The following is a 57,671-nucleotide window of genomic DNA, read 5'->3' as shown; positions in this document are numbered from 1 at the left end:
CGAAGATGGCTTCTCGGCACCTCGTCTGGACCGAAACGTACAGGGTCTGGCCCGCGCCAACGGTACCCGCCTGAACCTGCAACCGTCGATGAGCCTGCCACTTGACTGGACCTTTGGCTACCTGAAGCCGACGCTCAAGTACGCCTACACCCAGTACGATCTGGATCTCGACGGCGAAGGCAAGACCACCCTGCAAACCGACGAGAAATACAACCGCAGCCAGAGCCGCAGCGTGCCTATCGCCAGCGTCGACAGCGGCCTGTACTTCGACCGCAACACCAACTGGTTCGGCACCAACTATCGCCAGACCCTGGAACCCCGCGCTTACTACCTCTATGTTCCTGAGGTCGATCAGACGGACATCCCGGTCTTCGATACCGCCGAAACCACGTTCAACTATGCCTCGCTATTCCGTGACAACCGCTTCGTCGGCTCCGACCGTATCGGCGACGAAAACAAACTGTCCCTGGGCGTGACCAACCGCTGGATCGAAGACAACGGCTTCGAACGTCAGCGCTTCAGCGTCGGTCAGGCGTTGTACTTCAAGGATCGCAAGGTGCAATTGCCGGGCGTAGAGTTCAAGGACCGCAAAGACGCGCAATCCGACGTTTCGCCTTACGCTCTGGAATACGAATATCGCTTCGACCGCGACTGGCGTGTCAGCTCGGACTTCAACTGGGATCCGGACAGCCGCAGCACCCGTTCCGGCAGCGCGATGTTCCATTACCAGCCTGAAAGCAACCCGGGCAAGATCGTCAACTTCGGCTACCGCTACCGCAATGACCTGGTCCGTTACGACCAGACCACCGGCAAGTGGACCGTGGGCGGCGGCGACTACGGCACCCCAGGCACCGCGAACTACGTCAAGGATTACTACAAAATCCAGCAGCACGACTTCTCGGTCATCTGGCCAATCGTGCCGCAGTGGAGCGCTATCAGCCGCTGGGAATACGACTACAACCGCAACCGTACTCTGGAAGCCTTCGGTGGCTTCGAATACGACAACTGCTGCTGGAAAATGCGTCTGATCAGCCGTTACTGGGTCGACTATGACGAATTCAGCCAGGACGCCCCTCAGAACGAAAAAGGCGACCGCGGCATATTCCTCCAAATTGTGTTGAAGGGACTTGGTGGCGTTACCGGCGCCAAAGTAGAGAGCTTCCTCGACAAAGGCATCCAAGGTTATCGTGAACGTGAAGACCAAGCTTTCTGATTCTCTGCGCCCGCTGTTGCTGGGCGCGCTACTCCTGGGTTCCGCAGTTCACGCTGCGGTACAGCCGCTCGACAGCGTCGTGGCCATCGTCGATAACGACGTGATCATGAAAAGCCAGCTCGACCAGCGTACCCGCGAAGTCAAACAGAACCTCGCCAAACGAGGCGGCGCCATGCCACCTCCGGGCGTTCTGGAACCCCAGGTGCTCGATCGCCTGATTCTGGAAAACCTGCAGTTGCAGGTCGGTGAACGTTCCGGCATTCGCATCAGCGACGAAGAACTGAACGCGGCCATCGCCACCATTGCTCAGCGCAACAACATGACAGTGGAGCAGTTCCGCAAGGCCATCGCTCAGGACGGCGGCTCGTTCAACGACGCCCGTGATCAGGTCCGTCGGGAAATGATCATCAGCCGCGTACGTCAGCGCCGGGTAGCCGACCGTATCCAGGTCTCGGATCAGGAAGTGAAGAACTTCCTCGCCTCCGACCAGGGCAAGGCTCAGCTGTCGCAGGAATTCCACCTGGCCACGATCATGATCGGCACCCCGGAAAGCGCCAACGCGGCGACAATCCAGGCTGCCGCCGCCAAGGCCAAGGGCATCTACGACAAGCTCAAGGCCGGCGCTGACTTCGGTCAGATGGCCGTTGCCAACTCGTCCAGCGAAAACGCTCTGGATGGCGGTGATATTGGCTGGCGCAAATCCGCCCAGTTGCCACCTCCGTTCGGTGACATGCTCGGTTCCATGCCGATTGGTGACGTAACTCCGCCAGCACGTACGCCGGCCGGTTTCATCATCATCAAACTGCTGGAAAAACGCGGCGGCGCGGGCCAGGCCCAAATGCGCGATGAAGTGCATGTGCGCCACATTCTGATCAAGCCAAGCGAAATCCGCAGCGAAGAAGAAACCAAGCGCCTGGCGCAGAAGATCTACGACCGCATTGAAGGCGGCGAAGACTTCGGCGAACTGGCGAAGAGCTTCTCGGAAGATCCGGGTTCGGCGCTTAACGGCGGCGACATGAACTGGGTCGATCCGACCAACCTGGTTCCCGAGTTCCGCGAAGTGATGAACTCGACGCCACAAGGTCAGCTGTCCAAGCCGTTCCAGACCCAATATGGCTGGCACGTTCTGGAAGTCCTGGGCCGTCGCTCCACCGACGCCACCAACCAGGCTCGCGACCAACAAGCGATGAACGTACTGCGCACCCGCAAATATGACGAAGAGCTGGAAAGCTGGCTGCGTCAGATTCGCGACGAAGCCTACGTGGAAATCAAACTGCCTGGCGCTGACAAGGCCCCACAGTGAAACAAAAACGCTTCGCCCTGACACCCGGTGAGCCCGCAGGCATAGGTCCCGACCTTTGCCTGCTGATCGCCGCCGAGCCGCAACCGTATCCCCTGATTGCCATTACCAGTCATGACCTGCTCGCCGAGCGGGCCACGCAACTGGGTGTGGTCGTCAATCTGCTGAGCGTCAGCCCTGACGCCTGGCCCGAGCAGCCAGCCCCGGCTGGCAGCCTGTATGTCTGGGATACACCGCTGCGCGCCCCGGTGGTAGCCGGGCAACTGGACAAGGCCAATGGCGCATTCGTCCTGGAGACCCTGACCCGCGCGGGCCAAGGCTGCATCGACGGCGCATTCACCGGCATGATCACCGCCCCGGTACACAAAGGCGTGATCAACGATGGCGGCATTGCTTTCTCCGGCCATACCGAATTTCTCGCCGAACTGACCCAGACCGAACAAGTGGTGATGATGCTCGCCACCGGCGACCTGCGCGTCGCCCTGGTGACCACTCACCTGCCCCTGCGCGACGTCGCCGATGCCATCACCCCACAGGTGCTGGAGCGGGTCACGCGCATCCTTCATGCCGATCTGGTCAACAAGTTCGGCATCTCCCGGCCGCGCATCCTGGTCTGTGGGCTCAACCCCCATGCCGGTGAAGGCGGACACCTGGGCCGCGAAGAAATCGACATTATCGAACCTGCCCTGGAGCGCCTGCGCAGCGAGGGCATGGACCTGCGTGGCCCGCTGCCTGCAGACACTCTCTTTACCCCCAAATATCTGGAGCACTGCGACGCAGTGCTGGCGATGTACCACGACCAGGGCCTGCCCGTACTCAAGTACAAAGGCTTTGGCGCCGCGGTCAACGTGACCCTGGGCCTGCCGATCATCCGCACTTCCGTCGACCATGGCACCGCCCTGGACCTGGCAGGCAGCGGCAAGATCGACACCGGCAGCCTGCACGTCGCCTTGCAAACCGCCTACCAGATGGCCGAGACCCATTCATGAACGAGCAATACCAACACAAGGCGCGCAAGCGCTTCGGCCAGAACTTCCTGCATGACGCCGGTGTGATCGACAAGATCCTGCGTTCCATCCGCGCCAAGCCTGACGACCGCCTGCTGGAAATCGGCCCTGGCCAGGGCGCACTGACTGCGGGCCTGCTCAACAGCGGCGCGCGTCTGGACGTGATCGAACTGGACAAAGACCTGGTGCCGATCCTCAACCACCAGTTCGGCGGCAAGCCCAATTTTTCCCTGCATCAGGGTGACGCGCTCAAGTTCGACTTCAACAGCCTGGATGCCGCTCCCGGCAGCCTGCGCGTGGTCGGCAACCTGCCGTACAACATCTCGACGCCGCTGATTTTCCACCTGCTGGCCAACGCCGCGCTGATCCACGACATGCACTTCATGCTGCAAAAAGAAGTGGTCGAGCGTCTCGCCGCAGGTCCCGGTGGAGGTGACTGGGGTCGTCTGTCGATCATGGTGCAGTACCATTGCCGCGTGGAACATCTGTTCAACGTCGGTCCGGGAGCGTTCAACCCGCCGCCGAAAGTCGATTCGGCCATCGTGCGCCTGGTGCCCCATGCCACACTGCCGCATCCGGCCAAGGACCATCGCGTCCTTGAACGCGTCGTGCGTGAGGCGTTCAACCAGCGCCGCAAAACCCTGCGCAACACCCTGAAACTGTTGCTCAGCGCCGATGAAATCACCGCCGCTGGTGTCGACGGAGGCCTGCGCCCCGAACAACTGGACCTCGCTGCCTTTGTCCGCCTGGCAGACAAACTGAGCGAAAAACCGATCCCGGCTTAAGCTGTAGAGGGACATGTAACGGGTAAATGTTTTTCTCCGATACATGTCCTAGACTGATTGCACCGGGATCTCCGGCTTCATTTCGCATTAGTTTCCAAGGCCCTCTGCATGTCCGATTCCCGTTATCAGGTCGACGTCAGCGTCGTCACCCGCTTCCTCGCCGAACAGTCGCAGCCCGAGCAGAACCGCTTCGCCTTCGCCTACACCGTCACTGTGCACAACAGTGGCGAGGTGCCCGCCAAGCTACTGTCGCGGCACTGGGTCATCACCAACGGTGACGGCCAGGTCGAAGAAGTCCGCGGTGAAGGCGTCGTCGGCCAGCAGCCGCTGATCGGCGTTGGCAAGAGCCATACCTATAGCAGCGGCACGGTAATGACCACCAAAGTCGGCAATATGCAGGGCAGTTACCAGATGCTCGCCGACGATGGCAAACGCTTCGATGCCGTGATTGCTCCATTCCGCCTCGCCGTACCGGGATCGCTGCACTGATGGCAGTGTATGCAGTCGGCGACCTGCAGGGCTGCCTGGAACCGTTGCAATGCCTGCTTGAGCATGTCCATTTCGAGCCTGGCAAAGACCAACTCTGGCTGGTCGGCGATCTGGTCAACCGGGGACCGCAGTCTCTGGAAACCCTGCGCTTTCTCTACAACATGCGCGAATCCCTGGTCTGCGTGCTGGGCAATCATGACCTGCACCTGCTCGCCTCGGCGCGCAAGATCGAGCGCCTGAAACGTAACGACACCCTGCGCGAGATTCTTGAAGCACCGGATGCCGGCCAGTTGCTGGTCTGGCTGCGCCAACAGAAACTCATGCATTACGACGCAGAGCGCAATATCGCCATGGTCCATGCCGGGATCCCACCGCAATGGACACTGAAAAAAGCGCTCAAGCTGGCAGGCGAAGTCGAGACGGTGCTACATGACGATCTGCTGTACGAACCCTTTCTCGAAGGCATGTACGGCAACGAACCGGCCAAGTGGGACAACGACCTGCATGGCGTAACCCGTTTGCGAGTCATCACCAACTACTTCACCCGCATGCGTTTCTGCACCCCGGAAGGCAAGCTCGACCTTAAAGGCAAGGAAGGCGCCGATACCGCCATGCCCGGCTATGCCCCGTGGTTCAGCCACAAGGAACGCAAGACTCGCGAGCAGAAGATCATCTTCGGCCATTGGGCAGCCCTTGAAGGTCGTTGCGATGAACCCGGCGTGTTCGCTCTGGATACCGGCTGCGTCTGGGGTGGGGCCATGACTCTGCTCAATGTCGATACCCTGGAACGCTATCACTGCGACTGCGACGGCAAAGGCCTGGCCAACGCCACGCCGGTGAAAGAGCCCTCTTCCCCCATACCCGCGGCCAGGCCCTGACGCCAGGCCTCACCCTCACACCCAAGGAGCCAGTGTCCATGACCGACTTCAAACGTATCCCCCCGGAAAAAGCCCACGAACTGCGCGCGAGCGGCGCGGTCTTCGTCGATGTGCGCGACGCCCAGACGTTTGCCGGCAATCACATTCCTGACTCACACCATCTGGATAATCATTCGATCGCCGACTTCATCCGCGAAGCCGATCTGGACAAACCTCTGGTTGTCGTCTGCTATCACGGCAACTCCAGCCAGCAAGCGGCGGCCTACCTGGTGGGCCAGGGCTTCTCCGAGGTCTACAGCGTCGACGGCGGATTCGAGCTATGGAAAGCCACCTTCCCGGCTGAAACCGCACAAGGCTAGTCTGAAAAAAAATTTATGCCTCTCGAACCCGTGTTCTACGCGGGTTCGCGCCCGAACTGACCAGCGGTCGGCCTGACTTATCGCTCATCCCTTCTTTATCTTCGCGATTCCGAACTATCCTTAGCCTCAGGCCATCCGTAATCAGGGGAGAGCCGGTACACCGGCGCGTGGGTCATCGGTAGTTACTTTTATGGTGTTCTGGGGGGTAAACGGCATCTGGATACTCAGCTGCTGCCAGCATCGACTGACGATCCGCCGCCGGCTCCACGTATCGAGCGAGGTGACGTCATGAGTATTTTTAGCCACTTCCAACAACGCTTTGAATCGACACGCCAGGAAGAGCTCTCGCTACAGGAGTACTTAGAGCTCTGCAAACAGGATCGCAGCGCATACGCCTCTGCGGCAGAACGTCTTCTGCTGGCCATTGGCGAGCCTGAGTTGCTCGACACGTCGACCAACTCGCGTCTTTCTCGAATCTTCTCCAACAAGGTCATCCGGCGCTATCCGGCCTTTGCCGACTTCCATGGCATGGAAGAATGCATCGACCAGATCGTCTCGTATTTCCGCCATGCCGCCCAAGGCCTGGAAGAAAAGAAACAGATCCTCTACCTGCTTGGCCCGGTCGGCGGTGGTAAGTCGTCTCTGGCTGAAAAACTCAAACAACTGATTGAAAAAGTCCCCTTCTACGCTATCAAAGGCTCGCCGGTATTCGAATCGCCCCTGGGGCTGTTCAATGCCACCGAAGACGGCGCAATCCTCGAAGAAGACTTCGGTATTCCGCGACGCTACCTAAGCACCATCATGTCGCCCTGGGCGACCAAACGCCTGGCTGAGTTCGGGGGCGATATCAGCCAGTTCAAGGTAGTCAAACTCTATCCATCGATCCTCAACCAGATCGCTGTGGCCAAGACTGAACCGGGCGATGAGAACAACCAGGACATTTCCGCTCTGGTCGGTAAGGTCGATATCCGCAAACTTGAAGAATTCCCACAGAACGACGCGGACGCCTACAGCTATTCGGGCGCATTGTGCCGGGCCAACCAGGGGCTGATGGAATTCGTCGAGATGTTCAAGGCGCCGATCAAGGTGCTGCACCCACTGCTTACCGCCACCCAGGAAGGTAACTACAACAGTACCGAAGGCTTGGGCGCGATCCCGTTCACCGGCATCCTGCTGGCCCACTCCAACGAATCGGAATGGCACAGTTTCCGTAACAACAAGAACAACGAAGCTTTCATCGACCGGATCTACATCGTCAAGGTGCCGTACTGCTTGCGTGTCAGCGACGAAATCAAGATCTACGACAAGCTTCTGTTCAACAGCTCCCTGTCCAAGGCTCATTGCGCGCCGGACACCCTGAAAATGCTGGCGCAGTTCACCACGCTGTCGCGCCTCAAGGAGCCCGATAACTCGAACATCTACTCGAAGATGCGCGTGTACGACGGCGAAAACCTCAAGGACACCGATCCAAAAGCCAAGTCGATTCAGGAATACCGTGACAGCGCCGGCGTCGATGAAGGCATGAACGGTCTTTCCACTCGCTTCGCGTTCAAGATCCTGTCCAAGGTCTTCAACTTCGACCCCCATGAAATCGCTGCCAACCCGGTGCACCTGCTGTATGTGCTGGAGCAGCAGATCGAGCAGGAGCAATTCCAGGCCGAAACCCGCGAGCGCTATCTGCGCTTTATCAAGGAATACCTGGCACCGCGCTATATCGAGTTCATTGGCAAGGAAATCCAGACCGCATACCTGGAGTCCTACAGCGAATACGGCCAGAACATCTTCGATCGCTACGTGCTGTACGCGGACTTCTGGATTCAGGATCAGGAATACCGCGATCCGGAAACCGGCGAGATTCTCAATCGCGTCGCGCTGAACGAAGAACTGGAGAAAATCGAAAAACCGGCCGGCATCAGCAATCCGAAGGATTTCCGCAACGAAATCGTCAACTTCGTCCTGCGCGCCCGCGCCAACAACAACGGCAAGAACCCGACCTGGCTCAGCTACGAGAAGCTGCGGGTGGTGATCGAGAAGAAAATGTTCTCCAACACCGAGGACTTGCTGCCGGTCATCAGCTTCAACGCCAAGGCCAGCAAAGAGGACCAACAGAAACACAACGACTTTGTTACCAGGATGGTCGAACGAGGCTATACCGACAAACAGGTACGGCTTCTGTCCGAATGGTATCTGCGCGTTAGGAAGTCGCAGTAAAGGCAGCGGCAAGCGGCAAGCTACTAGCCTCGAGCGGGCCTTAGGTGCGTTCGAGGCTCGGGTTATGTGACCGCTTGCTTTGTAAGCTTCAGGCCTGCAGCTTGAAGCTTGTAACTGGAAGCTGCCCGGAGGGCTCCAGATGAGCTATGTGATCGACCGACGCCTAAATGGCAAGAACAAGAGCACGGTAAACCGTCAGCGCTTCCTGCGACGCTATCGTGACCACATCAAGAAAGCAGTCGAAGAAGCCGTCAGCCGCCGCTCCATCACCGATATGGAACATGGCGAGCAGATCAGCATTCCCGGTCGCGATATCGACGAACCGGTGCTTCACCATGGCCGTGGCGGCAAGCAGACCGTCGTTCACCCCGGCAACAAGGAATTCACCACTGGCGAACACATCGCCCGTCCGCAAGGCGGCGGTGGCGGCAAGGGCGCAGGCAAGGCGAGCAACTCCGGCGAAGGCATGGATGAATTCGTTTTCCAGATCACCCAGGAAGAATTCCTCGAATTCATGTTCGAGGACCTGGAACTGCCCAACCTGGTCAAACGCAATCTGGTCGGCACCGAGACCTTCAAGACCGTTCGTGCCGGCATCAGCAACGAAGGCAATCCCGCGCGCATTAACATCATCCGCACCCTGCGCTCGGCCCACGCCCGGCGCATCGCCCTGTCCGGCAGCAGCCGCGGCAAGCTCAAGGAAGCAGTAAGCGAACTGGATCGCCTGAAACGCGAAGAACCGGACAACTTCGGCGATATTCAGAAACTCGAGAGCGAAATCGAACGCCTGAAGGCGCGTATCCGTCGCGTCCCGTACCTCGATACCTTCGACCTCAAGTACAACCTGTTGGTCAAGCAACCCAACCCCAGCTCCAAGGCAGTGATGTTCTGCCTGATGGACGTCTCTGGCTCCATGACCCAAGCGACGAAGGACATTGCCAAGCGCTTCTTCATCCTGCTGTATCTGTTTCTCAAGCGGAACTACGACAAGATCGAAGTCGTGTTCATCCGCCATCACACCAGCGCCCGGGAAGTCGATGAAGAAGAATTCTTCTATTCACGGGAAACCGGCGGCACCATCGTTTCCAGCGCCCTGAAACTGATGCAGGAAATCATGGCTGAACGCTATCCGGCCAGCGACTGGAACATCTACGCCGCCCAGGCCTCCGACGGCGACAACTGGAACGATGACTCACCGATCTGTCGCGACATCCTGATCAAACAGATCATGCCCTTCGTGCAGTACTACACCTATGTGGAAATCACGCCGCGCGAACATCAGGCTTTGTGGTTCGAATACGAGCGTATCGGTGAAGCCTTTGCCGACACCTTCGCCCAGCAACAGCTGGTCTCTGCCGGTGATATCTATCCGGTATTCCGTGAACTCTTCCAGCGCAGGTTAGTGACATGACCGCTAGAGAGCAGAAGCGCCAACCCCTCTCCACGGGTTCCGAGTGGACATTCGAACTGATCCAGGCTTACGACCGCGAAATCAGCCGTATCGCCGAGCGTTATGCCCTGGATACCTATCCCAACCAGATTGAAGTGATTACAGCCGAGCAGATGATGGATGCGTATGCCTCGGTGGGGATGCCTCTTGGCTATCACCACTGGTCCTACGGCAAACACTTTCTCAGCACGGAAAAATCCTACTCGCGAGGCCAGATGGGGCTGGCCTACGAGATCGTTATCAACTCCGATCCCTGCATCGCCTATCTGATGGAAGAAAACACCATCTGCATGCAGGCTCTGGTGGTGGCCCATGCCTGCTACGGGCATAACAGCTTCTTCAAGGGCAACTACCTGTTCCGCACCTGGACTGACGCCAGCTCGATCATCGATTACCTGGTATTCGCCAAGCAGTACATCATGCAGTGCGAGGAACGCCATGGCATCGACGCCGTGGAGGACCTGCTCGACTCCTGCCACGCGCTGATGAACTACGGCGTCGACCGCTACAAACGGCCTTACCCGATTTCCGCCGAAGAAGAACGGCGCCGGCAGAAGGACCGTGAAGAGCACCTGCAGAAACAGATCAACGACCTGTGGCGCACCATCCCGAAAAGCGCCGACAAGAACAACAAGGAGGACAATGCCCGGTTTCCGTCCGAACCCCAGGAGAACATTCTCTACTTCATCGAGAAACACGCGCCGTTGCTGGAGCCCTGGCAGCGTGAAGTGGTGCGCATCGTGCGCAAGATCGCGCAGTACTTCTACCCGCAGCGCCAGACCCAGGTGATGAACGAGGGTTGGGCGACATTCTGGCACTACACGCTGATGAATGACCTGTACGACGAAGGCCTGGTCACTGACGGCTTCATGATGGAGTTTCTCACCTCTCACACCAGCGTGATCTACCAGCCAGGCTTCGACAGCCCCTACTACAGTGGCATCAACCCTTACACCCTCGGGTTTGCCATGTATCAGGACATCCGTCGCATCTGTGAAAAACCCACCGAGGAAGACTACCGCTGGTTCCCGGACATCGCTGGTGGCGACTGGCTGGCCACCATCAAATTCGCCATGAGCAGCTTCAAGGACGAGAGCTTCATCCTGCAGTACCTGTCGCCCAAGGTCATTCGTGACCTCAAGCTGTTCAGCATCATGGACGACGACCAGAAGGACGACCTGCTGGTACCGGCCATTCATGACGAACCGGGTTATCGCACCATTCGCGAAACCCTTGCCGCGCAATACAACCTGGGCAACCGCGAACCCAACGTGCAGATCTACAGCATCGACCGCCGCGGCGACCGTTCGCTGACCCTGCGCCACCAACAACACGACCGTAAACCCTTGGGCGACTCCACGGACGAAGTGCTCAAGCACCTGCACCGTTTGTGGGGTTTCGACATTCATCTGGAGACCCTGCAAGGCGATCAAGTGATGAAGACCCACCATGTTCCACCGAGAAGTGAGCACCCTGATAGTGAATATCCCCGGCTTGATTTGGCGGTCGTTCACCTCTAGCGTCCGGTCTCAATGACCCGATCGATATCAGGTCATCAACCGCTTTTAACCTCCCTGAAGGCGACAAGGTTTATCCTGTCGTCCTCACGGAGGTTTTTTATGCAGATTTATAAAGTTGGCGGTGCCGTACGTGATCGCCTGCTGGGTAAACCGGTCACTGATATCGACTGGGTTGTGGTCGGCGCTACCACCGATGAAATGCTGGTCAAGGGCTACCGCCCGGTGGGCACGGATTTTCCGGTTTTCCTCCACCCGCTGACGGGTGAAGAGCACGCCCTGGCCCGCACCGAACGCAAGAACGGCAAGGGTTACGGCGGCTTCGTTTTCCACGCCAGCCCCGAAGTCACCCTTGAGCAGGACCTGATCCGCCGCGACCTGACTATCAATGCCATGGCCGAAGATAAAGACGGCAATTTGACCGACCCCTACCATGGCCAACAGGATCTTGAAGCGCGAATTTTACGCCACGTTTCCCCGGCGTTCGCCGAAGATCCTTTGCGGGTGCTGCGTGTCGCCCGCTTCGCCGCGCGCTATGCCGCCGACGGTTTCCGCATCGCCCCTGAGACCCTTGAACTGATGCGTCAGCTCAGCGAATCAGGCGAACTTCACGCCCTGACACCCGAACGCTGCTGGAAGGAAATTTCCCGTGCGCTGATGGAAGACCACCCACAGGTGTTCATCCAGGTTCTGCGCGATTGCGGCGCCCTCAAGGAATTGCTGCCGGAAGTCGACGCCCTGTTCGGCGTGCCGCAACCCGCCGCTCACCACCCCGAAATCGACACCGGCGCCCATGTGCTCAGCGTGCTGGCGCAATCGGCGCGCTTCAAACAACCCTTGAGCGTGCGCTGGGCCTGCCTGGTGCACGACCTGGGCAAGGGCCTGACGCCAGAAGCCGAATGGCCGCGCCACATCGCCCATGAGCACACGGGCCTGCGCCTGGTAAAAGCTGTCAATGAGCGTTTCAAGGTGCCACGGGATTGCCAGGAACTGGCGCTATTGGTCTGCCAGTATCACACCCACGGCCATCGCGCTCTGGAGCTCAAGCCCTCGACCCTGCTGGAGCTGCTGCAAAGTTTCGACGTCTACCGCCGACCGCAGCGCTTCGAAGAGTTCGTCATCGCCTGCGAGATGGATGCCCGTGGCCGCGACGGCTTCGAGGAGCGCAGTTATCCACAGGCCGAATACCTGCGCAGCGCCGCACTGGCGGCACGGGCAGTCTCGGTGCAACCGCTGCTGGAGAAGGGTTTGAAGGGGCAGGAACTTGGCGAAGCGCTGAAGAGCGAACGGCTGGATGCCTTGAAGATCTACAAGGCAGAACACAGCTAATCGACATGCCGTTGGCGCGAGGCTTGCCCGCGAATTGGACGGGACGATGTTTCAGGCATACCGCATCATCGTTTTTCGCGGGCAAGCCCGGCTCCAACAGATCACTGTTACAACATGCCTTTGGGTGTCAGCTGAACACCACGCCATTCAAACGCAACCGGCCACAACTGCTGGTCGATCTGCGCCTCACTCCAAAGGGTGGAAAACGCGATATTCACCCCCGGATGCAATCTGTCCGGGGCAATCAGCGCCAAAGGCTGCAAGACAAAGGCGTTCTTGAGAATTTCCGCGCGAGGCAAGATCAAGCCGTCGAAATTACCCACCTGCTCGCCATACAGCAGCACATCGATATCCAGGGGCAGGCCCTTGCGATCCGGCGCGTAGCGGCCGTTATCGGCTTCGATGAACTTGAGCCGACGGTCCAGTTCCATTAACGGCAGGTCGGTCAGGCCGGTAACCACCAGATTGAAGAACGGGCCGCTCTTGATACCCACCGGGTGGCTTTCAAAGACCGCCGAGCAGGTCATCTGACTGACGAAGCCATCCAGCGCCTCAAGCCCTGCAATCAGGTGCTTTTCGCGATCAATATTACTGCCCAGTCCAAGGTAAATCCGGGTTAGCGACATCCGCGCTCGATCTCCACGCCCACGCCTTTGGCCGCTGCAACAGCGCCGGGCTTGGTTAGCTTGAGGTGCACCCAGGGAATCTGGAATTCGCTCATCAGCACTTCGACAAGTCGCTCAGCGAAGGTTTCCACCAGCTCAAAGGTCGCGGTCTCGGCAAAGGCCTGGATGCGCGCAGACACGCTGGCGTAGTCCAGGGCCTTGCTCAGGTCATCGCCGGCCGCCGCCGGGCGGTTGTCCCAGGCAAAGCTCAGGTCCAGGCGCAGGCACTGGCGAATGCTGCGCTCCCAGTCATAGGCGCCGATCACCGTATCGACTTCCAGACCGTCGATGAAAACTCTGTCCAAGCCCAACTCTCCGCTGCACGACAAGGGCGCGATGCGCCGTTAGAATCAGGGCACCTTCGCCCGGAATGGTTAGCATGTTTTGGTCACTGGCGATCTTCGCCTACCTGCTTGGCTCACTGTCCTTCGCCATTGTGCTCAGTCGCCTCAATGGTCGCCCAGACCCGCGTGCCAGTGGCTCCGGCAATGCCGGCGCGACCAATATGTTGCGTCTGGCCGGCAAGAAACTCGCCGTCCTGACCCTGCTCGGCGACCTGGGCAAAGGCCTGCTGCCGGTCCTGATCGCCCGTTTCGCAGGGCTGGATGCCGAACACCAGGCCTGGCTCGGCCTGTGCGCCGTACTGGGCCATCTGTTTCCGTTGTACTTTCGCTTCCGCGGCGGCAAAGGTGTCGCCACCGCCGCCGGAGTGCTGCTGGCGCTGTATCTGCCCGCCGCACTGCTGGCAATCTGCGCCTGGCTGCTGGTCTTCTACCTGACCCGCACCAGCTCACTCGCCTCCCTGATCGCCACCCCGCTGACCTTGCCACTGCTGGCCTGGAAAGCGCCGCTGACCCTGCTGCCAATCAGCTTTCTGGTGCTGCTGATCGTCTGGCGTCATCGCGGCAATCTACGTGACCTGCTCGCGGGGCGCGAACGCCACTTCTGAATCTGATGCGGTGACTATAGGCCCTGCAACTGCTCCATCGGCCAGCGAGCCTGCACGGTAATGCTCAGATCCTGCTTCTGCCCGGCCAGCAAACGCTGGCAACCGGCGAAGGCGATCATCGCACCGTTATCGGTACAGAACTCGGGACGGGCGTAGTACACATTGCCCTTGAGCTCGCCGAGCATCGTTTCCAACGACTGACGCAACGACTTGTTGGCACTCACGCCACCGGCAATGACCAGGCGCTTGAGGCCGGTCTGCTTGAGAGCGCGCTTGCACTTGATGGTCAGAGTCTCCACCACCGCCTGCTGGAAGGCCAGCGAGATGTCGCAACGGGTTTGCTCGCTGTCGTCCCCGGCGCTCTGGCACTGCTGCCAGGTGTTCAGGGCCGAGGTCTTCAGGCCGCTGAAGCTGAAGGCCAGACCGGGCCGATCAGTCATCGGCCGCGGAAAGGTAAAGCGCCCGGCAACGCCGAGGGCAGCCTTGGCGGCGATTTCAGGGCCGCCCGGGTATTGCATGCCCATCATCTTGGCGGTCTTGTCGAACGCTTCGCCAGCGGCATCGTCCAGGGTCTCGCCCAACAACTCATAAAGACCGATGCCATCGACCCGAACCAGCTGCGTATGGCCACCAGAAACCAACAAAGCGACGAACGGGAACTCTGGCGGCTGTTCTTCCAGCATCGGTGCCAGTAAATGGCCTTCCATATGGTGCACGCCGAGGGCCGGTACATCCCAGGCAAAGGCCAGCGCCTGGGCGCAGGAAGCCCCGACCAGCAAGGCCCCGACCAGGCCGGGACCGGCCGTATAGGCAATGGCGTCAATGTCTGCACTGACACAGCCGGACTCGTCGAGCACCTGGCGAATCAAGGGCAGCATGCGCTTGACGTGATCGCGCGATGCCAGCTCAGGCACCACGCCACCGAATACCCGGTGCAGGTCGATCTGACTGAACAATGCGTCCGCCAACAGCCCGCGCTCACTGTCGTAGAGCGCGACGCCGGTTTCGTCGCAAGAGGTTTCTAATCCCAGTACTAGCATGGGTCTACGCCTTTTAGAGGCCGAATTCGAAGGCGCGCATGATAGTCGCCGCCCAAGGCCCCGACCAGCGGTTTTCGATCAGAGGCTTTGCATTCCTCGCGGCAAGGGGTTAACATCCGCAACCCTTAAAAACCGACGTACTTAGTGCAGTCTTTGCACGAGGCGTTGACCCCGGTAATGAATGAAGGTAGCTCTGGATGCCAGCCGTCAAAGTAAAAGAGAACGAACCCTTCGACGTAGCTCTGCGTCGTTTCAAGCGCTCCTGCGAAAAAGCCGGTGTTCTGGCTGAAGTTCGTAGCCGCGAATTCTACGAGAAGCCGACTTCCGAGCGTAAGCGTAAAGCAGCAGCCGCTGTTAAGCGTCACGCCAAGAAAGTTCAGCGCGAACAGCGCCGCGCCGTTCGTCTGTATTAATTTACAGCGTTCGCCGCAAGCTTCTGCCTCGCCCGGCCCTTAAAAAGCCGGGCTAGCTGTAGTTGCAGTACCGCATTACGCTTCATTGACAACATTTGCCAGAACCGCTTCTGCGACCAAGGCAAGTCACGTCCAGCCTGAACCCAGGCCACGTTGATCGCGTCTACACTGACGAACGTATCAAGGTGCATGGCGAGTATGCCTTGATGATCTTCGCAAGAAGCTCAGCCAAGGCGACGCCCCCTCATGACAGCTCAGTGAATACCGAAGCCAACGGCCGACGTCACATTCGCAATGATAGCTGCGCCCGAATACCAAGCCCTGACTATCGAACACTCTTCGATATCCGTAGATTGTCGGCAGCACAGCTTGCGCACATTGATGTACAGGCACGCCTGAGACTTTCCGGCGCATGCCGCAAAAGCCGCACACCGCTTGATGATGAGAACGCAATGGCCGGGCTGATTCCCCAGAGCTTTATTGACGACCTGCTGAACCGCACCGACATCGTCGATGTTGTCAGCTCACGCGTGCAATTAAAGAAAACCGGGAAAAACTTCAGCGCCTGCTGCCCGTTCCACAAAGAAAAGACCCCGTCTTTCAGCGTCAGCCCGGACAAACAGTTCTATTACTGCTTTGGCTGCGGCGCAGGGGGCAACGCCCTTGGCTTCATCATGGACCACGACAACCTGGATTTCCCCCAGGCCGTCGAGGAACTGGCCAAGGCCGCCGGCATGGAAGTGCCGCGCGAACAGAGTGTCAAAGGACAAAAGCCGCGCCAGCCGACCGATTCACCGCTCTACCCGCTGCTAAACGCCGCTGCCGAGTATTACCGCCAAGCCTTGAAGAGCCATCCTACGCGCAAATCAGCCGTGGACTACCTCAAAGGGCGCGGCCTGTCCGGGGAAATCGCCCGTGATTTCGGCCTGGGGTTCGCCCCGCCCGGCTGGGACAATCTGTACAAGCACTTAAGCAGCGACACGCTTCAGCAAAAGGCCATGATCGACGCTGGCCTGCTGATCGAGAATGCCGAGACCGGCAAGCGCTACGACCGCTTCCGCGACCGCGTGATGTTTCCGATCCGCGACAGCCGCGGCCGGGTGATCGCCTTTGGCGGCAGGGTTCTGGGCGACGATAAACCCAAGTATCTGAACTCCCCGGAAACCCCGGTGTTTCACAAGGGCCAGGAGCTGTACGGGCTGTTCGAAGCACGCAAATACAATCGTAACCTCGATGAGATCATCGTCGTCGAAGGTTACATGGACGTCATCGCTCTGGCCCAGCAAGGCCTGCGCAACGCCGTAGCGACCCTGGGTACTGCGACCAGCGAAGAGCACCTCAAGCGCCTGTTTCGCGTGGTGCCCAACGTGCTGTTCTGCTTCGATGGCGACCAGGCAGGCCGCAAGGCCGCGTGGCGCGCACTCGAAGCGAGCCTGTCGAATATGCAGGACGGTCGGCGTGCGCGCTTTCTGTTCCTGCCCGAAGGCGAAGACCCGGACACCCTGGTCCGCAGCGAAGGCACCGACGCCTTCCGCGCCCGGATCAATCAACACGCACAACCGCTGGCCGATTATTTTTTTGAACAGCTGACCAAGGAGGCCGACCCGCGCTCTCTGGAAGGCAAGGCCCATATGGCCACCCTGGCAGCGCCGCTGATCGACAAGGTCCCCGGCGCCAACCTGCGCATCCTCATGCGTCAGCGCCTGAGCGAAATCACCGGCCTGACCGGCGAAGCGATGAGCCAGCTGGTGCAAAGCGCACCGGCGGCCGCCGCGCCGAGCTACGACCCCGGCTTCGATTACGGATCGATGCCCGACTACGGCAGCTATCAACCTGAAGACAGGTACGAAGCGCCCGCACAGACAGAATGGACCCCGCCGAAAAGCGGTGGCCAGAAGAAATGGGATAACAAAAAACCCTGGGACGGCAAAAAGGGCGGCAAGCGGCCCGACTTCGAATCTCGCGCACCACGCCCACCGGCGACGGTCGAACCGACCATCCTCGGCGCGCTGCGCACGTTACTGCACCACCCGGAGCTTTCGGGGAAGGTGGCCAATGCCAGTCAGTTTGCCGATGACGACAACCTGTACTCGCAATTGCTGGTCGCCCTGCTCGAAGCCCTGCAAAAAAATCCAAGGCTACGCTCGCTGCAACTGATTGCCCGCTGGCACGGAACCGACCAAGGGCGATTATTGCGACAACTGGCAGAGAAGGAATGGCTGATCGAGGCCGACAACCTTGAACAACAGTTTTTCGACACTATAACTAGCTTGTCCGCTCGCCAACGCGAGCGAAGCCTGGATCAACTGATCCGCAAGGAACGACAGTCAGGTTTGACCGCAGAAGAGAAAATTCAGCTGCTTAACCTGTTAAATCGCAATGTTCCTGCACAAACCCCGACCTCAACTGGCGCGTGAGGTCCTAGCTCGGGTATAATCCTCGGCTTGTTTTTTGCCCGCCAAGACCTTCAGTGGATAGGGTGTTATGTCCGGAAAAGCGCAACAGCAGTCTCGCCTCAAAGAGTTGATCAGCCGTGGTCGTGAGCAGGGTTACCTGACTTACGCGGAGGTCAACGACCACCTGCCGGAGGATATTTCAGATCCGGAACAGGTGGAAGACATCATCCGCATGATCAATGACATGGGGATCAACGTATTCGAGAGTGCCCCGGATGCGGATGCCCTTTTGTTGGCCGAAGCCGATACCGATGAAGCAGCCGCGGAAGAAGCGGCAGCAGCATTGGCGGCAGTGGAAACCGACATCGGTCGTACTACCGACCCGGTGCGCATGTATATGCGCGAAATGGGTACGGTCGAACTTCTGACCCGCGAAGGCGAAATCGAAATCGCCAAGCGTATCGAGGAAGGTATCCGTGAAGTGATGAGCGCTATTGCGCACTTCCCTGGCACGGTCGACCACATCCTCTCTGAATACACTCGCGTCACCACCGAAGGTGGCCGCCTGTCCGACGTCCTGAGCGGTTATATCGACCCGGACGACGGCATTGCGCCACCGGCTGAAGTGCCGCCGCCCATCGACCAGAAAGCCGTCAAGGCTGAAGGTGCCGAGGACGACGACGAAGAAGCCGAAAGCAGTGACGACGAGGAAGAGGCCGAAAGCGGTCCGGATCCAGTCATTGCAGCCCAGCGTTTCGGCGCGGTTTCCGATCAAATGGAAATCACCCGCAAGGCGCTGAAAAAGCACGGTCGTGACGACAAGACTGCCATTGCCGAGATGCTGGCACTGGCCGAACTGTTCATGCCGATCAAACTGGTTCCAAAACAGTTTGAAGGCCTGGTCGAGCGTGTTCGCAGCGCCCTGGAACGCTTGCGTGCCCAGGAACGCGCCATCATGCAACTGTGTGTCCGTGACGCACGGATGCCGCGTGCCGACTTCCTGCGCCAGTTCCCCGGCCACGAAGTGGACGAGAGCTGGACCGACGCACTGGCCAAGGGCAAGGCGAAATACGCCGAAGCCATCGGCCGTCTGCAGAGCGACATTCAACGTTGCCAGCAGAAGCTGACCGCACTTGAAAGCGAAACCGGCCTGACCATTGCCGAGATCAAGGACATCAACCGTCGCATGTCGATCGGCGAGGCCAAGGCCCGCCGCGCGAAGAAAGAGATGGTTGAAGCGAACTTGCGTCTGGTGATCTCCATCGCCAAGAAGTACACCAACCGTGGCTTGCAATTCCTCGATCTGATCCAGGAAGGCAACATCGGTTTGATGAAGGCTGTGGACAAGTTCGAATACCGTCGTGGCTACAAGTTCTCGACCTATGCCACCTGGTGGATTCGTCAGGCGATCACTCGCTCGATCGCCGACCAGGCCCGCACCATCCGTATTCCGGTGCACATGATCGAGACGATCAACAAGCTCAACCGCATTTCCCGGCAGATGTTGCAGGAAATGGGTCGCGAACCGACCCCGGAAGAGCTGGGCGAACGCATGGAAATGCCTGAGGACAAAATCCGCAAGGTACTGAAGATCGCCAAAGAGCCGATCTCCATGGAAACCCCGATCGGTGACGACGAAGATTCGCACCTGGGTGACTTCATCGAAGACTCGACCATGCAGTCGCCAATCGATGTCGCTACCGTGGAAAGCTTGAAAGAAGCGACTCGTGAAGTGCTGTCGGGCCTCACCGCCCGCGAAGCCAAAGTCCTGCGCATGCGTTTCGGTATCGATATGAATACCGACCACACGCTGGAAGAAGTCGGCAAGCAGTTCGACGTGACCCGCGAGCGGATTCGTCAGATCGAAGCCAAAGCGCTGCGCAAGCTGCGCCACCCGACGCGAAGCGAGCACCTGCGCTCGTTCCTCGACGAGTAAGCAGTAACACGCAACACCAAGACCCCCGGCCCTTGCCGGGGGTTTTGCATTCTGGCGCAGAAGTTTTTCTCAACGGGACTCGCACTTCGCCATCACAGCTACACTCGTTTCATTCTTAGGCCAACAAAAAGAGGCTGACATGTTGCGACTGCTGGCCCTGTCCATGGCTTGCCTGCTGAGCATTACTGCACACGCTGCGACACCCGACGATCAAGGCAAAGAGGCGAGTGGATTCGACTCGGTAAAAGAGCAACCACTTAACCGCTCGTCCATGTCCGATTCGGGCCAGTCTTCACGCTGGCAAGGCCTATTGCCCTACAGCCTGTCGACATTTGTCGTACTGATGGCGACAGCCCTGATGATCCGCTCCAACCGGCGACTCAACGCGGAAATTGCCGAGCGCCAGGCACTGGAGCAGAAGTTGCGCAGCAGCGAGCATGACCGCCACGACCTGATAAACGATATCAACAGAACCCTTGAAGCCGATCAGGCCAGGCGCCTGTCCGAAGCCAAGTTCGCTTCGGTGTTCACCGAATGCCCGGACATCATGGTCATTGCCGACCGGACCACCGGGCGCCTGTTGGAGGTCAACACGGCCTTCGTCGAGCAGACAGGCTTCAGTGCCGAAGAAGCCATTGGCAAGACACCTACCGAGCTGAATCTGTGGGGCATCCCTGACCTGGGCCCTGGCATGCTGGAACGCTTGCAGCAAAACAGCCTGCATAATCTGGAGCTGCCGTTTCGGCGCAAGGACGGCAGCACCTATTCCGGCCTGCTCTCGGCCGAAATCTTTGAGCTGGAATCGAACCCGGCGATTCTCGTCGCAGTGCGCGATATCACCTACCTCAAGGAAGCCCGACAGCAACTGCAAGTCTCGGAGGAGAAATTCGCCAAAGCCTTCCACGTCTCTCCCGATGGCATGCTGATCAGCCGTCAGAGCGACGGCCTGCTGATCGACATCAATGAAGGTTTCAGCCGCCTCACCGGCTACAGCAGCGCCAACTCGCTCAACCACTCGACTTTCGATCTGGGCATCTGGGCCAACCTCAGCGAACGCGAACAGCTGCTCGAACAGTTGCAGCACAACGGTTTCGTGCGCGATTTTCGCAGCCACATCCGCCACAAGGACGGGAAGATTTTCCTCTGCGAGCTGTCTACCCGACCGATTCTTATCGCCGGCGAAGACTGCATGCTGACCATTGCCCGCGACATCACCGAACGCCAGCAAATGCAGGAAAAGATCCAACTGGCCGCCACCGTGTTCGAGAGCACCGCTGAAGGTGTACTGATCACCGACACCAGCCAACGCATCAACGCCGTGAACCGCGCCTTCAGCGAGATCACCGGTTACAGCGAGCAGGAGGCCCTTGGCCAGACCCCGCGCCTGATGGCATCAGGCCAACACGACAGCGCCTTCTACGCGTCCCTGTGGTATCAGCTGACCGCCGAAGGGCACTGGCAGGGTGAGATCAGCAATCGCCGCAAGAACGGCGAGGTCTACCCGTGCTGGCTGACCATCAGCGCCGTACGCAACAAGGAGCGCTTCATCACTCACTTCGTCGCCGTGTTCGCCGATATCTCCAGCCTCAAGCACGCCCAGGCCCGCCTCGACTATCAGGCCCACCACGACCCTCTGACCGGCCTGCCCAACCGCACGCTGTTCGAGAACCGCCTGCGGGCCGCACTTATCCACAGCCAAGAGTCCGGCGGCCTGGGCGCGGTGCTATTCCTTGACCTGGACCGCTTCAAGCACATCAACGACAGCCTCGGCCACCCGGTAGGCGACTTGCTGCTCAAAGGCATCGCCGTACGCCTCAAGGAAAACCTGCGTGACATCGACACCGTCGCCCGCCTGGGTGGTGACGAATTCATCATCCTGCTCCCCGGTTTGCAGCATCCAGGTGATGTCGAAGTGATCGCCAACAAGATCCTGGCCTCGTTCTCGGCCCCCTTCCAGGCCGGCGAGCACGAGTTTTTCATCAGTTCCAGCATTGGCAGCGCACTGTTTCCCACCGACGGCGAAGACGTCGCTACCGTCATCAAGAACGCCGACGCCGCCATGTACCGCTCCAAAGCCAAGGGCCGCAATCGCGTCGAAGGCTACACCCGCGACCTGACCGCTCAGGCCAGCGAACGCATCGCCCTGGAACACGAACTGCGCCGGGCCATCGAACGCGACGAACTGAGCCTCTACTACCAGCCAAAAATCAGCCTGCACACCCAGCAACTGGTGGGCGCCGAGGCCCTGATCCGCTGGAATCACCCGACTTTCGGCGAAGTGCCACCGGAGCACTTCATCGCCCTGGCCGAAGAAAACGGCATGATCCTGCAAATCGGTGACTGGGTTCTCGAGCAGGCCTGCCAGCAGATGCGCCAGTGGAACACCCTCTACCAACCGTTTGGCCCCCTGTCCGTCAACCTGGCCGGCGCCCAGATGCGCCAACCCAATCTACTCACTCGCATCAAGCAACTGCTCAACGACAACGACCTGCGACCGGACTGCCTACAACTGGAAATCACCGAAAACTTCATCATGAGCCAAACCGAAGAAGCCCTCAGCGTGCTGCACAAACTGAAAAGCCTCGGCGTGCAACTGGCCATCGACGACTTCGGCACCGGCTACTCATCCCTGAGCTACCTCAAGCGCCTGCCGTTGGACATCCTCAAGATCGACCAGTCCTTCGTCCGCGGCCTGCCCGACGACGGCCATGACGCCGCCATCGTGCGCGCGATCATCGCCCTGGGCCGCAGCATGCAACTGACCGTCATCGCCGAAGGCGTGGAAAACCTCGAACAGCAACAATTCCTCGCCGACGAAGGCTGCGAACAGATCCAGGGCTTCATCGTCAGCCTGCCCTTGCCTGCCGAAGAGTTTTGCACAACGTTTCTTCGTATGAGTCTTTCGGATTTTTCGGATAGCACAGCCGAGAAACCGCCGTTATAATCCGCGACCTACTGAGGGCCTATAGCTCAGTCGGTTAGAGCAGAGGACTCATAATCCTTTGGTCCACGGTTCGAGTCCGTGTGGGCCCACCATATGAATCAAGGGCTGCAGCGTCGCTGCAGTTTCTGACGCCATAATCAGATGTTCCCGAGGTACAGTTTCGGTACAGTCCGTACCGACCGTCCTCGGAGTAGTGTATGGCAACTCTCGTAAAAACCCCCTCTGGTACGTGGAAAGCAGTCATTCGTAAAAATGGCTGGCCAACCGTGTCGAAGACCTTCCGCACTAAACGTGATGCCGAAGACTGGTCACGTCGAGCCGAAGACGAAATGGTCAGGGGTGTGTATATACAGCGAAGCGGCTCAGAGCGAATGACAATCGCGGCAGCCCTAAAACGCTACCTCTCAGAAATCACCCCTACGAAAAAGCCTACAACGCAACGAGGGGAGATCAGTAAAGCCAAAAAGCTAACGGATGAGCTGGGCAAGTATTCTCTCGCAGCGCTTTCAAGTGAAGTCATCGCAGGGTATCGCGACAGGCGCCTGGCGGAGCCTTTCCGTGGAGGAAGGATCAGCAACAACACCGTTCGGCTTGAGCTCGCGCTTCTGAGCCATCTTTACTCTACCGCAATCAAGGAATGGGGTGTGGGCCTGACCTACAACCCAGTGATGAACATTCGTAAGCCTAGACCTGGAGACGGTCGTGATCGGAGGTTATCCGCGGCAGAGGAAAGCCGTCTCCTCAACGCGGTCATTGCACATAGCAACCCCATGCTTGGCTGGATAGTTCAAATAGCCTTAGAAAGCGGCATGCGTTCGTCTGAGATTTCATCATTACGCATTTCGCAGGTTGATCTGGAAAAACGAGTCGTACGCCTTTCCAATACTAAAAACGACGCAGCCAGAACTGTTCCGCTGACCAAGCGTGCCACAGAGGTTTTTCAAGCCGCACTTGATAACGATTTGAGGCCAGATGATTGCTTCTTGATCTTCTTCGGAGAACCGGGAAAGGATGGGAAGCGCAGGCCATATGCATTCACGAAAGTCTGGGGGACTCTGAAGCAACGGCTCGGAATGCAGGACCTACGATTTCACGATCTGCGTCATGAGGCCGTCAGCCGATTGGTTGAGGGTGGACTGTCTGACCAAGAGGTGTCTGCTATAAGTGGGCACAAAAGTATGCAGATGCTTAAGCGCTACACACACCTGCGGGCTGAGGACCTCGTAGAGAAGCTTGATAGGATCCCCAAGAGATCAAAAAGTACCCGAGGCCTTCCTCGCGACCAGAAGCTTCCAGAGACAGACCAGATCCATCGTGAGGACATCCTTAGTGAGGCCTTCGGAGAAATCGCATAGGATTTCGTCCAAATATTGGAGCTGATGCGATCGGACGTAAAATCAAAAGCACCTGATCAGAATTAACAGCCCGTTTCCTCTCCTCCCGCGCCAGCCCAGCCAGTCATGTCGCCAGACATGGACTGCGCTGGCATAGATACTCATGAAGTATCTTAAAGCGGAAAAAATATAAACGTGACAAGCAAATGATTTAAAAGGACTTTTAGCTTTTTATTTCATTTTTTACGTTGGCACTTACGTCATGATTTGACGGCGATTACGTCATATTCCGTTGGTGATTACGTCATACCAAACGCTTTACGTCGAGACGAGGACGCTTCACCTGTACCTGTGCTTGCGACCCCTTATAAAGCGTTTTTACCCCCCAACCAGCCAGCTTCCCGATCTCCTTCAACGCGCTGCATATCTGGGCCCGCCGCGAGCGCTCCGTGCTCGGAACGTTAGAAGGTACCCCCCAAACTTTCATCACAAGAGAATCCACCTTGGTCCAATAACCGGCACTCCCTGGGTTGATACTTGTTGTCAACCAAGCGTGTAGCAGCTTGGAGCAGTCCAGCCGCAATTTTCTTCGCTCATCTAGGCTCACTCGTATGTATTGCCCGCTGGAAAAAATGTCTGTAAATCGACTATTCAATGCTATTTGAATATTGCCGTCTGGAGTGGTGAGGTAGCTAAGCAACTGCATCGAATATTCTTTGTCATGTTCGTAGACTCTACAGCCAACCTGAGACAGCCTGTACAGGCTGTCCTTCAACCTCTTATAGTCCTGGATCCTGGTGTAGTGGCCTGCGGCCTTAAGGAGCTTGTAGCATGTTGTAGCAAAAACTGGCGCGACACTGTTGACTAGGCCATGACGAGGAGACAGCTTTTCCCACAACTCAATATCTATGGGGTCACTACTGTCAGAATAAAGCTCCTGCCCCATGGCAGCCATGCCAACGACTGCCAACAATACGGACTGATCCCGAACGTCAAGCCACTCCCAGCAAGTGAACGTAAACCTAGAACCTGCATGTTCCGATGTGACTTCTAACCCTTTAGGTCTGTAGCCTGGACTAAACGACCTAAAAAGTAGGGCATAGGCTATAGCTGGATCCTGCATTACAAAGCTAACGGCATCTCCACCTAGTTCAGTTGGCTTACGCATTGGCTGCTCTCTTACTCCGTGGAGATGGCTTACGTGGACCAACTTGCCCAGTGGCGGAATGTAACGTCGCGCATACAAGCACGCCTTCTTCAGATCGCTGATACCATTGAGCCCCCTCCTTGGCGGATGCGAAGTTCCTTTTGTTCTCTCCAAATCTTAGATAATTCTGAGCGCCGTTGACTCCGATGGGCGTCACAGCGTCTTTCTCGAACCAACGATTCGACTCTTCTGGGGTCATTGGCGTGAGGTATCCGCACCACCGACTGTTATCGATCAATGCAGACGCACCTCGGGAAGATCTTTGATCCGTATTGGCATCACGCCCGCTCGTTTTGCTTACATGGTGCAGGAACAGAACGGATGCACCGCTAATTACCGCTAGCTGCTCAAGTCTCGTAATGAGCAGGGCCATGTCCCGATTGCTGTTTTCATCGAGTTGATGGATACGGCTCAGGGTGTCTAGGATGATTAGCCTCGGTTTATCAGCCAAGCTGAGAACGCGCTCGATACCCGCTTCGCTCATGATGTCGAGCCTCTCCCCCGTCATAGATTCGATGACGAGGTTGTTAGAGATATCCTGCTTTGCCTGATCGGTGAAATGCACTCCGATGGCGTGGATACGCTGGGCTATAACTAACCCAGGATCCTCCCCCGCTATGTAGACAACCTTTCCCGTTTTGTGAGGTTTGACACCAATGAGGTCGCCGCCTTTCACGCGGCATGCGATAGCCATTGCAGCTAACAATGCCCAGTAACTTTTGCCTACGCCTCCTGGGGACACCAATGCGCCGACGGTGCCGCTCAGGAATCCATGCCAAATAAAATCTAGAGCTAAAGGTTTTTGCTCAAATGCAGTCTCAACATTAATGCGCATCAGGCGACTCCTCCCCAGCCAGGAGCGTCGCGATATCAATCGAGCGAAAATAAATCAGCCTGCCGAGCCGAAGCTTCATTCGGTAGAGAGAGGCTGCAAAATCGCTTTCGGTTGGATGAGACAGAGTGTAGTCCAAACCCTTGTTGCTCCGGTGCAGCAGATCCGCTAGCTGTTTTTTGGTGAGCAGGGGTCCGTACTTCTCGGTGAGCTGCCGCTCAATACGTTCTATCTGTGGACTCATTTCAAAATCTTTCTTTGGGCTGATTCTCTCAATAGTGGGAAGGTACTGCCCCAAAATAGGCAAAACGAATGCAGTCTTTTTCGTTTAGCCTCAGGAATGTCCAGCTATGGGAGTAGCAGCGTTGTCTTCCGAAGCATAAAAATGGATTTCCGCAGACAGCGTGGGCTATCTTCGCGTGGCGCAAGTCAGCATCTGACCGGCTATCAGATTCCCGCATTAATGGGGGCAGACGCAATGTCGGTGCCACGATGGCTAGGCCATAAGTTCACGCATGCGTGAACTTATGGCCTGTATTCAAGCAGTTCCCAGCGCCATATTTTTCTCTGGGTAAGAGAGATGCGTACCTGAGAGGACTTCGGTGTAGCTGGGTAATTGCACTACACCTGACCACTCATTTGCATTCGACTTGACCAGTCGTTTGCATCGGGTTTGACCAGCACAGGGTAGCCCTGACTGGCAGAAGTCGACCCAAAGGAGACTTTCGGCTGTATCCATACACGATGAAGAACCTGATTTCGCAGAAAATGCTGGCTCAGGAGTTGCGCGGGTTAGAACACGATGGGCTGCTCACTCGCACCATTTACGATGAGATGCCCCGTGTGTGGATTGCCGCCTCACAGTACGGGGCCGGCAGCTTCTTCCGGGGCTGGATAGCATGCTGAAATGCGCGGATCGCTAAAGGGCTAAGTAGGCTGTTATCGTTCGCTACGCGCTTTCGTGGGGCTTGGTCGCAGTTGCTCCTCCCGTGCCATGCGGGTGTCGTAATCGAGCCGCGCCACCAACACCGGTTTTAAATTGTCCTGCGCCCAGAGGCACATCTGTTCAGTGATTGCGGTGATGCTGACCCCAAGCGGCGTCAGCGAATACTCCACACTGGGCGGCGCACTCGGGTAGACCTCTCGCAAGACCAGACCGTCTCGTTCCAGCAAGCGCAAGGTTTGGGTCAACATCTTCTGCGTCACGCCGCCGACTTGCCGGCGCAATTCACCGAATCTCATCGGCCCACGCGACAAGGAATCGATCACCAGCATCGTCCATTTATCCGCCAGCATCTGAATCACACTGCGCGATGGGCAGGTGACGTCGTACACGTCACCTGCCCGAATTTTACCGATTTCGGTACGAGAAAGATGATTGAAGTTAGTATCCATTGGGTACCTATAGCACTAAAAGGTGCCTAATTTACAAAGGAGATCGCGTCGCCGAGTATAGCTGTGCCGGCTCTATTTCAGAGCTTTTATCTGGGAATTTGAAACCATGAAGAGCTTGATTCAATACCGCGTAGGCGGCCCCGAGGTGCTTGAGTTGGTCGATCTCCCCAAGCCAGTGCGCAACTTCACCGAGGTGCTGGTACGGGTACATGCTGCTTCGATCAACCCTGTTGACTTGAGCGTGCGGTCGGGCGCATTCCCACTACTGGGCGAAGTGCCGTTCGTGCCGGGTTGGGACGTGTCAGGGGTGGTTGAAGAAGTCGATATCGGCTCTACTCGCTTCAAAGTGGGAGACGAAGTCTTTGGCATGCCTTTGTTCCCGCGCGCCGCTAACGCTTACGCCGAATACGTTGCTGCGCCATCGCGCCACTTCTAGTTAAAACCCACGCGCCTTAGCCACGTACAAGCAGCGGCGCTGCCACTGGTTGGGCTAACAGCGTTGCAGGCGTTGGGCGAAATCGCGCAGATTGAGCCGGGCCAACGCGTGCTGATCCATGGCGGCGGAGGCGGGTTAGGTCACGTCGCTGTGCAGATTGCCAAAGCGCTCGGGGCGTATGTCGTGACAACCGCCAGCGCCGGTAAACGCGACTTCGTTCGCAGCCTTGGGGCCGATCAAGTGATCGATTATCAGGCGGTCGACTTCACAACGGTACTCAGCGACATCGATGTGGCGTTCGACACTGTGGGTCAAGAATACGCGGAGCGATCGTTGTCAGTGCTCAAGCCAGGTGGCATCGTCGTCACAGCATTGGGGCTTAGTCATGCTCACCTGCCGGCCTTGGCAGCGGCCGCCGGACGACGCTTCTCCAGCGTTGCGGTTGAGTCCGATAGCGCCGGAATGCAACAACTCGCTGCGTGGGTTGAATCGGGTCAGCTGACGCCGCACGTCAGTCATGAGTTTCCGTTAGGTGAAGGAGCGAACGCGCATGCACTAGTGGGGCACGGTAGCACCCAGGGCAAGGTCGTATTGAGGATTGCGCCATGAGCCCGCCGTCTGCACCAGTATTATCGCCACCCTGGCTGCATAAGCTGACGCCGGACGCCATCCTGATCTCCTCCGTCCTCAATCGCTCGTTGCAGGGTAGGGAAGCGATCATCAAAGTCGTACAGACCGTAGGCGGGATGTATGAGAAACACTCGGTGGTATTTCGGGCCGCTTTCGCGGATAGAGAATTGCTCGAATACGACGCGCTGGTGATGGGTGGAGTGGCCATCCGCGGTGTTGTAACACTCACCATGAATGCGGAAGGCGATATCTCAGGTGTGGGTATTCATCACGGCCCTTTGAGCGCGGTATACAAGTTGTCTGCCGCATTGAAGGAGTGCTTGGGTAACGAGTTGGGGGCTGAGTATTTCCAGCCTTGAGCTTGGGTGGGGCTAGCGCTCTGATTGGCGCTGGCACTACCGCTTACGGGCTTGATCAATCGGTGCGGCTCAGCCGATAGTAGGTGTTATATCGATCCACGCCAGCTCCTTTCAGGAAGTTGACGTAGAGAATATTGATTGCACATCACTGGATAGGTATCTGAGCAGGTGCTGCGTGGAGGGATCAGATTGGGCGACTGTTCGGCAGGCAGCTTCTGGCCGGAAGCTGACATGGTCAGAGGTTTGTGAGCTGCATGATGTGCGTCGCCTGCGCGTCTTCGGTTCTTGCGAAGCCGCAGCACAGGTAAAAAGCGCTTCCCTGCGCAGTGTCGGTGTAAAGACGCACAGTTTCAAAATGCAAAGCGGCGTGGGCGAGCAAGGCGCTAACCAGTCGTCTGCCAACCTGTTGCCCTCGTGACGCAGGAGTCACATAAACACGCCGCAGCCTTCCTGTAGGAGCATGCGTGAATGGATCAACGGACAGGCCGCCAATACCCACCAGTTCGCGGTCTAGATACGCTGCCATGAGGCATTCGCCGGGCGCGTCGAAGCGATTGGTACCTGAATGCCATTCCGATGTCAGCCGGGTGATGAACCTAAAGCCTTCTGCCACTGCCTCTTTTTCAAGGGCGGGAATTTGTGACGGCAGGTGCGTGACCTTTTGGATCTCCATTTGCGGTCAACCTTTCACTGATCGGGCACGAAACCCTTTTGAGTTGCCAAGGGATCTTGATGTGCGGAGTGTGGGCAAGCAAGGGGCAGCTTTCGACCGATTCTGTTGAAAAAGTCGGGCGTGGTTTTCATAGCAGAAAAGTACGCGTCTGAGATTGAAATCTAGAATCGCCGCAGAGGTATTCGGAGTCGGATTTCACGTAGCCGCGCACAAAAAAGACGCTTTCGCCGATCAGTATTCTGGCAGTTTGAGAAAACCGACTTTTTCAACAGAATCGACCCAAGGGGACGTTGATGCGAAGCGGCACGGACGCCGACAGCTTTTATTGAAAGCGTTGTGTATCAAACGCTAGCCTTACCTGCTACCTACCCCGTGAAATCCGAAGCGAGTACATCACACCGTTCGAAGCGATGTCATCCTCACGGCTCCATGGGGCTTAGGGTTTCCCTTTTTCATTCCAATCGCGCATGGCCTTGTGACCACTCCCGCTCAAGCTTGGTCTCGTCGCCCTAGACCTTCTCGATCCTACAGCTTTGGGACAATAGTGCTTTTTACTGCTAGCCTTGCGTTTCAAAATGCTCAAAATCTGAAACGCATATTATAGTATGCGTTACAATCCGATCGAAATCTGAAACGAACATGTGGATTGGTCGCGCTCTTGGAACATCTCTCGGAAATACTGAAAATCTTGGATGGCGCTCTCAAAGCCAATGCCAGCATGGCGTCAAACTATGCCGGATTGCTTGCCGACAAACTGGAAGGCGCGGGAGACGGCAAGCAAGCTCGGATGATTCGTGAGCGTCTTGCGCGAGCGCCTGTTGCGTTGGCAAATGCGCAAGATGCGTCGAACGGCATCAGCTTTGGCAACTTGCCTGTCGATGGTGAGAGCCATCTGCACACGGTGGACGTGAGTCATCCGGTGGAGGATGACGCGCGCCTACTGCTGCCCAGTGCAATTGCCGTTCGGGTCGGTGAGTTTCTTGCCAATATCCAGCGTTATGACGAGCTAGAACGTGTCAATGCAGCGATGCCTAGCCGTCTGCTGGTGTACGGACTTCCTGGGACGGGAAAAACGAAACTGGCGCGCCATGTTGCGGCCAGGTTGAAGCTGCCTCTACTCACTGTGCGTTGCGACACTCTTGTGAGCAGCCTCTTGGGCCAGACCAGCAGAAACCTCAGACGAGTCTTCGAATTCGCCCAGCAACGCCCGTGTGTGCTCCTTCTGGACGAGTTCGACGCTTTGGCGAGCGCGAGGGGCAATGAGCGAGATGTCGGGGAGCTCCAGCGAGTTGTGATCGCGCTGTTGCAGAACATTGATGCGTTAACCGAAAACACAGTTGTCATTGCTGCGACGAATCATGACCGCCTGCTTGATCCGGCGGTGTGGAGGCGATTCGGTTTTCGTATACCGATGCCCGTTCCGGATGCAGCATTGCGCAAGCAACTGTGGGCTCAGTTCTTGCTGCCATACATGCTAGATGGAATCGACCTCGAACGTTTATCAAACGTCTCGGAAGGCATCACTGGCGCGAACATTGAACAGGTCTGTCTCGATACCAAGCGGGCAGCAGTTTTTGCTGGCAGCAGCCAGATAAATGAGTCGGAGCTGTTACGCAGGCTGGGGTTAAATTTGGCGATGGCCGGTGGCATACTGCTATCAACCGTCGAGGCGGAAGTTTATTGGCTGAGAGAGTGGTCCCCTAAATACTTTTCAATCAGGACTCTCGCAAAGCTTTATGGCCTATCGATAAGGCAGATAAGCAAAGTCATCAAGGAAGACAACGACCATGGCGCCAAAGAAAGGCTCGGAATCGGCTCAGGATCGACCCAATCCCCGGACTGACAATCCCTTTATCCACGTCCCTTTTTCACCAAGGGACCTCACTTCGGTAGAACGAAATCCGGGTGGGGGCAAAAAACTGATCGTGCCAGTGGATAGCGATTACAGACTCGTCCTGTCGGAAAAATTGCTGCAAGCTTCTTCAGCCCTTTCCAACGAGCGCGCTCGATACCCCTTGCAGCTGTCGACTTTCATATTTCGGCTGAGAGAAAAAGGTATCGCCAAGTCCCACAGGCCTGTAGAGCTCGCCGAGGAGACTGGGCTGCAGCCTGCAGGTCACGCCAGGATTGATGAAATGCTGGTGTCGGCAGATGGTGGAGCGATTTCGGCGCTCAACACTGCAATCTTGCAGCGTAAGACGAAGGTAATCACCGCGAACCTCAGTGCCATCGAAACAATCGAACCATGGGGCCGTTCTCGTCGTAACCCCGGTGGACCCGATGAGTTGGTGGAAAAAGGCAGCGGTCTGCTTAGGCTCTTCCAGTACCAGCGCTCAGACATCAACAGCGTCAACCAAGAAGCAATTCTTCGGCTTTTGAAGTCGCTACGTATCGAATATTCCGAGATTCCTATCGGTCGTGGCCTGCCTCTCATTGCCATACGACGCATCGACCGACTTGATGGAGCTGGCCTCGATAGCTTGTTGGACTATCCAGGTGCGCGCCAGATTTACGCTGAGCCTACCTTCTTTAGCCGAAACTCCATCAGCGTGCCGGCAACTGTCGCCTCGGGCAGTGCCTCCACGCCTGCCAGCACCGTGTACCCGACAGTGGCAGTCTTTGATACAGGTGTTAGCAGAGACGCCTTGGCGATAGCCGATTGGGTTAAAAGCCGGGACACCTACGTTCTACCACCGGATACGAACTTCGAGCACGGTACAGCCGTCGCCTCTCTCGTCGTCGGTGCAGCGCACTTCAATGACGGACATTCGTGGATTCCTCCCACACAGGCTTATGTGCATGACGTCTGTGCGCTGGAGGTTGGCGGATCGTCCTTCGGCGATTTGGAGCTGAGGCTGAGGGAGGCTGTTCAGCGCCGACCAGACATCAAAGTGTGGAACCTTTCGCTGGGTGGTGCTGGATGTGATGATCAATCCTTCAGCGAGATGTCGATGGCGCTGGATGACCTCAGTGATAAATATGGGGTCCTCTTCGTCGTGGCTGCCGGGAACTACCTCGATCAACCACGTCGTACCTGGCCAGATCCCGCTCAGCTTGCCGACCGCGTTTCATGTCCGGGTGAGTCTGTCAGAGCGCTAACTGTAGGATCGGTTGGTCACGTCGATGCCGCAGGAGCGCTTTCGGTAGCCGGACATCCAACGCCATACTCCCGCTGCGGGCCTGGTCCTGTATTCACGCCTAAGCCTGATATCACCCATGTAGGAGGCGGTGTGCATGCCCCATGGGCTGTAGGGCCGAGTAGCCTTAAAGTGCTCACACCTGATAACAAGCTGAACTACAACTTCGGAACCAGCTTCGCAGCGCCAATTGCGTCTGGCATGGCCGCGAATGCGTGGCTAGCCATTACCGGGCATGCTTCACTGACTCCAACACCTTCGCTCGTTAAGGCATTGATGATCCACTCTGCGCAACTGTCTTCGCCGGATTATGCAGCGTTCGAGCGCCGATACCATGGAGCGGGCAGGCCTGAAGAAATCCTGAAATGCCTGTACGACAGTGACGACAGCTTCACAATGGTGTTCCAGGCCGATCTGGTGCCCGGCATGCGTTGGCGGAAGACACCATATCCAATTCCAAATGCCCTGATTCATAATGGCAAGTTTCGGGGTGAGATCATCATCACCGCTGCATATGCGCCGCCCGTTGATCCTGGCGCCGGCAGTGAATATGTCCGTGCCAACGTGGAGCTCAGTTTTGGTGAGATCGACGGCAATAACATCACAGGGAAAGTCCCTATGGATGGAGAGGAAGGACAGAGTGGATACGAGACTGCTCAGATCGAGCACGGTAGCAAGTGGTCACCGGTGAAGGTTCATCGCAAGAGTTTCCCTCAAGGGACGGCTGTTGCAACATGGGGACTTCAAGCTACAGCGATGCTTCGAGCCTTTGAGCCCGTGCTAACCCAAGCCTTGCCAGTGACCATCATTGTCACACTCCGGGCTCTGGATGGTAATCCTGACGTAAGAAGCGACGGGCTTAGGGCTTTGGCGCAGGTCAACTGGGTTCATGCGGCGCTTCCGGTACACACGCCTATCCGAGTCTGAACGCGGGTGAAATCCGAGTCCTGATTTAAGTCGTCACTCTCAGAGGGTATGTCATGCCCCCTGAGATGGATCGCGCAAATTTTTTGCTTTTGTGGCATCTGGAATGGAATGCCGCAGACACGTTCCGCGTATTGAATCATCAATCACCAGCAGCAAGGATCGCAAAATGTCACTAAACGTCTTTTGGGATAATTCAAATATCTGGCTCGTAGGCCGCAACTACTGTGGCGTCCGAGAGCCTGGGCATGAACGTGAATTCAGGGTTCATTTCAGAAACCTGTTGATGACCGTTGTTGCCGGACGCCCTATGGATTTCGCATTCGTTGGGGGATCGCTTCCGCCGAACAATGATTTGCTGTGGAAATACTTTGAGCAACTGGGGGCAGAGGTTGAAACCCAGGAGCGAGGTGCGATTGGAGGCGGCGAGGTCGCTGTGGATCAAGCCATACAATTTTCCATGCTTCAACGGATAATCGACGCTGAAAAGCCTGGAACGATCCTGCTACTAACAGGCGATGGCAATGGTCATCTGGATGGGAAGGGTTTTATCGCTGCGCTGCAGAGAGCTGTCAAAATGGGATGGAACATTGAAGTCGCAAGTTGGGATATCGGGTGCAATCGGCACCTTCGCCAATACGCTGAAGAGCACGGCGTATACCGCTCGCTAGAGCCTTCATACGAGCACATCACCTTCCTTGCAGGCAGCAGGAATGCCGTCTGACTCTCCCTTGGCAAGCGCTGTCTGTGATAGCCGATGACAGCCCACTAAAAGCTCAGGGCCCGCGAGCGGCCCCTGAGTTTCCCGACGGTACTTGGTTTATATGCCACCAATCGCCATGTACTTCATTCCAAGGTACTCGACGATGCCGTGACAGCTGCCTTCACGATTGAGCCCGCTCTCATTCACGCCACCAAAAGGCTTCGTCGTCTTGCCGGTCCATTATTGCCCTTCCGGTTTCGCCGAATCGCCGCTCGGCCATGGCCTACATCTACCAAATCGTGTGCCTTTGGAGTCGTCACGATAGAGCTAGAGGCGCATGTGTGTATGCCTACAGTTGACGCCAGAAGGTAAAGGCAGAGCACCGTCTGCTTTTGGCCGTTTTTTGCCGGTCAAGGCCACCCAGTGCGCTGGTCAAATCCGATGCAAACGACTGGTCAAGTCGAATGCAAATGGGTGGTCAAGTCCATGCAATTACGCACAATGTTGGTGCCGCGATGGCTATGCTATAAGTTCACGCATGCGTGAACTTATAGCCTGTGGTCAAGCAGTTCCCAGCGCCATATTTTTCTCTTGCTGGGTAAGAGAGATGCGTACCTGAGAAGACTTCTGTGTAGCAGCTTCTCTTACGATTCATAGCTGAATAAGCTCTGAATCCTGCTGACCTGGCGCCCCTCAAGGAGAGTTCCTGTTTTTTGGGGTTCAACGCCCTAGAAAAGAAACCTTTGCATGCGCTTCAAACGAACGAGCTCTCAAAAAAAATTGGTAAATCCGCTGCACGCAGCGCGTGTAGCACCTAGTCAAATAACGGCAAAAACGCCTCATCCTCCAAGGCCTTGAATTGGCTACGTAGTCCACGGTGTGCATTCAACAGCTGCTCAATTTTTCGCATGCTAAATCACCTGTTTAGCTCAGGTAAATCCTACCTCAAGTACGTATCTGTGATCTCAGGACGAAAATGCCCAACCTCCTGTGACACCACTTGCTTCGCCCGATCACGATCACCCAGGAGAACCTGAAGCTCTCTATGTCTTTCCTGAGCATAGGCATGACGTAGACCATGGCCCCCGTTGCTGAAATCAAGCGCTGCTTTGCTGGCTGCGGTGAACGATTGTGACCATGCCTGGCCTGCACCAATGTCGTAGTGCGAGGTGTAATGAATCTTACGATCAATCCGTATAACCGCTTCATCCAGACGATGCGCCTCAAGTCGTGCCGCCAAGCTATTTGGAATACTGACTTCTCGAATTAACCCTCCCTTGCCAATCACCGTGTAACGAATACCAGGCCGAAATTTCACAGGGTCAGCTGGTCGGTCGCTCATAGGTTGTTCTTCAACCGGTCGCAACGTGAATAACTCATGGGCTCTCAAGCCGGCTGCTGCGGCCAATTCTGTGCTCAATGCGTTACGTGGCGTCTGGTGTTCAATGACTAAACTCCACTGCTCCGCGGTGTAGTTTCGGCTGACTAAAACTTGCTGCTTGACTGCCTTGATAACCGGCAGTCGGTTCTTTTCGCTAAATCTCCCAGTAGCCCTCAACACGGCCTGTAGCGCTTGGCGATCCCTATCCAGCGTCTTCTGCCCAACCAAAGCAGCTCGCTCATTCAGATACTGCTTGGCAGCTTTAGGCGTCAATTCAACTAGAGAACCGCGTCCGTTGCGTTTAAGCCATTCGGCAGCGAGTCTTAAGCTTGCCTCGTAGCTGTGGGAGGTACCTAAACTGGCTAAGCGACCTGAGTTGTACATTGCTTTGCTGAGCGCAACAGCCTGCGTCTTAGCTTTGGCAAATGTTCGTCCGTTTTTGGACTTTTGCTTAACGACAAAATGGACGTTATTTTTTTTCATGATCAGCCTTCATTGCTCTACGAACAGAACTGAGGGAGGTTTTCACACCTTCTTCTATTAGCGAGTCATAGACTTGAATAGCGCTATATCCACATATTTGCCGATGCTTGATTATCCCTAGGTAGAAACTCAGGTGAGCCTTGTAATTCCTTTTTTGTCGTCGAGCTGAAATTTTTGTTCGGTAATAGTGGTATTCATAGTCAACGGCTACGCGTTCAAAAATCAATGTACTCTTGACGTTTTTGTAGATTGAACGAGCGATAGCACTTTTACAGACAGATAGCTTATGGCTTTCAAACAACCACAGCTGGATCATTTCTAGGGTGTAGCGTTGGCGATGACGGTAGAAAATCGCATCGCGGTAGGGAGAAAGCTTGTCATTCATAGTGTTGGCTCATGCTGTAAGTTACAGCAATCACTAAAGCATGAGGAATGTTGAGCTGCACCTCAAAAGGGCGCTCGAAACTTCCTGCTTGTGATTCCGACATTCAATGAATGCCTAGCCCCGTTTCAGTCGGACTTATTCGGTGACAAACGACTTTGGGTCATTGCAACGATGCGCTCGAAAGCACTCTCACTGTTTGCTTCTCACTGCCAAACTCAACTGAGTTTCGAAGTCAGTAGACCTCGCCTGGGTTACGCGCCCTGGTTACAACTCAATTTTATGTCAGGAGTTAGACATTGCTTTTGCTACTAATTGAAAGGGCGAAGCAGACCTCTCAACTAAGCCATTGCTGCAACCAGAACGAATGGCTAGGCCGTTTGGGGTTTCGACTAAGCACTGGCTCAGTCGGACGCGGTGATGGGCAGCAATGGCTGCTCATTCCCGGCGCCTCCCATGATCAGTTCTGCAGAAGTGTCTGCTGAACCAATCCTTGTCGACAAGCAATAGCTTGAACACAAGCGGGGTGAGTTCGTTCGAACTCAAGCTGCGATGCCAGTCTGCTTTGACTGAGCCAAAGCCGTCAATGCAGAAATTGAAGTGCCATATCGATTTTGCTTTTGACCGCGGGACGCGGCTCTGTATATGGTGTTGAGCGAAGCGAACCACCCTGACAGAGCCGCGTGCTTCGCACGCAGCAGCGCGTAAAGCTCTGCTAGACCCGCCAAAGGTTTCCGCATGCGTGAACTTTTCGCAGGATTTTTGAGCTGCTACTAATTGACGGACTCCCTCAGAAAATTACTCACCGAAATTGCGCACCCCAGTTTGGCTCGCAAGAAATAAATGACCGCGGCATTCTTGATTCTCAATTCAGGTGGAGATTTGGGATGAGTATTCGCAGCGTATTGAAAATGATGGAACGGCTCAGCGAGGTGCCGTCAAAGCGCAAGCCAAAAAAAAGAAAGGCTGTAAAACCGAAAACCTCCTCAAAGGACGGTAATTCCAATGGCTAACATTTTCCGAAAAATACGCGGCGCATCTGATCGCGAAAGTGCCAAATCCGTGTATAGCGTACTTAGCGGGACTAGCCGTCTCCACCTATTAGCTATGGCGATTACGGTTGTTCTATGCGGCGGATTGGCACAATGGGGTGAAAGCCAAATACCGCTATTGGGGAGTCTCCCTGGCCTTGCTATTGGGGGAACGCTTCTGCATTTCATTTCTTCATCAGCTTCGATAAAAAAGGGATAGTCGGCTCATGGGCGCAGATTCGTTAGCCAACATGGAATGGCTGTTCGGCATGTTCGAGAAGGTGTCGGATTTTCTCATAGTATCGACTGCGCCATTAATGATAATTCTAGGACAAGCCATTAACCAATGGATTGAGTCTATTTCATATATTGCCATAGGTCTTTTGTTCTACAGAATTTTTACCGACGGCCCTATAAAAGCATTCTTTGTTACTTCTGGGATTTTGCTGATTGTGGTATGGGGGTTGCAACCAGCGACTATAGTTCTCTCGGGAGGCTCAACAGTCCAAGCAACATATGTTCAACGGGTTGGCTATACACTCGTCATGAGCATCAATAAGTCAATAAATGGCGCAATCAGCAAAGTTGGTGCGTCGCTTAGTACTGACGGTGCATTTATTCCTACGGCTGCACTGATTGATTACAGCGTAGAAAGAACGGCCAACCAATACAAGAACAGTGATTTGGGGCGATTGATTAGAGACTATAACGCACAATGTTCACCGAAACCAAACATGTTCACGAAGGGGACAGGTAACGCAACTATTGAAGACTACCACGCAGTAGGTTTGCTAGGCGGTTCAGGTTTAGGTATACCTGAAGACCAAATTAGTAGGTTGGCTCAATTAAAAATTTTGGGCAATGGTGCCGTATCCATTGCTACTGCTCTTGGCCCGTGGTCCAGCTCTACCAGTGGCGGCGATGTAGTGAGTAAGTTTTTGGACGCAGGGGCAGCAAGAAGTCGCCGTGCAAATGGACTTGCTGCACTGGAGAATATCGATAGCCCATTTGTGCCCACTAAACCTTATATGTTGCCAACCTCGGACTATTGGATTGGTCTGATGAACGGTAAGGCTGACACCCAGCCGAGCTATCTAAGCATTTCCGCCGCGCCGTCTGATATCCAGGACGCATTAGAGAAAAATGTGGGCTCTTGGTATCCCGACGAGGGAGGGGCCGCCGCCTCTTTAAATTACAACCCTGGCACTTGCGTGGAAGCTTACAAGGTCGCTCAGTTCGCAGCTGAGCAAGCTTATAAAGGCCTGGTCGAAACGGGTGATATGAAAGCCTCGGGGGGGCAGTCTTCCACGACCGAAGCAGGAGCGTTAGCTGCAGCTCGTTCCTGGATGCGTGTTCAAGAAGCCACCCTTGCTGGAGGAGATGATAAACAGCCAGGCGTGGTTAACAGCATGCTCAGCGGGACTATCGCTAGCTGGCAAATGGGCAAAAATTTTTTGCAATGGTTTGATCTGCAGACGTTGCTGCCACTTTATGTAGCAGGGATGGCCGGATTATTTTGGCTGACATTAATGGCTGGCCCCATCGCCATTCTTCTTCTGCCTTTGCGCGGGTCGCACGGCGCGACACTGTGGTTGTCGATGCTGATTTTTCCGATGCTTTGCGTGTGTTTCGTCCACCTGATCGCTGTGGCAGCCAGTATCACGATGAAATCGGTAGCGCTTGCACAAGCTGCCGCTGCGGCTGGTTGGCAAGGTGGCGGCGCTGATCTTGACCTTGTTTATGGGTCATTACAGATGGTGTTTGGGGTGTTATTGGCTCTCGGCACATGGATAGCCACGAAGCTAACGGGCGTAGTTGTAGGCCCTCTTGGTGGCGCAGCGAGAGGTTCGGTTGTTACCGGCCAAGAGGCTATTAAATCCACCTATGACGCCGGCAAATTGATCGCAACCAAAGGCGCTGCTATTCAAGGTAACTCGGCGGGGGGCGGTGGTGGTGGCCCGAGAGGCTCCATCAGTACGCAGAAATCAGCCTCCAAGCACACGAGGTTGAGTACACAAACTCAAAGCTCCAGCTCGTATTCCTCAAGTGGAAGCACCGCACAGACCCCAAGTTCGATACGGCGCATCAACCTTGTTCCTCTAAGAGCCAGCAATGATGACTCCAAAGGAAAACGCCGGACGCCTCGGAGCGAAAAGAACCTAAATAAGCCGGGGAAGGGCGATGAATAGCGCCTTTAACTCCTATGTTCGGGTTTCAACTCAGTGCCTGAGATCGGTTTTGAAAAAAGGGATTCTGGCACGCGCTAAACCATGCTTTTTTATCGCTTTTCCATGGCACGAGCATCCGGCAATGACACCTATGAGTCTGTCCTTCGATGATTACCTGACGTGTGATTACGCTGAACGTTGGGAGTCTCCGACGGATCTTCGCTACCTGTTTGACGGCCTAGCGGTCTGGCCAGGCTTTGTATGGATCACAAGAGGCGACCCATACCATCCTCGACCGCAATTAACCGGCGTGAGCGCGTTCATGTGGGAGGAGAGGACGCCTATTGAGATCCGGCTTTTCGAGACGCCACACCTTGATACGGCTACTTGGTACTTGGTCACGGCGGAGATCAATCGCCGCAATCGCTTGGACGATCGTCTCGTCGACATTCATGCCAGTTGGCATCAATCGCTGATCAACGAGCTACCTAAGATCAACGTTGATTATGTCGGTAGGGCCTGACGTGAGGCGGCATCGCTTGATATTCGTTGCCGTTCGAGGTGGTCAGCCTAGCCGAGCCAGTACCTTGCTGGGCCTTTCTAATGCGCGGTGTGCAATTGGGTGCCGGCAGAGGTTGGAACACGACCAGGTGCGGAAGCCCTGTGATGTGCTGGTCAGGTCATCGATGGCCATAGCAGCTCCATATTTTGAAGGAGGATGGAATGGAACGAGCGCGTAATGCACTGCGATCAATTGCATTGCTGACGAACGATGGGCTCGTACGGGAGGCCTTGTTGTGTGCCCTGGAAGAAAACCCGGGGCGCGCTCTACAGAACCTTCAGGCATCGAGCTGGTGGAAAGCACATGAAGGAGGTCCCGAGCTTTTGCACATCGCGTTGAGCGTATGCACGCCGTTGCTTGATGACAATCATGTTGAACGTTTCAGGTTGCGTGCTATTGCCACGTCGACGGCTGATGCCTGGACGCGAGAAGTGATGTTCGAACTACTGCGTGAAAATTTTGAGCAGACGACCTTTGCACTTCAACCATGTGATTCGCAAGAGGAGTCGTAGTAGTAGAAGCATCAAAAATCAAATTTGATTTTTGATGCTGGTCAGTTATGATGTCATTACCGGCCCAAAAAACTGCTCAGTAGGAGGGATAGGTTTGACGTTGTGGAGCAGTCGGTACTGAGGGGTGTTTGGACCTACGGGCCATCATCCCCTTTTATTTCCTTACTTCGAGTTGGTATGTAAAGGGGCGGTAGTTGAAAAATACATATGTGCGGTCGACACGGCATTTGCTGTGCGCTGCGATGATGCTTATTGCATCCAAAAACTCATTCGCTGGCTGGACCGGAGCATCATCAGTAGATGGTAAGCCGGGAACTTGGCAGGAGGTTCACTGCGAGGAAGGCACTGGCTGGCGAAAATGCCAGCCTCCACCTTGCGAAGCTCTAGGGGTTAGCTGGGGGTCATGTGCAGGCACCCTCCCCAAGACTCTTTTGAATCAGCAGGTGACGATTTCAAACATCGTCCCTGGTTACACCGGGTCGGCTACGTTTCAGTGCAAAGATTACGACTTGTATTCCCAATGGACTTACCTTGGTGGCTCCTGCGTACAGGACCTACCCCCGCCGCCCCCAGATTCTGGGGGCGGCGGGGGTGGTATGCCCTCTGGGCCTGTAAGTGTTGGCACTACCTACAGCATCACTGCAATGATTTGTGGTCCTAAGGACTCTAATTATTGGACAGATCCGGCCGATACACCGGCGTTCATCCGCGACATGATCATTGGGCAGTATCGGTCATGGGAAGGAGCCCGCTGCCCAGAGGCGAGCGGTTACATTAATTGGGTAGGCTACGTGAACAAGTATGCTTACCAACTTTGGGCAGGGAGGCCTGGTGTGCCGGATGCAAGTACATATCAAATCGCTTATGAAAGTATGACAAGTCCTGCCATTAATGCAGGAGCTGATCAAACAGGCGAAAAAACGGCAGCTGGTATCGCAGCTGCAAATCATCTTTGTCAGCTGGCTGCAACGGATCAATATGGTGGTAATGCACAAGCTCAATATGTTCCTGGATCCGGGAACCAGTGCATTGTCACAGTAATTTAACGCATAAATTATTATTTTATAAGGACTTAAAGCATGAGCGCGTTAACGATGGATCAAGCCAAGGCTATTGCTGCCGAGGAATATTCAAAATACATCTCAGCCAACGACAGCTATAACTTAAGAGATCACTGGTTCTTATTTTATCAAATGGACAGTATCGCAACAAACTTACATTTTACTCCTGATCAAACGCTGAATTATAAGATGCATAATCTGCTATACTTCATCGAAATAGACAAACCCGGTACTCTCCCTGGGTTCCCGGTGGTCATTGGCAGTATTCTCAACGTAGATGAGTGGCAAGAGACTATTCCATCGAGCCTGGTGGTGAATGTCCTCTACCCAGAAGGCAGTCCTGCAGACAAAGCGGCAATGATCGCCGCGCTCGATAGTGGCCAGATCAGTAAAACCAATTTCACCGCTGCTTTTCTCAAAATCGATCCGAGCACAACCAGTCCGACCATTACGGACGTGATCAAGGCTGCTAACACGGTAGGCTTGCCTGTCAGCTACCCTGACTCAGGTCTGCACGTAGCTGGTATCACCAGCGATCAGCAGGATTTTGTGGTCGCTATGTATGCTGCGGCATTCAACCGCGCACCCGAGTTTGCAGGCCTTAAATACTGGGCAGCCAAGCTGCAGACCGAGTTGGGCTTCGGTACCGACCAGACGACGGCTTATGCAGTAATTTCCAAACAGATGTACATCGATGGTACGGCGAACAAGGAAGGTGGAACAAACCTGACTAGTACGGCGTACGTGGATTACGCCTATCAGAACATCCTGGGACGTGGCGGCGATGCTGCCGGCGTCGCTTATTGGAACGATAAGCTGGCAACTGGGGCCGTTGACCGAGGCAGCTTTGTCGCGAAGTTTGTGGGGGATGCCCTGGGCAACGCCGGCGACGGTGACTTCCTGCAGGCACGTATTGCAGTCTCCAAATATGCTGCTCAAGAACAGGTATCAGGGCCCAATGCCCCTGGCATCGATCTCCATGCAGTGATCCAGAACGTCACCAGTGAAGCCACTGCGAAAAGTGCGATCGCGGCGATCGTCCAAAAATACGGTACCGCTGCAACGGCTCATACAGTCGATCAGTTGTTCACTCTGCTTGCTGGGTGGACTGACACCCACTCGGATGCAGCTGTTACGACTGTCAGCAGTGATGCGATCGCGACGATTGAGCTATCCGGAACAAGCACTTTGCAGGGGCATGACGCTTTAGGTGCCGCAGCAGCTTAAGCGAGGAAGTGCTGGCTTTGGCTTTGGGGGGTATGATCCGCAATCGGACATACCCTTTTTCGTTTGTGTGGAGCTGATGTTTTGCCGCTACTGGAGCCGGAGCAAATTGAGGAGTCTGATATCAAACGCTACGTTGATGAAAGCAGAGTGTTTGAGATTATTGCCCGCGCGTCCGTGGTGGGGGCTTGGGAACTGGTGGTCCGCAGTACACTGGGGGATCAAGTGTTAGCTCGACAACGAGGCGGCGTGCGACAATTTAGCTCTCTCGATGCGATTGCGAACATCGTAAGAAACGCTGGGCTCACTAGATTCAGTGTCGACGTTCAAGGTTGAGTTCCTCAGGGCCTGCTGGCACATCGGGTTGGGAATGGACTATTCACCACGAAGAAAAACCAGGTCCTTTCATAGCAACCTGGTTCGTTGTTAGACTTCCAAATCGAGACGCAAATCTCGATATAAATAGCACCACCACAGCCCTGCCCAGTTAAGACGCTAACCTCGGCTGGTCCAGGGCTTTATTTTTGAGGGCATCGAGGTGGGTGGATTGGCACTCGATGCCCGTGGCTCTTCTCCTAAGTAACTGCATTTTCGGTCTCCTTCTCGTCGTATCGGTTGTCAGCTAATCGTTGCACCACCACAGCCCTGACGAGTCAAAAATCGACCCTCATCTGGACCAGGGCTTTATTTTTGAGGGCATCGAGGTGGATGGATTGGCACTCGATGCCCGAAACTCTTCTCTTACGCATTTTCTTTTGTCCTTTTGCTCCGTTTAGGTTTGCTGGGTGACGCTGGTGGTGGCGGCACAGGATCGCTCGCTGCCTGCTTGGCTGTCTCAGTGGCTGCGGCCTGTTCTGCTTCCCTGACCATTTGCCAATAGGCGCGGATGGCTTCTATATCGCCATATGCACCAATCTCTGGCAGTCGTTCAATGAAACGGCCATATAGGCCATCCTGAACTTTTTTGTGGCTGCGCATCCACTCGACAGCCACATTAGGATTGGTGAGCATCACATAGTGGAATTCGCCGGATGCGCCTGGCTTGGTTGTGATAAACATTAGTTCCCGGAGCGTTTTCATGCGGCGACGCCAGGTGTCCACGGCCCGCTCTCCGAGGAATCCCGCTTCAGCGGCAAAAGTGCTGGGGTTTTCGATAGTGATGACCGGATGATCGGGCATACGCGCCCACAGACAGAACAGCACGTGGCCAGCAGGCTGTCCCTTTGACTGGGCGTCGATGATTTGCATTGCTATAGGTAGTGTCCGAGGAATCGTGCTAAAGCCGTCGTGGGTTTTACGCGTCCATTTCCACTCCTCGGGAACGTCTGGGAAGTGGACCAGCATCAATTGCTGAGCACGCTCAGCCATTGTTAAGCGGCGTGTTGCTGACTGTTTTGCATTGGCCATTGTGTAGCCCTTATCCGTTTTCTGTTGGGTCTAGTTTCTCGGCATTCGTTGACAATGGCAAACCGTCATTACACGTGTATGTCGCGCATTACTATGCACCTGAATTTACGATACAGCCAACTAAATTGCATGAAACAGCTTAATTAAATCAGTCATATTGCGCGATATCGCGCAAAATAAACTAATAAAGTTGATTTATTTCATAACCTTATGGTGATTATTCGGTGCTCGCTGTGCTGAATGTACTCGGCGTGCTGAATGTGCTCGACGTGCTTCTGGGTGTAGGGTGTGGGAAGAGGGGGCTGAGATTCGCTACCCCCCTGAAATTTTCAGAGAAGTCTGTGTTGGAGTGATCTCAGTAGCGGACTTTGAAGGTAGGTGAATCCTCTGCCCGCAATTGCCGGCGATCGTAGATCCGGGTCCTACTGATATTGGCATGCCCAAGCCACGCCTTGTACCTTGGCGATGTCCGCGTCGTTCTCCAAGGCATTGGTCGCTGCCGTGGCCCGCAGACCATGCACGCCCAGACCGGCGACCTCAATGCCGGCGACTTTCGCATAATGTCCCACTACGGTGTAGATGCCATTGGCACTGATGCCCGCACCGGTCGATCGACCGCGCAACGGCACAAACAAGGGTGCCTTGGCCTCGACCAACTGGTGCCTCGACATCTCCAGGTAACCATGAATGCGTTCGGCGGCGACCGGGTGCAGTGGCAGGTAGCGCAGCTTGCCGCGCTTGCCCTTGAGCGTTTCCGGATCTGGCGCATTGAGCAGAACCTTAGCTTGGTGATCACCTAGCGCAGGCGTCTTGCCCTCGCTGGTTTCGATCCTGGGTCGTTTCACACCGTGCACGGGATTGCCGCCAGCGACCGCGTTGTTCTCCAATAGGTGATCGAACAGGCTGGCTAGCGCGGCTAATTTACGGCGGATCGTTGCGCCGGCGAGACCGCGCTGTTCAAGCTGGGCACGCCAGGCCAGCACGTGCGCCCGGGTCACCGCGCGAAATTCCTCTGCTGCAGTCAGTCCGACAAAGCAGCAGAAATCTTCAAGGTCGCCCTGTTACGCACGCCTGGTGCGAGGGTTGTCGATATTGGCAAACCATTCGACCGCAGCCGGAACCTCAGCCAGGTTCTGAAACTGAGCAGCAGTAAGCCGGCGCTCATTTGAAATGATAAGCTTCGACATCCTAAGCTCCTTTCCAATTTTTCAGGTGAATCGCGCGACAGCGCTGCACTACCTCTTCGACTAGGCGATTACGCGGCGAGTCGGTGTAAATCTCCTTCCCATATGAAGGTAGGGCCCCTGCACCGGATTGCAGCACCGCATCCACTTCGAGCGACAGTAGGACCAACGTCCTGAATGCGTTGGGTACCTGGTCTTTTTCAAATTTTTCCCACCGGTCGATCATCGCTACTTCTGCCTTTCCGGCCCTGTCCCACTCTTTGGACTTATGGTGCACCAACGCATTTCGGGCTTTGATAAGGCCTTTCAGGCCATTGATTGCGGGGCCGTCCTCTCTTAGTGACCGGCCACTTACGAGGCGCGGGACAATCATCCACTTACCTAACAGGTCCATCTTGTCCAGATAGTCTGTGGCGATCTTATCCCCTAGCTGGATGGCGGCGAATTCGAACGCCGCTGCTTCAATAGCCATCGCAGAGAACACAATGGTTTTGATCCCATTGCTGGTTTTTCGGTCGTCTTGATTGAGAAATTCACTAGGGTCAAAGCCAGGTCGAAAAAGCCGGGCAGGGTGTGCAACATCATCGAGAAAAAGCGCAAACGCGCTTTCGGCCATTTGTGCGTAGGTGTCCACCATGGTGTCGACCCGAATGAAGCTGTCGCGGATCTGAAACGGCTCTGAACTACTCATCAAGGCCCACCCTATAATTGTTGATAACGTATTTTATCGTTAATTTAAGTCACGATTGCAGCTTAAAATACACAGACTCACAAATGATTCTGTTGTGGTTCTTTTTTGAACCATGCATGATTGGCCGCAACAGCCATCAACCTGGATCAACCAATGACCGACATCCTTTCTCTCATTGAGAACTCTAGAAAAACCAAAAAAGAGTCAATTGCCTCCACCGTCCGTATGCCGGAGAAGCTGTATACCTTTATTGAAGAACTAGCACTTGAACTCGACCTTTCAAAGCACGAGGTCATGCTGAAGCTGCTTCAGCAAGGGGCCGACGCTGCCGAACAAGCCCTGAAAAAGGTTGGAGAGTCGGAGCCTAAATTCACTACTGGTTTTCATATCTTGAACACCAACAAAGCTCATAGTGATGAGGATCATGACTGGATGTTGACATACCGAGCCGCCGCGGCGTTCTACGAGCCCTGGAAGCTGAACATCAACCGTATTAAAAAGGATGAAGTGGTCTTTTTGTACGAAAACGGCAAAGGCATCGTGGCCTATGGGCGAGGGACCGGTAAGGTTCAAATGCGTGACCACGAGGGTAACGATGACGAATGCCACTACCAGGTCCTAGATGGTTTCAAGATCCTTGAGCATCCTCTTTCAGCCGCAGCCATCAAGAAGGTGCTAGGGCGGAATGTTGTATTTCTAAGAGTCATGTCAGGCATGCCCGACGGGCAAAAGGTGCTTGAGGTGCTCGACTCGATGCCGGCGCGATCTTGATCAATGATTGATAACCCACTGCAGGTCTATCGCTTTCTCTGCAGCCATATAAATTTTTACTTAGGTCCTGGCAATCTAGCTTGGGACTAAGTCCGAGACTGGAGGCTAGTTATGACCCCTACATTTTTGCCCACCGAGTATCACCTTGAGGTCTACGAGGAGTCATTCGTCAACGACAGCAGCTGGCTGATCCAGAGCTCGACTCCGTTTTCTGGTATTGCGGTCGGGGACTTTTTCGCTCACCAATCGCATGATGGATGGCACGGGGCACCGAATACCGCGACGGAAAAATTTGTGATTCAGCAAATTGAGCATGGATTTTGGACTTGCAGTACCCATAACGCCCATAAGCTGATGCTACTGGTGAAAAAGGTTCCGTACAGTCACTAATGTTTATACCTCTCGATGCGCCAAGAAGCCTGCTGTTGCAGGCTTCTTGTGTAAAGTGGTCGTGACTTTCAAATATCGAACACTCCCTGATATGTAAAGTACACCTCAGCAATTCAGTGCAGCACTACTGCAGTCCGGGACCGGCGAAAATGACCTTGCTTTCCAGGTGAGCGTTTCACAGTGAAACACCCCGCTCTAGAGAGTACGTCTCAGCGATCCGGCGCAGCGCCGCTGAAATTTCGCACTAGTGAAAAAGACGTCTTCTTCTTGGAAGTGTTTCACAGTGAAACACTTCCTCCTTTGTAGAGTACGTCTCAACGGCTCGGCGCAGCACCGCCACAGTTTCGGACCAACGAAAAATATGTCCCCCCAGGGGGCGTTTCACAGTGAAACACTCCGACTGTGTAGAGTAGGTCTCAGCAACTCGGCGCAGCATCGCTGCAGTCTCGCGGTCGCCGCGATCGTGCCGTGCCATGGTCAACAACCACGTTGCGGCTTGGATTACCGGACCCCTGCTGGTGTGCTTGCTGATGATGACTGCTATCTATCGGCCAGTAATTATTTGGACCGAATCGAATACGGAGTGTATTGAGCAGCACATGCAACTATGCCTCTAGCGGAGGCAGCCTATGGTGAGTGGAGAGCAGATGCCCAGCCCGATCGAAACAGTCGCTGCACTGATCCGTGACGCAAAGCGAATCGTGGTGTTCACTGGCGCCGGCATCTCGGCCGAAAGCGGCATACCGACCTTTCGCGACCCAATGACAGGCATCTGGGCCCATCATGATCCGGAAAAGCTGGAGACGGCCGACGCGTTCCGCAAGGATGCAGCGCTGGTTTGGGGCTGGTACATGTGGCGGCGGGCCCATGTCGCGGGTGCTGTGCCGAATGCGGCACATCTTGCCATCGCGCAATTGGCCAGGGTTCGGGAAGTGACGGTCGTTACCCAGAACATCGACGACCTTCATGCTCGCGCCGGCTCAACAGATGTCATCCATCTGCATGGAAGCCTTGCGCAGCCCAAATGCTTCGCCTGCCATCGAACCCCAGCCGCCCTACCCTTCGAAAACCCGGTCACCAGTGAAGGTCTGAGGATCGAGCCGCCGCGCTGCCCCCGCTGTAACGGGAAACTACGCCCGGGCGTCGTGTGGTTCGGCGAAAACCTACCGGCTGCGGCCTGGAAGCGGGCGGTTCTGGCCGCTAAAGAATGCGACGTTCTGCTATCGATCGGCACGTCGGGCGTGGTCTTTCCGGCCGCCGAGATTCCCATCGTTGCGCATCACGCCGGTGCCTGCGTCGTGCACATCAACCCTGCACAGGTTGCCCAGCCGAGCAGCCGAGAGTTTTGCCTGATCGGACGCGCGGCAGAACACGTCCCAGCTCTCGTTTCGCTTCTTGGGCCGGCTGACCTGCCGAGTTGAGAAACCGCGGCTACGACATACCCCCATAGAACAGCGAAATCTTTGGACTTTCATGCTGGCTCTCCGCATCTCGTGACGAGATGCGGGACATCCATCATAGTTAGTTTTTCCCGTTCGGAGGCGAAGCGCTATGGCTAGAAAAGAGCAACGACTTGAGGCGACGCTTGCTAGGGCCAAGATCGAGATTCTTGCTGGAGGACACTTCTTAACCCCAGATTGCCTAACGTTACGTCATGACGGAGAACTAGATCAGTTCACGATGTCGCTTAAGCAAGCAGAGGCGAATCGGAGGATCTTTTCAGTTGAGCACCAAGGCCAACCGCTCTATCCAGACTACGCGTTCTCGGAAAATCAGGGATGGAATTTGCTACCAGGCCTAGCCCTTGTGATCACAACACTGCAACCAACGCTAGACGGCTGGGGAATGGCTTTCTGGTTTAGGTCTCCAAATTCATTTTTGGGGGGCAAGCGTCCGGAAGATCATCTGCACCAGGAGCTGGAAAAAGTGTTGGCTGCAGCCCGCGAAGAGATTGCAAAGACCATGCCAGGCTAGTCAGCGGATCATCATAATTCGAAGGTTCCTAAGGCCCATACAACAGCCTGGGGAAACCGAGCTTCAGCAGAGTCGGTCGCTAGGATCCGCTGATTGGCTTTGTGCGCCATTTGGAACAGGCTCAACGCTATTCGTATCAACTCGTGACGGGTAAAGCCTCAAGAAGTCTGAATGGTGTTCAGTGAGCGCGTGGCAAACTCACTGTTTAGGTGCGAAGGCCGGGCGGTAAAGGAGCGATGCCGAAAGGTACAACAGCGGTACAGCGCTCAGTTTTCATAAAACAGAAAAGACTGGGATATCCTCCGTGTTTTCATGAGGTTAACCCTTTTGTACTCTTCCCAAGAATGTCCTAGACTTGCTTAGCCTCGGGGCATTATCTGGCGACTCATAATCCTTTGGTCCACGGTTCGAGTCCGTGTGGGCCCACCAACTTGAAAGCCGCGCATTGCGCGGCTTTCGTCGTTTTTAAGACTCAACTTTCTCGCCTTCATAATCCTGAAAACGGTCGAAGCGTCCACAATACGTCCACCTGACTCGTTCTCGATCAACGATCCAGCTCGTCGAAGGACAACACAGATCGAGCGTGCGCCAAAAACTCTCCCGAATCCTCGAGCATTTCAACCACGTACTCACCCTGACGATTGTGGTAACCCAAAATTACGTCCACAAGATGCTCACGTTGGACCATATAGGCTGCGCTTACCTTGAGTTGGCTGGCGTACTCTGAACCGGGAAACATGGCCGACCGGCCTCCCAGCGCACGGTCCCAGGCCTCGTTCTGGTGCCGCAAAAACTCGATAAAAAATTGTTGTTGCTCAGCCAACTCATTTCTGACGCCCCTTGGGCGACCGTCCTCGTGTTCGATGCCAAAAATATAAGTGGCGCCTTGGGACTCAACAAACATTACGTCCCTGAACACCTGGCACTTTCCCTCTGGATTGCACGCTTTGATATCAGCTATCCATAGTTCGTCAGAATTGCTATCCGGAAATTTCACAGCCAAACGCGGGGTCGAGGCCGCGTAAGCGATTGCAGGCAAGAGAGCATCATTCATACTTCGTTCCTCCCAATTGAACGATTTGCTAATTGCATCAGTGTCGTTTTGACCGCAATGAAGAGAATACTCAAATGGCGGCCTGCGACATCTTCGTGCCGAACCATCGGCGGTAGCTGTATCCCACTGAACGCTTAGCCCTTCAACACCTCAACGTGCCTTTTGTGTAACCACACTTTCCAGCGGCATTAATCGTCCTCATAAAGGGACCGATCGGTCTCCTTTTGGGACCGTTTCAGCACAGGCTGCCTGCGAACAGCCCCATCAAACCACCACCCGCCCCGCCCTCCCCCGGTAACACCCCAGACACCAAACCACTCCGCTCACCAACAACCCCATCGCAACCACTTCCAGCAAGCTGGGCAAGCGCTGTTCCCAGAGAAACCCGAACAGCAATCCGGCCAGTGTTTCGATTACCAACACCTGGCTGCCGAGGGCCAAGGGCAGCAGTCGGCTGGCCTGGTTCCAGCAGGCGCCGCCGACCACCGATGAGAGCAGCGCGACGCCGCCCGCCACCAGGAAGAAGTTGATCCACGCGGCGGCGCTGTAGGTCGAGCCTTCCAGGGCAAACACCGGGATCGCCAAAAGCAGCGCCAACGCGCCGGTCATGATGCCGGTGAGCAGGGACCATTCGTGGGCCGAGACCTTGGCGATCACTTTAAGGCGGCGGGCGTTGCTGACGGCGTACCAGCTCCAGCTGATCATCGCGCCGGTTGCGCAGATGAGACCCAGAACATTGCCTACGCGCATCTCGGTATTTTCACCGCGCTGAAGTGCACTCAGGCTGATCAGTACTACGCCCGCAATCGCACAGCAAAGGGAAGGTATGAGGCGTGTCAGGGCTACCGCGTTGGCGTCGTTGCGGCCAGCCAGGGTAATGACCACGGGGATCAGGCCGACGATCAGGGAGGTGGTGGCGATGCCGACGCGTTGCACCGCGCTGCCGACAAGAGAGTAATAGAGCAGGTTGCCGATCAGGCTGAGCCAGAATAGTGATTTCCAGTCCGCGCGGGTGAGCCGGGAACAGACATCGCGCCAGCGCGGCAGCAGCAGCGCTACGGAAAACACGCCATAACAAAGAAAGCGCAGCACCGCGAATTGCAGGCCGCTCAAGCCTGGAGTGAGCGCTGGACCGAGGAAAATCACGCCCCAGCACAACCCTGCGCCGATGCCGTAGCCAAGGCCTTTGGCCAATGATCGATCGATAAACATGGTGTCCGCACCCAAGACTGCAAAGTGCGAAGTCTGCTCAAGGATTGCAGTGCCGTATTGTCGATAACTGTGGGATTTTTTACCGAGACTGTTGGCTCAGGCGGCGATACACCGCTGGGGTAGTGCCGCACAGGCGTTGCATGGCCCGGGTCAGGGCAGCCTGATCGGAGAAACCGCAGCGCAGGGCGATATCGGCGATTGGCAGTGCGCTGTCACATAACCAACGCTGCGCTTGCTGCATACGCAGCTCGGCCAGCCAGGCTTGGGGCGTCTGCTTGAATAACTGGCGAAAGCGTTGGTGCAGTTGGCTCATGCTCATAGCGGCGACCTTCGCCATGGCTTCGTTGCTCCAGCTGGCGCCGGGGTAGGCGCGCACGCGCGTAAGCAGACGATCCATTGCGCCCGCCGGGACCGACGGCTGTGTACTCAGGGACGCAAGCAGCAACGGCGCCAGTTGCGCGGCGTTGACGGCAAGTTGGTCGTTGCCAGTCAGTTCGGCGAATTCGATCAGGCGGCGGGTCGCGGGCGGAATCGGCACGTAGATGCGCTGGGACAGCTGCGTCAGCTGTATATTTTCCAGGGCTGTAGCCGGGCAGTCGAGGATCAGGAAACGGCTGTCACGCTGAGTCATCTGCGAATGGGTGGAACCGGGCGAAACCAGCGCTGCAAGGGAGTGATCAACATAGCCGCTGCGGCCATCCACGTCGATTTCCATACGGCCATGGATAGGCAACACCAACTGCGCGAAGTCATGTTGGTGGTCAGGGTTTTCCGTCTGGTAGGTACGAATTTCCAGAGCGAAGTCCACGCCCTGCCTCCTAAGCTTTTTCCACAGAAATCAGTTTAAGCCCGACGATCCCGGCCAGGATCAGCATAAAGCAAAATACCCGCATCACGCTGCGGCCTTCACCAAGAAAAGCCATACCGTAGATCGCGGTGCCCAAAGCACCGATACCGACCCAGACCGCGTAGGCCGTGCCGACCGGAATGCTCCTGGCCGCCAGGGACAGCAGGTACATGCTCATGCAGATGAACAACCCGCAAAACAGACTGGGCCAGAGCCGCGTAAAGCCGTCAGTGCGGGGCATGGCAGCGGCGTAGAAAATCTCGCAGGCACCTGCCAACAACAGAAAAACCCAACCCATGCATACGTCTCCCTGATCTGCTGTTTACTGGCAAGTGAGCCAAATAATTCACATAATCGGCTCATTAAATGAGCCGAATAGACTCATTATTCGGCTCACGGCAGGAGCACAGCCCCATGCACGATCCCATCTGGATCTGGCAACACCCTGACTGGCCGCATTTCAGCTGGAATACTGAACTGCTAGCCCCATTGCTCCGCGTTTGTGCCCAAGCGCAGGGCCGCCTTTTGGGTGTGGCTAGCGTAGTAGACCGTGATACCGATGCGCTGAACCACCTCAATGCCATGCTGGAAAACATCGTCACCTCCTCGGCCATCGAGGGCGAACAACTCAATGTCGGCTCGGTACGCTCATCACTGGCCCGTCGCTTGGGCCTGGCTGACAGTGGTAAACCAAGCCCGCGTAGTGAAGGGCTGGCGGCTTTGTTGATGGATGCCACCGCTGGCCATGACTCGCCACTGACCCAAGAGCGCCTGTTTGCCTGGCATAGCTGGCTGTTCGCGCACGACGACGTGTCCCTGAGCCAACACTTGTATATCGGTCAACTGCGCGACGAAGAGCCCATGCAGGTTGTTTCCGGTCGCCTGGATCGGCCCGTCGTGCATTTCGAGGCGCCTCCTCGCGACGGTCTGGAGCAGCAGGTCGGCGAATTTCTCGCGTGGTTTGTATCGAGCAGAACCAAGGCAGGCCTCGACCCCTTTCTCCGGGCCGGCATCGCCCACTTCTGGTTCGTCACGCTGCATCCATTCGATGACGGCAATGGCAGGCTGACTCGCACAATCACCGATATGGCTCTGGCCCAGAGCGACCAGCAGGCAATTCGCCTTTATGCGATGTCAGCCAGCATTCTTGAGGATCGCGCCAGCTATTACCGGATCCTTGAAGCCCACCAGAAAGCTACGCCGGATATCACCACTTGGCTGACGTGGTTTCTGCAAACTTTGCTGCGCAGCCTTGAGCAGGCCCAGGTCCGTATCGACCGCGTGATCGCCAAGGCTCGCTTCTGGCAGATTCATCGCAATGACGACCTGTCCGGCGAGCAGATCAAAGTGCTGAACCGCTTGCTCGACGGCGGTGAACGAGGTTTTGAGGGAGGCATCAACGCAGCCCAGTATCAGGCTGCGGCGAAGGTTTCCAAGGCCACTGCCACTCGCCATCTCAGCGATTTGTTGAATAAAGGTTGTATTACACGCATGGCGGGCGGTGGTCGTAGTACTCGGTATTGCATCAATCCATCAGACGCTAAATAAGCGGGATAAACATTGGCGAGCGGGCATGACGTGGTGTTTCAGGTGCGACGCCTCGCGAACAAGTTCGCTACCACCCAGACCTTCAAAATTGAAGTGGCTCTTGGAGGAGCGGCTTTAGCCGCGAGCGCCCTCCCGGCTAACGCCGGTCCTACAGATGTTGTGGTCTCCCACAATTGCGTTAATCAACCCAGCACAACGTGAGGCAGAAACCGGCTGCTGTCCTTGGTGATCAGGCTGTCGTCCTCACGAATGCCGATCCCTGAAGCGGTGTCGCCGATCACCCACGAACCGATCAGCGTATAGCTGTCACCAAAGCGCGGCAGTGGCGCGAATTGTTGAAGGATGTAGGGCGCATCGTTGTAGGGGCCGTCTTCAAAGATGACCTGATCGCCAGGGGTGCGGATTTCGATATTGGCGCCTTCGCGGGAGAAGTACGGCTTGCGTACCCAGCCCTTTGCCACTGGCGCGCGCGGGTCTTTATCCACGAAGCACGGCAGCAGATTGGGGTGGCCTTCGTTGAGTTCCCAGAGCAAGGGCAGGATGCCTTTGTTGGAGATGATCGACTTCCATGCCGGCTCAATGAATTGCGTGTCGCAGCCGGGGATAGCCTGGCCGTTGGGTTCATGGAACACATGCTCCCAGGCGTGCAGTTTGAAGATACGCTCGATCCATTGCCCATCCAGATCGACGAAGCGCCCTTCGGGGGTCAGGCCGATATCCTCGATATCGATATGCCGCGTTTCGATGCCGATATATTCGGCCATCTTGCGCATGAAGTCGGTGGTGCCGCGGTCTTCGATGGAGCCGGACATCGCCGAAAAATAGAAACGCCCGCCCGGTGGAATAGCGGCAAAGGCGCGCACCAGGTCCTCGGCCAGAGAGTTGAATTGCGAGGCCTGGGCAGGCAACACGCCACGGGCGATCTGCTCCTCCAGCCAGATCAACTGAAAGGCCGCCGCCTCGTACAGGGAGGTCGGCGTGTCCATATTGGCTTCGAGCAGCTTGGCGGGATTGACGCCGTCGTAGCTGAAATCGAAGCGCCCATAGAGATGAGGATGCCCCTCCTTCCATGAGGTGCGCACCAGGTCGAAGAACGCTGGCGGGATGGCCAGGCGGGTCAGCAGTTCTTCGCTATCCACTACCCGCTCGACAACATCCAGGCACATGGCGTGCAGTTCCTGGGTAGGCGCTTCTATATCCTTGGTGATCTGTTCTTCCGTGAACTGGTAATAGGCACGCTCATCCCAATAGCGCTCGCCGCCGATGGTGTGAAAGTCGAAACCCTCACGCTCGGCGGTCTGCTGCCAGTCGGGGCGCTCTTCGATCTCGATCCGTTTCATTTATACCGCTCCTGTCAGCCGCCCGAGCTGAAACCACCGCTGCTCTTGCCACCCCAACCGCTGCGTGCAGTGGCCTGGCTGCCGAAGCCGCCGCGGGAAACCGAGGACGAGACCGAGCCGCTGCCCAGATTGCGCGCCAGGGTGTCGGAGCTGTAGCTGCCGGTGGAACTGGAGCGAGCCTGGGTCGAGCGGCCGAAACTCTTGCCGTCCTCGATCTGCTTCGACAGCGTCGAGCTTTGATAGGCGCCACGGGAGTCGCGGGTCTGGTAGATCGGCTGCGAGTAGTAGTTGTTGCTGCCATTGTTGCTGCTGAGCAGATTGCCGATCAGCAGGCCGGTGAGGAAACCGTTGCCACCGCCGGAGCCGCCATTATTGTTGGCCTGGGTCTGAGCTGCGGCGACCTGGTCTTTCGGCAGACGACCGGAAACCCCCAGCTCGAAACCGGCGAGCTTGGGCGTAAACTTGCCGTCCGAATTTGGCTGGCAATAATCAGGGACGAAATCCGCCTCACAAGAGGCCTGATCGTCATAAGTCGGGGCGATGCGCCGATGATCCGCCAGGGCGTTCATATAGGCGTCGGAGCACACGTCCACGGGAAACTTCTGATCCACACAAGCCTGGACCGTCGTGAAGGTGGTGCGGGTGTTGACCTCTACCGTGTCATCCGGCTTGCTGCATGCACTGATCGCCAGCGGCAGGGTGCTGGCCAGGACCAGCTTCAAGGAACTGCGTCTCATCGAATACTCCTTTCGATAGCGGGCGATCAGGTCGCAGGCGTCATGCAGGCCGAATTGAGCAGGCCGACACTGATCGACACGCTGGCGGCATAAATGGCCGCAGCGATTTCGCCCTTGGCAATCCGTGCAGACAAGCCCTTGAGCACCAGGCTGGTGACGCTGAACGCCAGCAGTTGCACAACACCGGCGATCAACGCCCAAACCACCGCATCCAGCACACTGACGCTGTAGGAAATGATATTGCTCGCAGGCAAAGCGAAGCCGATCAACGCACCGCCAAGGGCCACGGCCGCAGCCACGTTGCCTTCACGGATCAGGGTGAATTCCTTGTGCGGGGTCATGCGCGTATAGGCGAACTGGAACAGCGCGAACAACAGCGCTGCGACGACGATATACACGACAAAACTGGTGACCGCCTGGGCGTTGAGCGACATACGCAACATATCAAGCATGGTTACTTCCTTTTAAATGAGACAAACAACATAGCTATTTGATTGGTGAAAGATGCCGCTCTATCACTGATATTGCGCTGTAGCGCAGCAGGCCCGTGGGAGCGAATTCATTCGCGAAGCAGCATTGCGAACGACAGAGATACGCCGGTTGTACCGGCCTCTTCGCGGATGAATCCGCTCCCACAGAATCTCATTCCAAGTCATGAGTCGGGTTTTGTTTGCCTGCTTACAGAACCGTAAAATCCGTCGACTGCAACGTGACGCCCACCGAGGTGGTCAGGGACACATTGCCCTCTTCATCTTCCTCGACCGACAGCAGCAGAAACTCGCGACGATCGATCAGCCCGGTATCCCGCGCATACAGCATGCTCAGGTGCTGGATGCGGTAAGACGTTTCCGGGTTGGTGACCTGCTCGGTCATCGGCGTCAGTTCGGTCTGGCCTTGTTCAGTGCCCCACTGGCGGCCGTATTCGTAGCCTTCGTGCTCGTAGACCGGCAGGCCGATCTGCGATTGCGGGCCGACCAGGCGCTTCAGTTCGGCCTCGCTATTGATGGTGACCACGCTGCTGTAGCCGAACAGAATGATGTCCTGCACGTCCTCGGTGGCCGAGCCGTTCATGATCACCTGCAGCCAGTAATCTTCGTCCTCGAAGTAGAAACGCACCAGGCGCATGGACTGCCCCAGGTCGACATGACCGACTGCCCAGACCACTTCCTCGTTGGGCACCACCAGTTCCGAATGGCCATCG

General features: G+C 56.1%; 53 protein-coding genes, 1 tRNA gene and 2 pseudogenes (2 of these 56 running past the window's edge). 35 read left to right on the top strand and 21 right to left on the bottom strand.

Annotated features, from left to right (window positions below; genetic code table 11):
• The 11 genes from M2401_RS27505 to M2401_RS27455 all read left to right on the top strand — a co-directional run.
• Positions 1-1,213 carry the end of an LPS-assembly protein LptD gene (locus M2401_RS27505; protein ID WP_259108441.1) on the top strand. The gene continues 1,559 nt to the left of window position 1, outside the view, so 1,213 of the gene's 2,772 nt are visible here — the last part of the coding sequence; its start codon lies beyond the left edge, outside the window; it ends in the stop codon at positions 1,211-1,213.
• Positions 1,194-2,516, top strand: coding sequence for a peptidylprolyl isomerase (locus tag M2401_RS27500; RefSeq protein WP_259108439.1), 1,323 nt, complete (start codon positions 1,194-1,196; stop codon positions 2,514-2,516). The genes M2401_RS27505 and M2401_RS27500 overlap by 20 nt, the downstream gene beginning before the upstream one ends.
• Positions 2,513-3,502 (top strand): 4-hydroxythreonine-4-phosphate dehydrogenase PdxA, encoded by a 990-nt coding sequence (gene pdxA, locus M2401_RS27495; RefSeq protein ID WP_259108437.1) that lies wholly within the window; start codon positions 2,513-2,515, stop codon positions 3,500-3,502. The genes M2401_RS27500 and pdxA overlap by 4 nt, the downstream gene beginning before the upstream one ends.
• Positions 3,499-4,305: a 16S rRNA (adenine(1518)-N(6)/adenine(1519)-N(6))-dimethyltransferase RsmA gene (gene rsmA, locus M2401_RS27490; RefSeq protein ID WP_259108435.1), complete on the top strand. Its 807-nt coding sequence runs from the start codon at positions 3,499-3,501 to the stop codon at positions 4,303-4,305. Before pdxA ends, rsmA begins: the two co-directional genes overlap by 4 nt.
• A 108-nt stretch (positions 4,306-4,413) precedes the next feature.
• Positions 4,414-4,794 (top strand): Co2+/Mg2+ efflux protein ApaG, encoded by a 381-nt coding sequence (apaG, locus tag M2401_RS27485; protein ID WP_259108433.1) that lies wholly within the window; start codon positions 4,414-4,416, stop codon positions 4,792-4,794.
• Positions 4,794-5,672: a symmetrical bis(5'-nucleosyl)-tetraphosphatase gene (locus M2401_RS27480; protein WP_259108431.1), complete on the top strand. Its 879-nt coding sequence runs from the start codon at positions 4,794-4,796 to the stop codon at positions 5,670-5,672. Before apaG ends, M2401_RS27480 begins: the two co-directional genes overlap by 1 nt.
• Before the next feature lie 38 nt (positions 5,673-5,710).
• Positions 5,711-6,031 carry a thiosulfate sulfurtransferase GlpE gene (gene glpE / locus M2401_RS27475; protein ID WP_259108430.1) on the top strand — a complete coding sequence of 107 codons (321 nt, stop codon included), beginning with the start codon at positions 5,711-5,713 and terminating at the stop codon, positions 6,029-6,031.
• A 288-nt stretch (positions 6,032-6,319) separates the two neighbouring features.
• Entirely contained in the window at positions 6,320-8,242 is a 1,923-nt protein-coding gene (locus M2401_RS27470; protein WP_259108428.1) for a PrkA family serine protein kinase, read from the top strand.
• A gap of 139 nt (positions 8,243-8,381) precedes the next feature.
• Positions 8,382-9,653: a YeaH/YhbH family protein gene (locus M2401_RS27465; protein ID WP_259108426.1), complete on the top strand. Its 1,272-nt coding sequence runs from the start codon at positions 8,382-8,384 to the stop codon at positions 9,651-9,653.
• On the top strand, positions 9,650-11,212 hold the full coding sequence (locus tag M2401_RS27460; RefSeq protein ID WP_259108422.1) for a SpoVR family protein: 1,563 nt from the start codon (positions 9,650-9,652) through the stop codon (positions 11,210-11,212). Before M2401_RS27465 ends, M2401_RS27460 begins: the two co-directional genes overlap by 4 nt.
• Positions 11,213-11,311: 99 nt before the next feature.
• Entirely contained in the window at positions 11,312-12,538 is a 1,227-nt protein-coding gene (locus M2401_RS27455; RefSeq protein ID WP_259108420.1) for a multifunctional CCA addition/repair protein, read from the top strand.
• A gap of 107 nt (positions 12,539-12,645) precedes the next feature.
• Here the strand turns inward: M2401_RS27455 and folK are convergent, their stop codons facing one another.
• The gene (folK, locus tag M2401_RS27450; RefSeq protein ID WP_259108418.1) at positions 12,646-13,164 is read right to left on the bottom strand and encodes a 2-amino-4-hydroxy-6-hydroxymethyldihydropteridine diphosphokinase; all 519 of its coding nucleotides are present in this window, start codon (positions 13,162-13,164) and stop codon (positions 12,646-12,648) included.
• Positions 13,155-13,508, bottom strand: coding sequence for a dihydroneopterin aldolase (gene folB / locus M2401_RS27445; RefSeq protein ID WP_259108416.1), 354 nt, complete (start codon positions 13,506-13,508; stop codon positions 13,155-13,157). Before folB ends, folK begins: the two co-directional genes overlap by 10 nt.
• A gap of 74 nt (positions 13,509-13,582) precedes the next feature.
• On the opposite strand from folB, the gene plsY reads away from it, so the two are divergent.
• A complete protein-coding gene (gene plsY / locus M2401_RS27440) occupies positions 13,583-14,152 on the top strand; it encodes a glycerol-3-phosphate 1-O-acyltransferase PlsY (protein WP_259108414.1) in 570 nt (189 codons plus the stop codon).
• A gap of 14 nt (positions 14,153-14,166) precedes the next feature.
• Here the strand turns inward: plsY and tsaD are convergent, their stop codons facing one another.
• Positions 14,167-15,192: a tRNA (adenosine(37)-N6)-threonylcarbamoyltransferase complex transferase subunit TsaD gene (tsaD, locus tag M2401_RS27435; protein ID WP_259108412.1), complete on the bottom strand. Its 1,026-nt coding sequence runs from the start codon at positions 15,190-15,192 to the stop codon at positions 14,167-14,169.
• Between the two features lie 197 nt (positions 15,193-15,389).
• On the opposite strand from tsaD, the gene rpsU reads away from it, so the two are divergent.
• The 6 genes and pseudogenes from rpsU (at position 15,390) to M2401_RS27405 (ending at position 24,236) form a co-directional block, all read left to right on the top strand.
• Positions 15,390-15,605 (top strand): 30S ribosomal protein S21, encoded by a 216-nt coding sequence (gene rpsU, locus M2401_RS27430; protein WP_002551877.1) that lies wholly within the window; start codon positions 15,390-15,392, stop codon positions 15,603-15,605.
• A 452-nt stretch (positions 15,606-16,057) separates the two neighbouring features.
• A complete protein-coding gene (gene dnaG / locus M2401_RS27425; protein WP_259108410.1) occupies positions 16,058-18,022 on the top strand; it encodes a DNA primase in 1,965 nt (654 codons plus the stop codon).
• Positions 18,023-18,089: 67 nt separating this feature from the next.
• On the top strand, positions 18,090-19,937 hold the full coding sequence (gene rpoD, locus M2401_RS27420; protein ID WP_259108408.1) for an RNA polymerase sigma factor RpoD: 1,848 nt from the start codon (positions 18,090-18,092) through the stop codon (positions 19,935-19,937).
• 451 nt (positions 19,938-20,388) lie between these two features.
• Positions 20,389-22,881, top strand: a pseudogene (locus tag M2401_RS27415) (EAL domain-containing protein); the annotation flags it as partial.
• 15 nt (positions 22,882-22,896) lie between these two features.
• A tRNA-Ile gene (locus M2401_RS27410) sits at positions 22,897-22,973 on the top strand.
• A gap of 105 nt (positions 22,974-23,078) precedes the next feature.
• Complete coding sequence (locus M2401_RS27405; RefSeq protein ID WP_259108405.1) at positions 23,079-24,236, top strand: site-specific integrase; 1,158 nt, start codon at positions 23,079-23,081, stop codon at positions 24,234-24,236.
• 283 nt (positions 24,237-24,519) lie between these two features.
• On the opposite strand, the gene repC is transcribed toward M2401_RS27405, so the two are convergent.
• From repC to M2401_RS27390, 3 genes are read right to left on the bottom strand one after another with little or no spacing between them, the layout of a single operon-like run.
• Positions 24,520-25,383, bottom strand: coding sequence for a replication protein C, IncQ-type (gene repC / locus M2401_RS27400; protein WP_259108403.1), 864 nt, complete (start codon positions 25,381-25,383; stop codon positions 24,520-24,522).
• Positions 25,376-26,257 (bottom strand): helicase RepA family protein, encoded by an 882-nt coding sequence (locus M2401_RS27395; protein ID WP_259108401.1) that lies wholly within the window; start codon positions 26,255-26,257, stop codon positions 25,376-25,378. The genes repC and M2401_RS27395 overlap by 8 nt, the downstream gene beginning before the upstream one ends.
• Positions 26,247-26,498, bottom strand: a complete 252-nt coding sequence (locus M2401_RS27390) for a hypothetical protein (protein ID WP_259108399.1) — start codon at positions 26,496-26,498, stop codon at positions 26,247-26,249. Before M2401_RS27390 ends, M2401_RS27395 begins: the two co-directional genes overlap by 11 nt.
• A gap of 500 nt (positions 26,499-26,998) precedes the next feature.
• On the opposite strand from M2401_RS27390, the gene M2401_RS27385 reads away from it, so the two are divergent.
• Positions 26,999-27,160 carry a winged helix-turn-helix transcriptional regulator gene (locus M2401_RS27385; RefSeq protein ID WP_310504156.1) on the top strand — a complete coding sequence of 54 codons (162 nt, stop codon included), beginning with the start codon at positions 26,999-27,001 and terminating at the stop codon, positions 27,158-27,160.
• Positions 27,161-27,193: 33 nt separating this feature from the next.
• Here the strand turns inward: M2401_RS27385 and M2401_RS27380 are convergent, their stop codons facing one another.
• Complete coding sequence (locus M2401_RS27380) at positions 27,194-27,649, bottom strand: helix-turn-helix domain-containing protein (RefSeq protein ID WP_259108398.1); 456 nt, start codon at positions 27,647-27,649, stop codon at positions 27,194-27,196.
• Positions 27,650-27,755: 106 nt separating this feature from the next.
• Between M2401_RS27380 and M2401_RS27375 the strand changes: the two genes are divergently transcribed.
• The 3 genes from M2401_RS27375 (at position 27,756) to M2401_RS27365 (ending at position 29,074) form a co-directional block, all read left to right on the top strand.
• Positions 27,756-28,085 (top strand): alcohol dehydrogenase catalytic domain-containing protein, encoded by a 330-nt coding sequence (locus M2401_RS27375; RefSeq protein ID WP_259108397.1) that lies wholly within the window; start codon positions 27,756-27,758, stop codon positions 28,083-28,085.
• 72 nt (positions 28,086-28,157) lie between these two features.
• Positions 28,158-28,694: a zinc-binding dehydrogenase gene (locus M2401_RS27370; protein WP_259108395.1), complete on the top strand. Its 537-nt coding sequence runs from the start codon at positions 28,158-28,160 to the stop codon at positions 28,692-28,694.
• Positions 28,691-29,074, top strand: coding sequence for a hypothetical protein (locus tag M2401_RS27365; RefSeq protein WP_259108392.1), 384 nt, complete (start codon positions 28,691-28,693; stop codon positions 29,072-29,074). Before M2401_RS27370 ends, M2401_RS27365 begins: the two co-directional genes overlap by 4 nt.
• Before the next feature lie 235 nt (positions 29,075-29,309).
• Here M2401_RS27365 and M2401_RS27360 read toward each other — a convergent pair whose 3' ends face one another.
• On the bottom strand, positions 29,310-29,747 hold the full coding sequence (locus M2401_RS27360) for a GNAT family N-acetyltransferase (protein WP_259108391.1): 438 nt from the start codon (positions 29,745-29,747) through the stop codon (positions 29,310-29,312).
• A gap of 646 nt (positions 29,748-30,393) precedes the next feature.
• Between M2401_RS27360 and iteA the strand changes: the two genes are divergently transcribed.
• The 3 genes from iteA to M2401_RS27345 all read left to right on the top strand — a co-directional run bounded on the left by iteA (position 30,394) and on the right by M2401_RS27345 (position 34,532).
• Positions 30,394-31,590 carry an anti-phage ATPase IteA gene (iteA, locus tag M2401_RS27355; RefSeq protein WP_259108389.1) on the top strand — a complete coding sequence of 399 codons (1,197 nt, stop codon included), beginning with the start codon at positions 30,394-30,396 and terminating at the stop codon, positions 31,588-31,590.
• Complete coding sequence (gene iteS / locus M2401_RS27350) at positions 31,535-33,811, top strand: S8 family anti-phage peptidase IteS (RefSeq protein ID WP_259108387.1); 2,277 nt, start codon at positions 31,535-31,537, stop codon at positions 33,809-33,811. Before iteA ends, iteS begins: the two co-directional genes overlap by 56 nt.
• 166 nt (positions 33,812-33,977) lie before the next feature.
• Positions 33,978-34,532 (top strand): NYN domain-containing protein, encoded by a 555-nt coding sequence (locus tag M2401_RS27345; RefSeq protein WP_090324449.1) that lies wholly within the window; start codon positions 33,978-33,980, stop codon positions 34,530-34,532.
• Between the two features lie 919 nt (positions 34,533-35,451).
• Here the strand turns inward: M2401_RS27345 and M2401_RS27340 are convergent.
• Positions 35,452-36,375: a site-specific integrase gene (locus tag M2401_RS27340; RefSeq protein ID WP_259108383.1), complete on the bottom strand. Its 924-nt coding sequence runs from the start codon at positions 36,373-36,375 to the stop codon at positions 35,452-35,454.
• Complete coding sequence (locus M2401_RS27335) at positions 36,362-36,760, bottom strand: hypothetical protein (protein ID WP_259108381.1); 399 nt, start codon at positions 36,758-36,760, stop codon at positions 36,362-36,364. Before M2401_RS27335 ends, M2401_RS27340 begins: the two co-directional genes overlap by 14 nt.
• 1,255 nt (positions 36,761-38,015) lie before the next feature.
• On the opposite strand from M2401_RS27335, the gene M2401_RS27330 reads away from it, so the two are divergent.
• From M2401_RS27330 to M2401_RS27310, 5 genes are all read left to right on the top strand, one after another.
• A complete protein-coding gene (locus tag M2401_RS27330) occupies positions 38,016-39,977 on the top strand; it encodes a hypothetical protein (protein ID WP_259108379.1) in 1,962 nt (653 codons plus the stop codon).
• Entirely contained in the window at positions 39,970-40,479 is a 510-nt protein-coding gene (locus M2401_RS27325; protein WP_259108378.1) for a hypothetical protein, read from the top strand. The genes M2401_RS27330 and M2401_RS27325 overlap by 8 nt, the downstream gene beginning before the upstream one ends.
• A gap of 200 nt (positions 40,480-40,679) precedes the next feature.
• Positions 40,680-41,030: a hypothetical protein gene (locus M2401_RS27320; protein ID WP_259108376.1), complete on the top strand. Its 351-nt coding sequence runs from the start codon at positions 40,680-40,682 to the stop codon at positions 41,028-41,030.
• Between the two features lie 833 nt (positions 41,031-41,863).
• The gene (locus M2401_RS27315; protein ID WP_259108374.1) at positions 41,864-42,076 is read left to right on the top strand and encodes a hypothetical protein; all 213 of its coding nucleotides are present in this window, start codon (positions 41,864-41,866) and stop codon (positions 42,074-42,076) included.
• A gap of 33 nt (positions 42,077-42,109) precedes the next feature.
• Positions 42,110-43,318, top strand: a complete 1,209-nt coding sequence (locus M2401_RS27310; protein ID WP_259108372.1) for a DUF4214 domain-containing protein — start codon at positions 42,110-42,112, stop codon at positions 43,316-43,318.
• A 738-nt stretch (positions 43,319-44,056) separates the two neighbouring features.
• Here M2401_RS27310 and M2401_RS27305 read toward each other — a convergent pair.
• The 3 genes and pseudogenes from M2401_RS27305 to M2401_RS27295 all read right to left on the bottom strand — a co-directional run bounded on the left by M2401_RS27305 (position 44,057) and on the right by M2401_RS27295 (position 46,597).
• The gene (locus tag M2401_RS27305; RefSeq protein WP_259108370.1) at positions 44,057-44,722 is read right to left on the bottom strand and encodes a hypothetical protein; all 666 of its coding nucleotides are present in this window, start codon (positions 44,720-44,722) and stop codon (positions 44,057-44,059) included.
• A gap of 355 nt (positions 44,723-45,077) precedes the next feature.
• Positions 45,078-45,909, bottom strand: a pseudogene (locus tag M2401_RS27300) (tyrosine-type recombinase/integrase).
• A gap of 1 nt (position 45,910) precedes the next feature.
• A complete protein-coding gene (locus M2401_RS27295) occupies positions 45,911-46,597 on the bottom strand; it encodes a hypothetical protein (RefSeq protein WP_259108368.1) in 687 nt (228 codons plus the stop codon).
• 153 nt (positions 46,598-46,750) lie between these two features.
• Here M2401_RS27295 and M2401_RS27290 point away from each other — a divergent pair, with 153 nt between their 5' ends.
• From M2401_RS27290 to M2401_RS27275, 4 genes are all read left to right on the top strand, one after another.
• Complete coding sequence (locus M2401_RS27290) at positions 46,751-47,368, top strand: hypothetical protein (protein WP_259108366.1); 618 nt, start codon at positions 46,751-46,753, stop codon at positions 47,366-47,368.
• Positions 47,369-47,479: 111 nt separating this feature from the next.
• Positions 47,480-47,758 carry a hypothetical protein gene (locus M2401_RS27285; protein WP_259108364.1) on the top strand — a complete coding sequence of 93 codons (279 nt, stop codon included), beginning with the start codon at positions 47,480-47,482 and terminating at the stop codon, positions 47,756-47,758.
• 647 nt (positions 47,759-48,405) lie between these two features.
• Positions 48,406-49,179 carry an NAD-dependent deacylase gene (locus tag M2401_RS27280; protein WP_259108362.1) on the top strand — a complete coding sequence of 258 codons (774 nt, stop codon included), beginning with the start codon at positions 48,406-48,408 and terminating at the stop codon, positions 49,177-49,179.
• Positions 49,180-49,309: 130 nt separating this feature from the next.
• Positions 49,310-49,732 (top strand): hypothetical protein, encoded by a 423-nt coding sequence (locus M2401_RS27275; protein WP_259108360.1) that lies wholly within the window; start codon positions 49,310-49,312, stop codon positions 49,730-49,732.
• A gap of 544 nt (positions 49,733-50,276) precedes the next feature.
• Here the strand turns inward: M2401_RS27275 and M2401_RS27270 are convergent.
• The 4 genes from M2401_RS27270 to M2401_RS27255 all read right to left on the bottom strand — a co-directional run bounded on the left by M2401_RS27270 (position 50,277) and on the right by M2401_RS27255 (position 53,143).
• Positions 50,277-50,786: a hypothetical protein gene (locus M2401_RS27270; RefSeq protein ID WP_259108359.1), complete on the bottom strand. Its 510-nt coding sequence runs from the start codon at positions 50,784-50,786 to the stop codon at positions 50,277-50,279.
• Positions 50,787-51,050: 264 nt separating this feature from the next.
• A complete protein-coding gene (locus M2401_RS27265) occupies positions 51,051-51,998 on the bottom strand; it encodes a DMT family transporter (RefSeq protein ID WP_259108357.1) in 948 nt (315 codons plus the stop codon).
• A 79-nt stretch (positions 51,999-52,077) separates the two neighbouring features.
• Positions 52,078-52,806, bottom strand: coding sequence for an AraC family transcriptional regulator (locus tag M2401_RS27260; RefSeq protein ID WP_259108355.1), 729 nt, complete (start codon positions 52,804-52,806; stop codon positions 52,078-52,080).
• A gap of 10 nt (positions 52,807-52,816) precedes the next feature.
• Complete coding sequence (locus M2401_RS27255) at positions 52,817-53,143, bottom strand: multidrug efflux SMR transporter (protein WP_259108345.1); 327 nt, start codon at positions 53,141-53,143, stop codon at positions 52,817-52,819.
• A 116-nt stretch (positions 53,144-53,259) separates the two neighbouring features.
• Here M2401_RS27255 and M2401_RS27250 point away from each other — a divergent pair, with 116 nt between their 5' ends.
• Positions 53,260-54,393 carry a Fic family protein gene (locus tag M2401_RS27250; RefSeq protein WP_259108344.1) on the top strand — a complete coding sequence of 378 codons (1,134 nt, stop codon included), beginning with the start codon at positions 53,260-53,262 and terminating at the stop codon, positions 54,391-54,393.
• 182 nt (positions 54,394-54,575) lie between these two features.
• Here M2401_RS27250 and M2401_RS27245 read toward each other — a convergent pair whose 3' ends face one another.
• The 4 genes from M2401_RS27245 to M2401_RS27230 form a co-directional block, all read right to left on the bottom strand.
• Positions 54,576-55,733 carry a glutathionylspermidine synthase family protein gene (locus tag M2401_RS27245; protein WP_259108342.1) on the bottom strand — a complete coding sequence of 386 codons (1,158 nt, stop codon included), beginning with the start codon at positions 55,731-55,733 and terminating at the stop codon, positions 54,576-54,578.
• Between the two features lie 14 nt (positions 55,734-55,747).
• On the bottom strand, positions 55,748-56,470 hold the full coding sequence (locus M2401_RS27240; protein ID WP_259108340.1) for a DUF1190 domain-containing protein: 723 nt from the start codon (positions 56,468-56,470) through the stop codon (positions 55,748-55,750).
• A 26-nt stretch (positions 56,471-56,496) separates the two neighbouring features.
• A complete protein-coding gene (locus tag M2401_RS27235) occupies positions 56,497-56,922 on the bottom strand; it encodes a DUF350 domain-containing protein (protein ID WP_259108338.1) in 426 nt (141 codons plus the stop codon).
• Between the two features lie 226 nt (positions 56,923-57,148).
• A protein-coding gene (locus M2401_RS27230; protein WP_259108336.1) for a YjfK family protein crosses the window boundary here: on the bottom strand, positions 57,149-57,671 show its 3' portion. 143 nt of this gene lie beyond the right edge of the window; only the last 523 of its 666 coding nucleotides appear in the window; the start codon falls outside the window, past its right edge — the gene reads right to left on this strand; its stop codon occupies positions 57,149-57,151.

It is taken from the genome of Pseudomonas sp. JUb42 (assembly GCF_024807945.1).
Classification (GTDB): domain Bacteria; phylum Pseudomonadota; class Gammaproteobacteria; order Pseudomonadales; family Pseudomonadaceae; genus Aquipseudomonas.
This window is presented reverse-complemented; position numbering and strand designations above follow the sequence as displayed.

Bases quoted from the DNA above. Each gene is read 5' to 3' on its own strand.
- M2401_RS27340 (WP_259108383.1), bottom strand. From the start codon at position 36,375: ATGAAAAAAAATAACGTCCATTTTGTCGTTAAGCAAAAGTCCAAAAAC.
- M2401_RS27255 (WP_259108345.1), bottom strand. From the start codon at position 53,143: ATGGGTTGGGTTTTTCTGTTGTTGGCAGGTGCCTGCGAGATTTTCTAC.
- M2401_RS27250 (WP_259108344.1), top strand. From the start codon at position 53,260: ATGCACGATCCCATCTGGATCTGGCAACACCCTGACTGGCCGCATTTC.
- M2401_RS27235 (WP_259108338.1), bottom strand. From the start codon at position 56,922: ATGCTTGATATGTTGCGTATGTCGCTCAACGCCCAGGCGGTCACCAGT.
- glpE (WP_259108430.1), top strand. From the start codon at position 5,711: ATGACCGACTTCAAACGTATCCCCCCGGAAAAAGCCCACGAACTGCGC.
- M2401_RS27275 (WP_259108360.1), top strand. From the start codon at position 49,310: ATGGCTAGAAAAGAGCAACGACTTGAGGCGACGCTTGCTAGGGCCAAG.
- M2401_RS27480 (WP_259108431.1), top strand. From the start codon at position 4,794: ATGGCAGTGTATGCAGTCGGCGACCTGCAGGGCTGCCTGGAACCGTTG.
- M2401_RS27305 (WP_259108370.1), bottom strand. From the start codon at position 44,722: ATGGCCAATGCAAAACAGTCAGCAACACGCCGCTTAACAATGGCTGAG.
- tsaD (WP_259108412.1), bottom strand. From the start codon at position 15,192: ATGCTAGTACTGGGATTAGAAACCTCTTGCGACGAAACCGGCGTCGCG.
- M2401_RS27360 (WP_259108391.1), bottom strand. From the start codon at position 29,747: ATGGAGATCCAAAAGGTCACGCACCTGCCGTCACAAATTCCCGCCCTT.
- M2401_RS27285 (WP_259108364.1), top strand. From the start codon at position 47,480: ATGACCCCTACATTTTTGCCCACCGAGTATCACCTTGAGGTCTACGAG.
- M2401_RS27455 (WP_259108420.1), top strand. From the start codon at position 11,312: ATGCAGATTTATAAAGTTGGCGGTGCCGTACGTGATCGCCTGCTGGGT.
- rpoD (WP_259108408.1), top strand. From the start codon at position 18,090: ATGTCCGGAAAAGCGCAACAGCAGTCTCGCCTCAAAGAGTTGATCAGC.
- M2401_RS27470 (WP_259108428.1), top strand. From the start codon at position 6,320: ATGAGTATTTTTAGCCACTTCCAACAACGCTTTGAATCGACACGCCAG.
- M2401_RS27295 (WP_259108368.1), bottom strand. From the start codon at position 46,597: ATGAGTAGTTCAGAGCCGTTTCAGATCCGCGACAGCTTCATTCGGGTC.
- M2401_RS27345 (WP_090324449.1), top strand. From the start codon at position 33,978: ATGTCACTAAACGTCTTTTGGGATAATTCAAATATCTGGCTCGTAGGC.
- M2401_RS27335 (WP_259108381.1), bottom strand. From the start codon at position 36,760: ATGAATGACAAGCTTTCTCCCTACCGCGATGCGATTTTCTACCGTCAT.
- iteS (WP_259108387.1), top strand. From the start codon at position 31,535: ATGGCGCCAAAGAAAGGCTCGGAATCGGCTCAGGATCGACCCAATCCC.
- rsmA (WP_259108435.1), top strand. From the start codon at position 3,499: ATGAACGAGCAATACCAACACAAGGCGCGCAAGCGCTTCGGCCAGAAC.
- M2401_RS27465 (WP_259108426.1), top strand. From the start codon at position 8,382: ATGAGCTATGTGATCGACCGACGCCTAAATGGCAAGAACAAGAGCACG.
- M2401_RS27320 (WP_259108376.1), top strand. From the start codon at position 40,680: ATGGAACGAGCGCGTAATGCACTGCGATCAATTGCATTGCTGACGAAC.
- M2401_RS27280 (WP_259108362.1), top strand. From the start codon at position 48,406: ATGCCCAGCCCGATCGAAACAGTCGCTGCACTGATCCGTGACGCAAAG.
- M2401_RS27405 (WP_259108405.1), top strand. From the start codon at position 23,079: ATGGCAACTCTCGTAAAAACCCCCTCTGGTACGTGGAAAGCAGTCATT.
- M2401_RS27385 (WP_310504156.1), top strand. From the start codon at position 26,999: ATGAAGAACCTGATTTCGCAGAAAATGCTGGCTCAGGAGTTGCGCGGG.
- M2401_RS27245 (WP_259108342.1), bottom strand. From the start codon at position 55,733: ATGAAACGGATCGAGATCGAAGAGCGCCCCGACTGGCAGCAGACCGCC.
- M2401_RS27375 (WP_259108397.1), top strand. From the start codon at position 27,756: ATGAAGAGCTTGATTCAATACCGCGTAGGCGGCCCCGAGGTGCTTGAG.
- M2401_RS27330 (WP_259108379.1), top strand. From the start codon at position 38,016: ATGGGCGCAGATTCGTTAGCCAACATGGAATGGCTGTTCGGCATGTTC.
- M2401_RS27460 (WP_259108422.1), top strand. From the start codon at position 9,650: ATGACCGCTAGAGAGCAGAAGCGCCAACCCCTCTCCACGGGTTCCGAG.
- M2401_RS27290 (WP_259108366.1), top strand. From the start codon at position 46,751: ATGACCGACATCCTTTCTCTCATTGAGAACTCTAGAAAAACCAAAAAA.
- M2401_RS27265 (WP_259108357.1), bottom strand. From the start codon at position 51,998: ATGTTTATCGATCGATCATTGGCCAAAGGCCTTGGCTACGGCATCGGC.
- folK (WP_259108418.1), bottom strand. From the start codon at position 13,164: ATGTCGCTAACCCGGATTTACCTTGGACTGGGCAGTAATATTGATCGC.
- M2401_RS27240 (WP_259108340.1), bottom strand. From the start codon at position 56,470: ATGAGACGCAGTTCCTTGAAGCTGGTCCTGGCCAGCACCCTGCCGCTG.
- M2401_RS27395 (WP_259108401.1), bottom strand. From the start codon at position 26,257: ATGCGCATTAATGTTGAGACTGCATTTGAGCAAAAACCTTTAGCTCTA.
- M2401_RS27365 (WP_259108392.1), top strand. From the start codon at position 28,691: ATGAGCCCGCCGTCTGCACCAGTATTATCGCCACCCTGGCTGCATAAG.
- dnaG (WP_259108410.1), top strand. From the start codon at position 16,058: ATGGCCGGGCTGATTCCCCAGAGCTTTATTGACGACCTGCTGAACCGC.
- rpsU (WP_002551877.1), top strand. From the start codon at position 15,390: ATGCCAGCCGTCAAAGTAAAAGAGAACGAACCCTTCGACGTAGCTCTG.
- apaG (WP_259108433.1), top strand. From the start codon at position 4,414: ATGTCCGATTCCCGTTATCAGGTCGACGTCAGCGTCGTCACCCGCTTC.
- M2401_RS27310 (WP_259108372.1), top strand. From the start codon at position 42,110: ATGAGCGCGTTAACGATGGATCAAGCCAAGGCTATTGCTGCCGAGGAA.
- M2401_RS27270 (WP_259108359.1), bottom strand. From the start codon at position 50,786: ATGAATGATGCTCTCTTGCCTGCAATCGCTTACGCGGCCTCGACCCCG.
- repC (WP_259108403.1), bottom strand. From the start codon at position 25,383: ATGCGTAAGCCAACTGAACTAGGTGGAGATGCCGTTAGCTTTGTAATG.
- M2401_RS27380 (WP_259108398.1), bottom strand. From the start codon at position 27,649: ATGGATACTAACTTCAATCATCTTTCTCGTACCGAAATCGGTAAAATT.
- M2401_RS27325 (WP_259108378.1), top strand. From the start codon at position 39,970: ATGAATAGCGCCTTTAACTCCTATGTTCGGGTTTCAACTCAGTGCCTG.
- plsY (WP_259108414.1), top strand. From the start codon at position 13,583: ATGTTTTGGTCACTGGCGATCTTCGCCTACCTGCTTGGCTCACTGTCC.
- M2401_RS27390 (WP_259108399.1), bottom strand. From the start codon at position 26,498: ATGAGTCCACAGATAGAACGTATTGAGCGGCAGCTCACCGAGAAGTAC.